The organism is Streptomyces sp. NBC_01217, from assembly GCF_035994185.1.
Lineage (GTDB): Bacteria > Actinomycetota > Actinomycetes > Streptomycetales > Streptomycetaceae > Streptomyces.
Genome location: NZ_CP108538.1, coordinates 3909314 through 3966735, shown reverse-complemented (window position 1 = coordinate 3966735; position 57422 = coordinate 3909314). Strand labels below are relative to the sequence as shown.

Here is a 57422-nt window from a genome sequence, read left to right as displayed (position 1 = left end):
CCTGCCCGTCTTGACCAGCTCGTCCGCCAGGCCGCGGGTGTCGAGCAGTTCGAGCGTGCGGGCGTGTACGGCGAAGGCGCGCGTCATGTTGCTGGTCTCGTGCGGCCGGCGCTCCACGAGTGCGACCGAGAGGCCCTGGGCGGCGAGGTCGCCCGCGAGCAGCAGGCCGGTGGGGCCCGCGCCCACGACGAGTACGTCGACGGTGTCGGTGCTGGTGCCGGGTGTGGTGCTCGGGGTGGTGGTCATGGCTGCCTCCTGGGCCCGTTCGTCAGCGGTCACTTTCGTGCCAACAAGCGTTGGTCAACACTTGTTGGCAACGGTAGCTCCGCCCGGACTGGCATGTCAACACTCGTTGGCCTACAATTGTTGGCATGACGACGAAGCCCGCCCCCCGCCGCTCGGACGCCACCAAGGCCGCGATCCTTGAGGCCGCGCGCGAGCGGTTCGCCGCCGACGGGTACGAGCGCGCGACGATCCGGGCCATCGCCCGTGACGCGAACATCGATCCGTCGATGGTCATGCGCTACTACGGCAACAAGGAGGGGCTGTTCGCCGCCGCGTCCGTGATCGACCTGCGGATGCCGGAGCTGGGGGCGATACCGGGCAAGCACATCGGTGCCGTGCTCGTCGCGCACTTCCTGGACCGCTGGGAGGGTGACGACGTGCTCACGGGCCTGCTCAGGGTCGGTGTCACCAACGACGCGGGCGCCGAGCGGGTGCGGGCGGTCTTCGCCGGGCAGCTCGGTCCCATAGCGGCCGGGCTCTGCCCCGACCCGGCCGACGCCCCGCGCCGCGCGGCGCTCGTCGCCTCGCAGATCCTGGGGATGGCGCTCGCGCGCTACGTCCTGCGGATCGAGCCCGCCGTCTCGATGTCGCGTGAAGACGTGATCGCCTGGCTCGCGCCCACCGTCCAGCGCTATCTGACCGCCGAGCGGCCGTAGACCCGCAGGGGGACCGTGGGTGCGTTGCGGGAGGAGGCCGTCAGTCCCCGGCCCCGGACGGGCTCGACGGCTCCGGGGGAGTGGGCGCGAAGCCGTGGAGCGCCTTTGCGACGATCGCGTCCAGGTGGCTGTGGTGGGCGCCGCGCCAGTAGACGCGGTCGCACTGCGTGCACTGCGCGAAGACGTCGTACGAGCGCCGGGTGCCGTGCTCCAGCTGGTCGCTGACGGAGTCCTTGTCGGCTGCCTTCAGCGGGCCGTTGCAGGCGGTGCACCTGGTCCAGGGGGCCAGATGCGGGGTGAACCGCTCCAGCACGTCACGCAGTTGGTCGTCCGGGCGGTCGCTGTAGACATACGCCCCGGCCCAGATCTCCCGCCGGTGCAGCAGCCCGCGGTCCCGGGAGAGCAGTACGCGGCGCTCGTGCGCCGACCGGGCGGCCAGCGCGGCGTCGCCGATGTCCTCGCTCTCGTACGCCGCATCGACACCCAGCAGCCGCAGCCGCCGGGCGAGCGTGCCGAGGTGGACGTCGAGCAGGAACCGCAGGGGTGCGCCGGGGACGCGCTGGGGGCGTTCCACGGCGCGTACCTCGACCAGTTCGCCCGCCCCCGGGATGTGTGAGACGGGCACGGGGCGGCCGTCGACCAGGAGCTGTCCGGCCTCGGTGAGCGGGATGCCGAGCGACTCCACGACATGGCCGAGGGTGGAGGAGCCGTCGGTGGTCACGGACGAGCGCCCCCGGCGGCGATCATGGGCGACGAAGAGCCGCAGCTCGGGGTCGACTTCGAGGTGGATCTCCGGTCCGTTCACCTGGCCAGGATGTCACCGCGCGGGGTGCGTCAGCCAGGCAATTCGGAGGTCGGGGCTTGGCGGCCGGGGGATTCGGGGCCCGGTCGTGGCTACGGCACGACGCGGTAGTGCGTGGTGATGCGCCCGCCCGCGCTCTGCCCGCCCGCGCCCCGGTCACCCTCGTCCAGGACGTGGAAGGCCACCCCGGGCGGGGCCGCCGGGTCGGTCAGCCGCTCGCCGCTCTCCCAGGGCAGGCGCAGGGTCGACACGACTGCGGGCGCCACGAGCAGGGGCCGCCCCGCGAAGGTCGCCGCCATCGCGGTGTGCGCGTGTCCGGTCAGGATCGCCGGGACGTCGTCGACGGAGCGGGCGGCGAGGAGCTCGGCGAACCGGGCCGCGTTCGTCAGGTTCGTCGCGTCCAGATACGGGTGGTGAACGGCGGCCGGGGGGTGGTGGAACGCGGGGATCGCCGGGGTGTCGCCCAGGTCGTCGAGCGTGCGGGCCAGCCAGTCCAGGGTCTCGTCGTCGAACCGGCCCGCGTCCTCGCCGGGAATGGTCGAGTCGCAGAGCAGCAGGGCGTAACCGGCCACGTGGTGAAGCCGGTTGACGGGGGCGGTCGGGTGCTCCCCGTCGTCCGGCTCGCCGGCCAGCAGGACCTTGCGGTACGCGCTCCGGTCGTCGTGATTGCCCGGGCAGGGGAGCGCGGGCGCGGTGAGCCCGGCCAGCAGCCGGGCCGCCTCCTCGTACTCCTCGGGGGCGCCGTGGTCCGCGATGTCGCCGGTGACCAGAACCGCATCCGGCTGCCGTGTCAGGGAGTTGAGGTACGCCACCACCCGGGTGGCGCGGTCCGTGGCCCGGTCGGTGCCGTCGAGATGCGGATCGCTGATGTGCGCCAGCAGCATCGGGTTGTCCTCCGTCGGTCGGCAGACTTAATGGTTGAGCTGTTGTCAACCATTAGATCGATGGATGGGGAGCCCGCGCAAGACCCGGGCGGTCGGGCGTGGGCCCGGACGGCCCCGGCGCCTACAGTTCCCGCATGAAGATCCTCGACCTCGAACCCGGTGATGCCCGACTGGCCGCCGATCTGCTTCCCGTCCTGCGCGAACTGCGCCCGCACCTCACCGAGGACCTCTTCCGGGAGGTGTACGAGAAGGGGTACGTACAGGGGCTGCGGTTCAGCGCCGCCTACGACGAGGAGGGCGCCTGCGTGGGCGCGGCCGGGTGGCGCATCGTCGACAACACCAGCCAGATCCGGATGCTGTACGTCGACGACCTGGTCACCGCCGAAGGGGCCCGGTCCACCGGCGTCGGCCGCCGGCTCCTCAGGCATCTCGAAGGGCGGGCCAGGGAGGCCGGCTGTCTGCACCTCAACCTGGACTCGGGCACGCAGCGCACCGACGCCCACCGCTTCTATCTGCGGGAGCGGCTGAGCATCGTCGCGTTCAACTTCGACAAGGTCCTTGACCTGGACTGAACGGCCGGGGTCAGTGTCCTGCGTCCGGGTCGAGGTCCAGCCGCCAGTCGTTGGTCAGCAGCGCATGCCCGGGCGGGTACTCGAAGTCGAACTTGCCGACCAGGGTGAAGCCCGCCTTGCGGCACACCGCGTTCGACGCGCCGTTGTCGATGGACGGATAGGCGTGCAGATAGCGGTGCTTGTGCTCGGCGCGGGCCTGTTCGGCGACGGCCGTCGTGGCGGCCGTCGCGATGCCCCGGCCCTGGTGTCCGGCGAGGACGGCCCACCCCGTCTCGTACACCTCCTGGCCCTGCCAGGTCCGCTCCCAGAAGCCGATCGTGCCCACGGCCTCGTCCCCGTCGGCCAGGACGATGCGGAACATCCTTCCTGCGCCCGTACGGTCCGCGCTCATCGCCACATAGCGCTCGTGACGCGTTATGAGCTGCTCCTCCGACTCGGGACCGCCCAGGTGGTCCATCAGCTCCGGTGCGTTGGCACGGCGAAGCAGCTCCAGGTCGGCGTCCGACCAGGGCTCGATCCGTACGGGTGACGAAGCGCGGCGTTCCATGCCAAAACTGTAGGACGCGGCACTGACAGCCGGATGCCGCTCGGGCAAATGCCGTCCGGGGTCTAGCCCCTTCGCGCAGGTGCCGGTGCCGATCGGCCTGAATCCGGACCGGTGGACGCCCGGCGCGTCACACCGGGAGCCGGAGGGTGCGTGTCCGGCGCACCGGGCCTGCCGTCGCCGTCGTCGCTGTCGTAGAGGCCGCCCAGCCTCTCGTACGCGCCGTCGACGACGTCCTCGGCGTCCACCAGCATCGCGCGCTCGGCCAGCCGGGCCGCCCGATGGGTGTAGGGGGAAGGCGGCGCGGGATGGCGACGCCGCCACCAGCTCTCGCACGCCGCGTAGATGCCAGTCGCGAAGACCAGCACGGGGATGGACAGGGCCAGCAGAACATCGCCCACGGCAGCCCTCCTCACGACACGGAACAACGTGGATGCCTTCTGCATCGGCAGGTCCCGCAGGTCGGCTGGAGATCATTCTTCGGCCAATGAGTGGCCGGATGAGGGTGATCGGGGACTCGACTACCGGCTCCACACATGCAGGGCGTCGCCCGCCTCCGACACCGTGTACCAGGTGCCGTCGCCGAGGGCCGTGGGCGCGCCGGATATCGGGAAGGGGTAGGTGATCTGCGCGGTCACCCGCATCCGCGCCGCGTCGGTGCTCACCAGCCAGTGGCGCTGCTCGCCGTACTCCTCGTCCCTCTCCGACGTGCCCGCGACGACGGTCTCCTCGTCGAGGAAGCCGCACTCGTAGTCCCAGAGCGTCTCGTCGGCCTCCTTGTCGTCGGGATCGGCCCCGGGGTGGCGGGGGACGGTGTCCTCGGTGTCAAGTTCGCACACCACGGAACCGTCCTCGATCCGGTGCACGCCGAGCGTCTCCTCGTAATGAGTCACCGTCAGGAAGCGGTCGCCCGAGGGGCTCACCGACATCAGGATCCGTTCGTCGTCGCAGAAGCGCTCGACGGAGAGCCGCTCGCCGTCCCAGCGGCCCCACAGCATCGGCACCCCGTCCTGGCCCTCACCGACGGACAGCCCCATCCGGGCCGGGTCCGGGTGCGGGACGTGATCGGATCCCGCTGCCACGGTCTCCGCGTCCACCCGGCCGAGTATTCGTCCGTCGGCGGCGTCGACGACCAGCCATTCGTCCAGTGCCTCCGGGTCGGGGCCGGACGCCGCGACGGGGCCGCGGATGTGCGCCCACACGAGCGTTCCGTCCGCCGAGAACACGGCCGAGCCGCTGTCCGCGTACAGGTGCGAACGGTCGGCCGCGTACTCCTCGTACGTGGTGTGGAGCGTGCGGCAACTGCCGTCCCAGCAGCCGTGCCGGACCTCCCAGCGCACCGCGCCTGTCGGGTCCACCGCGCGCAGCGCGTGCACCCCGGCGAAGACCGCGAGGTCACCGCTCGGCGCCACCGTGCTCGTACCGAAGCGGCGGGGCCAGGGGGCGGGGAAACGGGTGGCCGGGGCGTTGCCGGCGTCCGGGTCGAGGGCGGCCAACTCGGCGTCGCCGCGCTGGAGGAGCAGGCGGCGGGGGCGTACGTCGCCGGGCGCGGGCCAGTGCAGGAGGCGGGGGGCGTCCGCTGCTTCCTGCTTGCGGTCCAGCGGTGCGGCGAGCGTGGTGACAAGATGTGCGGCAGCAGCGTTGGCCATGGGTGGCCCTCCCCCTCGTACATGTGTGCATCAGTATGAGGAGAACCGTAAGGCCGGGGACCGACAGTCGCCGCGTGGACGGTGGTTACTCCGATGCCGCCGGGGCGATCTCCTCGATCAGGCCCTCCACCAGGGTCCTGATGTCGTCACGGATGGGGCGGACGGCCTCGACGCCCTGGCCGGCCGGGTCGTCGAGCTTCCAGTCGAGGTAGCGCTTGCCGGGGAAGACCGGGCAGGTGTCGCCGCAGCCCATGGTGATGCAGACGTCCGATTCGCGGACCGCGTCGATCGTGAGGACCTTCGGGGTCTCGGCGGAGATGTCGATGCCGACCTCGCGCATCGCCTCGACGGCGGCCGGGTTCACGGCGTCGCCGGGGTCCGATCCCGCCGAGCGGACCTCGACGCGGTCCCCGGCCAGGTGGGTCAGCCAGGCGGCTGCCATCTGGGAGCGGCCGGCGTTGTGGACACAGACGAACAGCACAGAAGGCTTCTCGGACATCGGGGTCTCTCTCGTCGCACGGTGGGCTGCTGCTGAACGTCCGGTACGTCGCAGGGCCGGTACGTCTCGGAGCCGGTACGTCTCGGAGTCGGTCCGCCTCAGGGCCGGTCCGGCTCCGGTCGGGACGAGAGGTACGCATCGGGGACGACGGCCACCGGGCAGGGCGCGTAGTGGAGCATCGCGTGGTTCACCGGGCCCAGGTGGAAGCCGTGCCATCCGCCGGTCTTCCGGGCGCCGACGACCAGCAGTTCCGCGCCCGCGGCGGCTTCGATCAGTTCCTGGTGCGCCGGTCCCTGCACCACCGACCTGTGGACGGTGACATCGGGGGAACCGGTCGGGTCCAGCGTCGCCAAAACCTCGTCGAGATGGTCCTCGGCCTCCTGGTGGCGGGCGGCGGCCGGGGAGCCGACGAGCAGCGGATGGCTCATGGCCTCGTGGGCGGGGGAGCGCCAGGCCCGTACGGCGATCAGCTCGCCGTGGCGCGATGCCGCCTGGTCGAGCGCGAAGGCGGCGGCTGCCGAGGGGCCCGCGGCGTCGCCGATCCCGACGACGACGCGGCCGGACTTCGGAGGGGTGCTCGGCGCAGTCGTCGGGACCACCACGACCGGGCAGTGGGACCGGTTGGCGAGCGCGAGGCTGACCGACCCCAGGAGCATCCCGGCGATCCGGCCCCGGCCGCGGGAGCCGAGGACGACGAGGGCCGCCTCGTGGCTCTCCCTGACGAGGGCGGCCACCGGGTCCTCGGGCTGCACGGTGGTCACCACGCGCAGGTCGGGGCCGAGCCGTTGCGCGCGTTCCTGGGCTTCGGCGACGAGCTGCTCGGCGAGGATCTGCTCGGTGGGACGCGCGGCGTCGGAGGCGGGGCGCGTGCCCTCGTAGCGCTCCCACAGCGACGCGTGGACGATCCGCAGGGGGTGCCCCGAGCGTGCGGCGTCCGCCGCTGCCCAGTCCAGGGCACGGAGGCTGCCCTCCGACCCGTCCACTCCGACGACTACCGGGAGCTGCATCGCTCCTACCGCCTTCCGTGCTCGGCGTTCGACCCGCCTCGGCTGTGTGAGGGTGTTCCTACGGTTCGATCGTCAGCACCTGGTCCAGGGGGCGACGTGGCGTGCGCGGTCCCGTGGGTCCGTACCCCAGGCGGACGATCATCTGCGGGTGTCCCGTGCCGAAGAGCGGATCGCGCAGGAGCCATCGCAGGTCCGGCCATTCGACGGGCTGGGTCGCGAATGAAGTGCACACGTTGTGGAGCGTGGCGGTGAGCAGTACGCGCTCCAGTGCCTGACCTGCGTGCAGCCAGTCCATGGGGTGGTCGCCGAGGGTGCTCAGCAGGCCCAGTTGCGGCTGCTTCTCGAACGCGACGCGCGGCCGGCCCGGGAGTACGCCGGTTCCCATGAAGTCTCGGTTGGTCGCCCGTCCGGAGGCGTCGGTGGGGCCGAAGGCGTAGTCCGGGATTCCGTCGACGGGCGCCTCGGTCTTCGTGTTCCGGGTCCAGTGCTTCTGCTCCGCCTGCCGTGCCGGGTCACCGCGGTTGTATCCCTCGGCGTCCCGGATCAGTTCGAGCACGGTCTGCAGGTGCGGCGGGGCCAGGAACGCGAAGTCCGCGCCCTCCGCACGGGCCGCCTCGGTGAGCCGCGCGCGGACGTCCTCGGGGATCTCCTCGTCGTCGAACGGGTAGCGGCTGGTGTGCCGGTCCCGGATCGCGGGGTGGAGAGCGGCGAGCGCCGTGTCATCGGCGGGGCCGTCCGGTGTGTCGGGGCGGACGGCGAGCCGGACGGCGGCCAGTACGGTCGGGGACGACGGTTCGGGCAGCAGCGTGGTGGCCGCGTCCAGGCCGTGGTGGGCGGCGGACACCCGCAGGTTCAGCAGAGCCGCGCCGCAGCCCATGCGCAGTGCGCGGTCGGCCGGGTCGGCCGCGGGCAACGCGCGGTCGAGGTCCGCCAGGAGTGTGAGGGTCCGCTCGCCGCGTGCGTAGCAAAAGCGCCAGGGCTGGGCGTTGTGCATCGACGGGGCAGCGGTGGCATCGGCGACGAGGTCGGCCAGCGTCGCGTCGTCGAGTGTCTGGCTGGGCATCGGAACTCCCGGAGATCGGGAACGGTCGATGGTCTTTTCAGCATGGAACAGATGCCGGCCGGGCGGTATGGGCCGTTGGTCCCCGCTCCGGGCCGTCGTTCAGTCCTCAAGGGGATCGGCTCGGGGACCGTACAGTTGCAGCAGCCTCTTCCGTGTCCCGTACAGCCGCGCGGCCACCGTCTCGGCGACGTACTTGTACACCGCCCGGCCCAGCACCGCATCCGTCTCGCACAGCGAGCGGACGGCGGCGGCGTCGAATTCCACGGCCTCCCCCGCCCGGACCACGTGCGCGCCCATGTGCCACACATGCGGGGAGAACAGCCAGGACCAGCCCAGCAGATCATCCGGGCCCAGCGTCTCGATGACCGCCGAACGACGGCCGGGCACATGGATGTCCACCTCGACCTGTCCGGAGCGGATGATCCAGAAACGGTCGGCCCGTCTGCCCTCCTCGAAGAGGCGCGCGTCCGGGACCAGGGGCACTTCGCGGGCCGCGTCGTCGAGCAGCCGTGCCCGGCTCTCGGGCGGGATCACGTCGAGCAGGCTCCTGGTCGTTGACATGGATCCTCCGTCCGTGGCGGGTCGCGGGTGCCTGATGTGAACGATATGCGTGGTTCCGGAGGGGCGCTCGGCCGTGAGGCCACGCTGCCGTGATGCCGTCGTACGCCGCGATGTCGTAGGTGGTACGTCGTGATGCCGTCGTACGGAGTCCACGGCGCGCCCGTCCGACGGAACCGTGGTGCCATGAAGAGGATCCCCTGACGAAGGGACCGCCCCGGTCATGGCAGCCGCACCGTCCCTGGCACCGTGCCTGCGCTCCGTGCGGGCCGTGGTCCTCGACACGGACGGAGTGATCACCGACTCCGCCCGCAGTCACGCCGCAGCCTGGAAGAAGGCGTTCGACGCCTGTCTTTCGGCCGTCGGAGAACAGCCGCCCTTCGACGCCGTGAACGACTATCTGCGGTACGTGGACGGCCGGTCGAGGCAGGACGGTGCGGCGGCCTTCCTGGCGTCGAGGGGGCTGGACCTCCCCGAAGGCAGTCCCGACGACCCGCCCGGCACCTCGACGGTGTGGGCGGTCGCCGCCCGCAAGGACGAGCTGTTCACGCAGAGCCTGCGCACCGACCCGGTCGTCGTCTGGCCCGGCACGGTCCGCCTCCTGGACGTGCTGCGCGGCGAAGGGGTGCCCTGCGCCGCGGTCTCGGCATCCCGGCACGCCACGGAACTGCTGGCGCAGGCCGGCCTCATCGACCGGTTCGACGCCGTGGTCGACGGGAACGAGGCGCGTCGGCTGCGGCTGCCGGGGAAGCCGGACCCCGCGCTCTTCGTCGAAGCGGCGGGGCGCCTGGGGTTTCCGGTCCGGGACACCGCCGTGGTGGAGGACGCGCAGGCCGGGGTCGAGGCCGGGCGCCGCGGCGGCTTCGGGCTCGTCGTCGGCGTGGACCGTACAGGCACCCCCACCAGCGCGGCCGAGCTGCGCCGCCACGGCGCCGACGTCGTGGTGTCCGATCCGGGGGACCTGCTGACGGGCGGGGACGACTGATGGCTCGGGCCTGGACCTGGTCGTACGAGGGCTACGACCCGCAGGAGGAACGGCTGCGCGAGGCGCTGTGCACGCTCGGCAACGGGTACTTCGCCACCCGCGGAGCCGCGCCCGAGGCCTCCGAGGGCCCGTCGCACTACCCCGGCACCTATGCGGCGGGCTGCTACAACCGGCTGACCTCCTCGGTCCGGGGCCACCGGGTGGAGAACGAAGACCTGGTCAACCTGCCGAACTGGCTGCCGCTGCGCTACCGCATCCATCCGGCGGACACCACCGGCGCCACCCCGGGCCCGTGGCTCACACCGGACCACGAGCACCTCGCCGAACACCGCCAGTCACTCGATCTGCGCGGCGGCACACTGACCCGCCGGTCCGTCTACGAGGACGAGCACGGCCGACGGCTGCACGTGGAGCAGCGCCGCCTCGTACACATGGGCGATCCCCATCTCGCCGCCCTGCACACGGCGTTCCGGGCGGAGGGATGGGCGGGCGCGATCGAGGTGGAGACGGGAATCGACGGCGACGTCCGCAACTCCGGCGTCGCGCGGTACCGGGATCTGGCGAACCGGCACCTCACCGGCTGGGTGAGCGGCACGGAGGAGGACGGTGTGGCGTCGCTGCGGTGTCGCACGGTGGAGTCGGACATCGGGGTCGCGCTGGCGGCCCGCACGCGGGCGGTGTGCGGCGGCGGTGAAGGGCGACAAGGCGCAGAATCACCCGGCCTGCGCCCCCGCTCCCCGCAGCCGGAGAAGGCGGTCTTCCAGCGGCTGGTGCTCGCGCTGGGCCCCGGCTCCGAGGCCGTCGTCGACAAGACGGTGGCGCTGTACACCTCGCGCGACCCCGCGATCGGCAGCCCCCTGCGGGCAGCCGTGGCCGGGGTGCGAAGAGCTCCGGACTTCGCGCGTCTGCTGGCCTCGCACGAGCGGGCCTGGGCCGACCTGTGGCGGCAGGTCCGGCTGGAGGTCCCCGGTGAAGCGGGCTGCATCCTGCGGCTGCACCTCTTCCACGTACTTCAGACGCTCTCCCCGCACACCGCCGAACTCGACGTCGGCGTACCGGCGAGAGGGCTGCACGGCGAGGCGTACCGGGGCCATGTCTTCTGGGACGAGCTGTTCGTACTGCCGTTCCTGAATCTGCATCTGCCGGAGGTCTCCCGAGGCCTTCTCGACTACCGCTACCGGCGGCTGCCCGCGGCCTGCCGGGCGGCGCGCGAGGCGGGCAGGGCCGGGGCGATGTACCCCTGGCAGAGCGCTGACAACGGACGTGAGGAGACCCAGGAACTCCACCTCAACCCCCGCTCGGGGCGCTGGCTGCCCGACCACTCCCGGCTGCAGCACCATGTCGGCTCGGCCGTCGCGTACAACGTCTGGCAGTACTGCCAGGCCACCGCGGACACGGAGTACCTGTACTCCAAGGGCGCCGAAATGCTGCTGCAGATCGCCAGGTTCTGGGCGGACAGCGCCGAGTGGGACGCGTCCCTGGCCCGGTACCGCATCCGCGGTGTCGTCGGACCCGACGAATACCACGACGCCTATCCGGGAAGCGGGGCGGCGGGCCTCGACGACAACACGTACACGAACGTGACGGCGGCCTGGGTCCTGTCGCGTGCGACGGAGCTGTTCCGGGCCCTGCCCGGGGCGCGACGCCGGCACCTCCTCGACCGGATGCGGCTCGACAGCGACGAACCGGAACTCTGGGAGGACATCTCCCACCAGCTGTACGTCCCGTATCACCGGGGTGTCATCAGCCAGTTCGCCGGTTACGGGGAACTGGACGAGCTGGACTGGGAGGGATACCGGAAGCGGTACGGGGACATCCGGCGGCTCGACCGGATCCTGGAGGCGGAGGGTGACACCGTCAACCGCTACCAGGCGTCCAAGCAGGCCGATGTGCTGATGCTCGGCTACCTCTTCTCGCCGGAGGAGCTCGCGGGCCTCTTCCGGCAGCTCGGACACGTGCTGGACGAGGACTCCTGGCGCGCCACCGTCGACTACTACCTCGCCCGTACGTGCCACGGATCCACGCTCAGCTCCCTGGTCCATGCCTGGGTGCTGGCCCGTGTACGCCGCGACGAGGCGTGGCGGTACTGCGAGGAGGCGCTGACCGGGGACGTGGCCGACATCCAGGGCGGCACCACCGAGGAGGGCATCCACCTGGGTGCGATGGCGGGCACCCTCGACTTCGTGCAGCGCGGGATGACGGGGCTGGAGACCCGCGACGACGCGCTGTGGCTCGCGCCCGCCACGCTGCCCCAGCTCTCGAAATTCGGGGTACGCATCAGATTCCGCCGGCACTGGGACGTGGACCTGCGCATCCGTGCCCGGCAGCTGCGGATCGCCGTACCGGATTCGCACCACGCGGCCGTCCGGATCGTGCTGGGAGGCCACGTCCATGTGATCACACCCGGTACGGCCCGCTGGCTCGATCTGCCCCCGGCCCGGCACGGTCCGTCATGCCCCGGACCGTGACCGCCGGTCCGGCCGGGGCGCCCGTCGGGTGTTGATCCCCGTGGTCAGCGGGGGAGTGTCATCTCGAAGGACGTGTGCCCGGGACGGCTGTCGACCTCGATGGTGCCGCCGTGCGCGGTGACCACGGCCTGGACGATCGACAGGCCCAGGCCCGTACTGCCGGTCTTCCGGGAGCGGCTGTGATCCGCGCGGACGAAGCGGCCGAAGACTTCGGGCCGGAGTTCCCCGGGGATGCCCGGCCCGTTGTCGGTGACGGTCAGACGGACGACGTCGTCCCCGGCGCGGAGCCGCACGGTCACCTCGGTGCCGTCGGGGGTGTGGGTGCGGGCATTGGTGAGGAGGTTGCCGATCGCCTGGTGGAGGCGGTGCGTGTCACCGGTGACGGTCACGGGCTCCTCGGGAAGGTCGAGCAGCCAGCGGTGGCCGGGGCCCGCGGCCCGGGCGTCCTCCGTCGCGTCGAGTACGAGCAGGGTCAGGTCGACGGGTTCGTGGTCCAGGGGCTGCTTGGCGTCGAGCCGGGCGAGGAGCAGCAGGTCGTCCACGAGACCGCTCATCCGCCGGGACTCCGCCCCGATCCGCTCCAGGGCGCGCACGACCTCGGCGGGCACGGGGCCGTGGTGGCGCAGGGCGAGTTCGGCGTGGCCGCGGATATTGGCGACAGGGGTGCGCAGTTCGTGACTGGCGTCCGCGGCGAAGTGCCGCAGTCGTTCCTCGCTCGCCTGGCGCCGGGTGAGCGCGTCCCCGACATGTCCGAGCATGCGGTTGAGAGCGGTGGCGACCTGCCCGACCTCGGTGCGCCGGTCGGTGACGGGCAGCGGTCCGGGCATGGCGACCTCGCCACTGGCGAGCGGCAGCCGGGACACGCTCGCGGCCTGCGCGGCGACCCGGTGCAGGGGACGCAGTGAGATCCGTACCCACAGGGCTCCCGCGACGCCGGTGGCCAGCAGAGCGGTGCCGAACACGACCGCCTCGACCGCTTCGAGCCGGTGCACGGTCTCTTCCACGGGGTGCAGCGGCAGTCCGGTGATCAGGACGTCGCGGTCGTCACCGGTCACCGCGGTGACCCGGTAGGCCCCGAGTACGGAGAGGCGGATGCTGTGGCCGCCCGCGTCGACCGGGACGGCGGCCAGGGCGCGCCTGTCCCCGGCCGTCAGCGGCACGGGGCGGTCGGCCGCCTCGTCGACCACGGCCGCCTGGGTGACCGTCCCGTTCAGCAGCCGGGCGCCGAACGTGCGCTCCGACTGCCCGCGGGTGTCGGGGCGGTTGTCGGCGTCCGGCCTGGCCTCGTGCTCCAGACTGGCCGCGAACCGGCCGCCGGACTCGGTGAGCTGCTGGTCCAGGCGGCGCACCAGGAAGCCTTCGAGGGCCAGGGCGGTCGTGATGCCGACGGCGAGACAGGCGACGGCGAGGAGCAGGACGAGCCCGGCGGTGAGCTGTCCCCGCAAGGTGTGCGGCACGGGCCACCTCACGAGGAGCCCGGCTTCAGGACGTATCCCACACCCCGCACCGTATGGATCATGGGGGTGCGGCCCGCGTCGATCTTCTTGCGCAGATAGCTGATGTAGAGCTCGACGACATGGGCACGGCCTCCGAAGTCATAGGCCCAGACCCGGTCGAGGATCTGCTCCTTGGACAGCACCCGGCGCGGATTGCGCATCAGGAACCGAAGAAGCTCGAATTCGGTACGGGACAGCTCGACGACGTCGCCCCCGCGTCTGACCTCCCTGGCCTCCTCGTCCATGGTCAGCTCGCCCACGGTCAGTCCGTTCCCGGCCGATCCGCTCGCCATTCCCGCCCGGCGCAGCAGTCCGCGCAGCCGGGCCAGCACCTCTTCCAGGCTGAACGGCTTGGTCACGTAGTCGTCGCCGCCGGCCGTGATGCCGGCGATACGGTCCTCCACCGCGTCACGGGCGGTCAGGAACAGCACGCAGACCTCCCGGGCCTCGCGGCGCAGCTTCCGCAGCACGAGCAGGCCGTCCATGTCGGGGAGCATCCGGTCCAGTACGACGGCGTCCGGCCGGAAGACACGGGCCTCGGCGACGGCGGAGGCCCCGTCCGCGGCCGTACGGACCTGCCAGCCCTCGCCGGTCAGGGCTCCGGCCAGCACTTCGGTCAGGTCCGCTTCGTCATCGACGACGAGGACCCGCACCGGTTCCCCGTCGGGCCGGCGCAGGGACGGCTGCGTGCGGTGGTCGTTCATGGTCTGTCCAGCATCCCCCGGCGCGGGGCGCGGCGGCCCGCCCGAATCCTCTGAGTTCCCTCTGAATCCCCGCCGTCAACCGGCCGGACCGAACCGGGCGGGCGCCCGGCTCAGAAGGTACGGCGCCCTGTTGGAGAAGGTACGGCGCCCGGTTCAGAAGGTACGCAGAGGATGCGCTGCAAGTCTGGCGAAGTCCACCGCACGAGCGGATCTTCCGGAGGAGCGCCATGGCCGGTACACCCCTGACCACCGGGTACGCGAGCCGCGGCCTGAGCCATCGGCGACCCCCGCGCAGCGTCGTTCCCCTTCTCGCCCCCGGACTGATCTGGGCGGGTGCCGCGGCCGTCCTCGCCCTGTGGTGGAGCGACACCACCGCCGTCGTCGGCCCGGCCGGATGGCTGACCGGCGCGGGGCGCATCACCGGCCTCCTGGCTGGGTACGCATGCGCCGTCCTGCTGGCCCTCATGGCGCGTGTCCCGCTGCTGGACCACAGCATCGGAACCGACCGGCTGGCCCGCTGGCACGCGCTGGGCGGGCGCTGCACCATCTCGTTGGTCCTCGCCCACACCCTGCTCATCATCTGGGGATACGCCGTCGCCTCCCGGACGGACGTGGTGGACCAGACCACGCTCCTGGTCCTGCACTATCCGGACCTCCTCAAGGCAACGGCGGGCTTCCTGCTCCTCGTCGTCACGGGGATCGTCTCGGCGCGTGCCGCCCGTCGCAGGATGGGCTACGAGACCTGGCACTACCTGCACTTCGCCACCTACCTGGCGGTCTTCCTCGCCTTCGGCCACCAGTTGTCCAACGGAGCGGACTTCGTCGCCAACCGCCCCGCGCAGCTCGCCTGGTACGCCCTCTACCTGGGGGTCGCCGCCCTCATCGCTTGGTACCGGTTCGCCGTCCCCGTACGCCGGGGGCTGCGTCACCGGCTGACGGTGTCCGCCGTCCGCACCGAGGCCCCCGGCGTCGTCTCGGTCCATCTCACCGGCCGGTACCTGGACGAACTGGGAGCCCGGCCGGGCCAGTTCTTCCGCTGGCGCTTCCTCACCCGTGGACTGTGGTGGACCGCCAACCCCTACTCGCTGTCCGCACCGCCGCACTCCCGCCATCTGCGGATCACCGTGAAGGCCGACGGGTCCCACAGCGCCGCCCTCGCCCGCCTCGCCCCCGGCACCCGGGTCTGGGCCGAGGGCCCGTACGGCGGTTTCACCGCGGACCGCCGCACCGCCCCCAAGGTTCTGCTGCTCGCCGGTGGCGTCGGCATCACTCCTCTGCGGACGCTGTTCGAGACGCTGCCCGGACAGGTGACGCTCATCTACCGGGCCCGGCGGGCCGAGGACCTCGCCCTGCGCGCGGAGCTCGACGCCATCGCCGCCGCCCGTCCCGCGACGCGCGTCCACTACGTCGTCGACGACCACCCCGCGCCGGCCGGCCCCGGTGCCGTCCCGCAGGCCGCCCTGCTGACCCCGCACGCGCTGAGCGGGCTCGTCCCGGACCTGGCCGGGCACGACGTCTATCTCTGCGGTCCGCCCGGCATGACCGACGCGGCGGTGCGCGCACTGCGCGGCGCCGGAGTACCGCGCCGCCGGATCCACCACGAGTCATTCGCGTTCTGACGAGCGCCCGGATTCTGACGAGCAGCCGGATTCTGACGAGTACCCAGAGGAGAACCACCGTGCGTCGAGCCGTCCTCATCACCATCGGTACCAGTGGGCTGATCGTGGTCCTGCTGTCGCTCAAGCCCCACCAGACACCCGGCACGGCCGAAGGACTGCCCCGGCCCGCCACCACGACGTCCCCGCACACCTCGGCGAGCGCCCCGCCGGGCACCCGCACCGCATCCGGCACCTTCACCGGCGATCCCGTCGACACGCAGTACGGGACGGTGCAGGTGGCCGTCACCCTCGTACGGGGAAAGCTCACCGACGTACGCGTACTCCAGGCACCGGACGAGAACGGCCGGGACCAGCAGCTCGCCGCCTATGCCCTGCCCCGACTGACCCAAGAGGCCCTGGGCGCCCAGAGCGCGCACATCGATTCCGTGTCCGGGGCCAGCTACACGAGCCAGGGATACATGCAGTCGCTCCAGAGCGCACTGGACAAGTCCGGTGCATGACACCGAACAAGGGCTGCGTCATGTCGAGCACGTGATGGGCACCGTCTTCTCCTTCGACATCCGCCAACGCCCCACCGAGGCGATCCGCCGCGCCCTAGACCGGGCCGTGCGCGGGCTGCACCACGTCGACGAGGTGTTCTCGACCTACCGTCCCGGCAGCGTCATCAGCAGACTCGGCCGGGGCGAGCTCGGGCTCGACGCCTGCCCGGCCGAGGTCCAGGACGTCCTCGCGCTCTGCGCCGAAGCGGCCCGGACCAGCGGCGGCTGGTTCAGCACCACCCCGGCCGGCACCCTCGATCCCTCGGGCCTGGTCAAGGGCTGGGCGGCCGAGGCCGCTTCGGACGGCCTGTACGAGGCGGGCGCGCGGAACACCTGCGTCAACGCCGGAGGCGATCTCCAACTGCGCGGCGACGCGTCCCCCGGCACCCCCTGGCGCATCGGTATCGCCCACCCGCTGCGACCCGGAGAACTGGCCGCCGTGGTGAGCGGACACGACCTGGCCGTCGCCACCTCGGGAACCGCCGAACGCGGAGCCCACATCCTCGACCCGCACACCGCGGAGCCGGCCCGGGCGCTGGTCTCTCTCACCCTGACGGGCCCCCGGCTGACCATGACGGACGCGTACGCCACAGCCGCGTTCGCCATGGGCGCGGCGGCACCCGCCTGGCTCGAATCGCTGGACGGATACGAGGCGCTGGCCATCGCACCCGACGGGCAGGAGTGGCACACCCCCGGCTTCGGCCGCGGGCGGCCTTGAGGCCCTAGGTACTCTCCCCGAGCCGCGAGACCAGGTGGTGCCAGCCCTCCTCCAGGCGCTCCGGCGGAAGGCCGCACTTCACGGTGAGGTGGTGGACGAGCGCGGCGTCGATGGAGGCGAGCAGGGTGTGGGCGAGCAGCTCCGGGTCGCCGGGCACCCCCGCCTCGCGCAGCAGCATCACGATGTGGCTGAGCCGCAGGTTGTTGGCCGGGACGGTGAAGACACGCAGCGGGTCGGTGCGGGCGGCCAGGATCAGGGCGTGGTGGTCGCGCTCATGGCGCAGGGCGGCGGGCCCGAAGGCGTGCAGCCGCTCCAGGGCGGGGGCGCCGGGGCCCAGCGGCGGCGGACCGGAGAGGAAGGCGGCCTGGAACCGCTGCTCCTGGTGGTCCAGGAGCGCGAGCAGGAGCCCGGCACGGTCGCCGAAGCGCCGGAAGACGGTCCCTTTGCCGACGCCCGCGGCGTCGGCCACCGATTCCATGGTCAGGTTCGCCGCTCCGCAGCCGGTCAGCAGCCGGGAGGCGGCATCCAGCAGGCGCGTGCGATTGCGTGCCGCGTCCGCCCGCAGCTGCGGCGGGCGCGACGGTTCACCGGTCGGGACGAGCGGGAGATTCGTCCGCTCCTCGCCGGGCGAGGGCAGCCTGAACGACGGGGGAACGGGACCGGTCATGGCCTCAGGGTAGCCCCGGAAGGAATAAATGGACCACGGTCCGGTTTAAGTGATGCAACTTTCAACGGACCGTGGTCCGCTTGAGCTCGATCCCACAGCTTCCGCAACTTCCGCTTCCCAGGAGTTCCCCATGCCTGTACGCATCCTCGCGCTCGTCGGCAGCCTCCGCGCCGGCTCGCACAACCGCCAGCTCGCCGAGGCCGCTGTCAAGTTCGCCCCCGAGGGTACCGAGATCGAGATCTTCGAGGGCCTGGCCGACGTCCCGTTCTACAACGAGGACATCGACGTCGAGGGCAACGTCCCGGCCGCCGCCGCCGCGCTCCGTGCCGCCGCCGGCAACGCCCAGGCGTTCCTGCTCTTCTCCCCCGAGTACAACGGCTCCACCTCCGCCGTCCTGAAGAACGCCATCGACTGGCTGTCCCGTCCGTACGGCACCGGTGCCATCACGGGCAAGCCGGTCGCTGCCCTCGGCACCGCCTTCGGCCAGCACGGTGGCGTGTGGGCGCAGGACGACGTCCGCAAGTCCGCCGGTATCGCGGGCGGTGTGGTCCTGGAGGACGCCAAGCTGTCCATCCCCGGCTCCGTGACGCGTTTCGCCGAGACCCACCCGGCCGACGACACCGAGGTCGTCGCGGCCCTCACCGAGGTCGTCAACCAGGTCACCTCGAAGGCCACCGCCGAGGCCGCCTGACCCCTCGCACGGGGCGGCGGTGCGCCGAGGATGCCGCGCCGCCGCCCCGGCGCCTTGTGGCGCCACCGACAGAACGGCGCCGTGCGCACCCCTCTGACTCTCAGGGGTGGCGACCGGCGCCGTTTTCCGCGTGCTGAGGACTGTGGCCGCAGGGCGCGCACATGACGCGCGGAGCCGTCCGTACCGGACAGGCCCCCGGCTCAGGGCCAGACCAGGCAGTACGCCTGATGCCCCGCGTCATGCAGGCGATGGCTGAAATCCTGCCACTCGTGCAGCAGCTGGTAGACGTTGAACGCGTCGCGCGGGCCGCCGCGGTCCGGGACCGTGGACCAGATGAAGGCCGCGGCGCCCACCGACTCCTCGCCGACGCCGCGCAGCGGGTCGACGACCGTCATCGGGAGCTTGACCACCGCGTAGTCGGGGTGCAGCACGACCAGCTCCAGCGGGGGGACCTTGTGCAGGGGTATGCCCTGGATGCCGGTGAGGACCATCGCCGCGACCGTCTCCGGCTTGATCTTGGTGAACATGCCGCCCGTGCCCAGCTCGTCGCCGCCGAGCTCCTCGGGGCGCATCGAAATGGGCACGCGTGCCGCGGTCGCCCCGTCGGGGGCGCCGAAATACTTGTAGGTCACCCCCACCCGGCCACCACTCCTGCTCCCGGATCCGATGCCCTGCGCACCATCGGACCGTACGCCCTGTCTGCGCTCCGCCTCACGCCGGTGCCGACCCCGCCGGGCATGCTCGGGCCCCAGGCCGTCGGTCCCTTCGCCCACTCCGCCACCGCGATGCATATCTCATCCACCCGACTACTACTTAGGAGACACAGCCCCCGCCGCGCAACCCGATCATCGTGTCAGTGACCTCCCCCACGGGCGTGCGGTGAAACACCTGTCCGCAAGACCGTCCGTGGCTCTGACACCATGGCTTGTGTGAGCTTTCCCTATGACGCCCCAGTTTCGCAGACGCTTTTCGACCGCGCGTCCCTTGTGACGCCCGGCGGCGTGAACTCTCCCGTCCGTGCCTTCCGGGCCGTGGGCGGTACGCCCCGCTTCATGGTGTCCGGTACAGGTCCGTACCTCACCGACGCCGATGGCCGTGAGTATGTCGACCTCGTGTGCTCGTGGGGGCCGATGATCCTCGGCCACTCCCACCCCGAGGTCATCGCCGCAGTCCAGGAGGCTGTCGCCCGCGGCACCTCGTTCGGTACGCCCGGTGAGGGCGAGGTCGCGCTCGCCGAGGAGATCGTGGCCCGGATCGAGCCCGTGGAGCAGGTACGGCTGGTGTCGTCCGGCACCGAGGCGACCATGTCCGCGATCCGTCTCGCCCGCGGGTTCACCGGCCGCGCCAAGGTGGTGAAGTTCGCCGGGTGCTACCACGGGCACGTCGACGCGCTGCTCGCCGCCGCCGGGTCCGGGGTCGCGACCTTCGGCCTTCCGGACACCCCGGGGGTCACCGGTGCGCAGGCCGGGGACACGATCGTGCTGCCGTACAACGACCTGGAGGCCGTGCGGGAGGCGTTCGCCGCGCACCCCGGCGAGATCGCCTGTGTGATCACCGAGGCGTCGCCGGGCAACATGGGCGTCGTACCGCCGCTGGACGGTTTCAACGCCGGGCTCAAGGAGATCTGCGCCGCAGGCGGTGCGCTCTACATCTCCGACGAGGTCATGACGGGATTCCGTACCTCGAAGGCCGGCTGGTTCGGCATCGACGGGGTGCGGCCCGACCTGATGACCTTCGGCAAGGTCATGGGCGGCGGCTTCCCGGCCGCGGCCTTCGGCGGGCGCGCGGACGTGATGGCGCACCTCGCCCCGGCCGGTCCCGTCTACCAGGCCGGCACGCTCTCCGGGAACCCGGTCGCCACCGCCGCCGGTCTCGCCCAGCTGCGGCTGCTGGACGACGCCGCGTACGCGAAGGTGGACGCGGTCTCCGCGGAGATCCAGGCCCTGGTGAGCGAGGCGTTCACCAAGGAGGGCGTCGCGCACACGGTGTCCGCGGCCGGCAACATGTTCTCCGTGTTCTTCACGGACCAGCCGGTGCGGAACTACGAGGACGCCAAGAAGCAGGAAGCTTTCCGCTTCACCGCCTTCTTCCACTCGCTGCTGTCGCAGGGCGTCTACCTGCCGCCGTCCGCGTTCGAGTCCTGGTTCGTCTCCACCGCCCATGACGCGCAGGCCGTCGAGCGCATCGCCGCCGCCCTGCCCACCGCCGCCCGCGCCGCCTCGGAGGCCACCGCATGAGCGAGAACGGAAGCCGCAAGGACATCACCGTCGTCCATCTGATGCGGCACGGCGAGGTGCACAACCCGGAGGGCGTGCTGTACGGGCGCCGCCCCGGCTACCACCTCTCCGAGCTCGGCCGCCGGATGGCCGACCGGGTCGCCGAGCACCTGGAGGGCCGCGACATCACCCATGTCGTCGCCTCCCCGCTGGAGCGCGCCCAGGAGACGGCCACGCCGATCGCCAAGACTCACGGCCTGGACCTGGCCACCGACGAGCGGCTCATCGAGGCTGCCAACGTCTTCGAGGGCAAGACCTTCGGGGTCGGCGACGGGGCGCTGCGCAAGCCGGACAACTGGAAGCACCTGACGAACCCGTTCCGGCCGTCGTGGGGCGAGCCGTACGTCGAGCAGGTCGTACGGATGATGGGCGCCCTGGACGCCGCCCGTGACGCGGCGCGGGGGCACGAGGCGGTGTGCGTCAGCCACCAGCTGCCGATCTGGATCGTGCGCAGCTTCGTGGAGCGGCGGCGGCTGTGGCACGACCCGCGCAAGCGGCAGTGCACGCTCGCGTCGCTGACCAGCTTCACGTACCAGGGCGACAAGATCGTGTCGGTCGGGTACACGGAGCCGGCGCGGGATCTGGTGCCGGTGCATCTGCGGGCCGGGGCGAAGCCGGTGAAGGGGCAGTCGAAGGCGTTCGGCGCGTAGCCGGACCGGCGGTCGGCGGGGGCGGCGTGCGGTGGCCCCGGGCCCCGCTGTGGCTGTGTCCCCGGTCGTCCGGTTGCCGTTTTGTCCTCGATCGCCGGACGGGCTTGATCTTCGCCCGTCCGGCGATTTTTTGCTGCCGCGGCGGATTTGGTGCCACATCGCGGAACCCCCGTGTTGCTTCTCTCATCTATACCCACGTCACTTTGTATGGACTTGAGATAAAACGACCGCAGATGGGGAACTCATGCGCGATATCAGCCGAAGGGGCTTGCTCGGAGCAGGGCTCGGGGCCGCGGCGGGCATCGGTCTGGTGGGGTGCGGTTCCTCCGGTGCGGACCGGTCGGGTGTGCGCACGGGGACCACGGGGGAGAAGGGCGCCGACGGGCACACCCGGGGGACCGGGCCTGCGAAGAAGGACGTTCGCGAGATAGGGGACGGTTCCACCGCGGACACCGGCAAGCAGCCGCACCAGCCCTCCGCGCCGGTTCCGCTCGAACCCGGGCAGACGCCGCCGCAGTTCGTGATCTTTTCCTGGGACGGGGCGGGCGAGGTCGGCAACGGGCTCTTCCCGCGCTTTCTCGAACTCGCCAAGGATCACGACGCGTCGATGACTTTTTTCCTCTCCGGGCTCTATCTGCTGCCCGAGTCGAAGAGGTCCATGTACCGGCCGCCCAACAACCCCGTCGGCGCTTCCGCGATCGGTTATCTCACCGATGACCACATCAAGCAGACGCTGAAGTACGTCCGTCAGGCCTGGCTCGACGGGCACGAGATCGGCACCCACTTCAACGGGCATTTCTGCGGCGGTTCGGGATCGGTCGCGAACTGGTCGCTCTCCCAGTGGCGGAGCGAAATCGATCAGGCGGTCTCCTTCGTCACCGAATGGCGCACCAACACCGGCTGGACCGACCTCGATCCGCTGCCTTTCGACTACCGCAAGGAACTCGTCGGCGGACGCGCCCCCTGTCTGCTCGGCCAGGACAATCTGCTGCCCACGGCGCGCAGGCTCGGCTGGCGCTACGACGCCAGTTCGCCCGGCGGCACCCAGGTGTGGCCCCGCAAGCGCGAGGGCGTCTGGGATCTGCCGTTGCAGGGCATGCCGTTCCCGGGGCACACCTTCGAAGTCCTTTCCATGGACTACAACATCCTCGCCAACCAGTCGGTGAATTCGACCAGGGGCATGCCCTCGCGTTATCCGGGCTGGCGCAAGCAGGCCATGGAGTCGTATCTCGCGGGTTTCGGCCGCGCGTACACGACGAATCGCGCACCCTTCTATGTCGGAAACCACTTCGAGGAGTGGAACGGCGGCATCTATATGGATGCCGTCGAGGAAACGCTCAAGAAAATCGCGGGGAAGCCGGACGTGCGGCTCGTCTCCTTCCGGCAGTTCGTGGACTGGCTCGACGTCCAGGACCCCGAGGTGCTCGACAAGCTCCGTACGCTGGAGGTCGATCAGTCCCCCGAAGGCGGCTGGAACACCTTCTTTAAACAGGCCTGACAACGGGCTTTACGGGCACCGAGGGGGGCGGCCGAGATCGCCGGAACCCTCATGCGAAACTTTTCACATGAGCTATGGCCGCGCACCCCGACGCCGCTTCACCCTGCTCGCCGCGCCCGCAGCGGCCGTCGCGCTCGCACTGACGCTGACCGCGTGCAGCGGTGACGACAACAAGACCGGCGGCGGTGGCAACACACACTTCGTCACGGGCAGCGGCGGAATCTCCACCGTGGCCAAGGCCGACCGCGAGGCTGCCCCGAAGCTCGACGGCGAGACCCTCGACGGCAAGCAGCTCGACGTCGCCGACTACAAGGGCAAGGTCGTCGTGCTGAACGTCTGGGGCTCGTGGTGCGGCCCCTGCCGGCTTGAGGCCCAGTACTTCGCGAAGGTGGCGAAGGAGACGCAGGGCAAGGGCGTCGAGTTCATCGGGATCAACACACGGGACGCCGCCAAGGGCCCCGCGATCAGCTTCGAGAAGGACTACGGGGTCACCTACCCGAGCTTCTTCGACCCGACCGGCAAGCTCATGCTCCGCTTCCCCAAGGGCACGCTGCGTCCACAGGCCATTCCGTCGACCGTGGTCCTGGACCGGGACGGGAAGATCGCCGCCCGCTACCTGACCGCGCTCGACGCCACCAAGCTGCACCAGATGATCGACCCGCTGATCGCGGAGAAGTGATTCCGTGCTCACCCTTGCCGCACTCCCGGGGCAGAACGAGACCGTGATGAACGGGGCGCTGCTCGTCGCCCTGCCCATCGCCGTACTCGGCGGGCTCGTCTCGTTCTTCTCGCCGTGCGTCCTGCCGCTCGTGCCCGGCTATCTCAGTTACGTCACCGGCGTCAGCGGCAGCGATCTCGCGCAGGCCAGACGGGGGCGCATGGTCGTGGGCGCCTCGCTCTTCGTGCTCGGCTTCACCGCGGTGTTCGTCTCCGGCGGCGCGCTCTTCGGCTTCTTCGGCCAGACCCTCCAGGAGCACAGCACCACGCTCTCCAGGATTCTCGGCGTGCTGATGATCCTCATGGGGATCTTCTTCATGGGCCTGATGCCCTGGATGACGCAGCGCGAATTCCGTATCCACAGGAAGCCGGTGACCGGACTGGTGGGCGCACCGCTGCTGGGCGCCCTCTTCGGGATCGGCTGGACCCCGTGCCTCGGTCCGACGCTCAGCTCGGTGAGCATCCTCGCGATGGACCAGGGAACCGCCGGGCGCGGGGCGATACTGACCGTCGCGTACTGCCTCGGGCTCGGCCTGCCCTTCGTGCTCGCCGCGGTCGCCTTCCGCAAGGCGCTCGGCGCCTTCGGCTGGGTCAAGCGTCACTACGCATGGGTCATGCGCATCGGCGGCGTCATGATGATCGCGACCGGGGTGCTTCTGCTGACCGGTGTCTGGGGCAGCATGATGCAGGAATTGCAGGGCTGGTCCGACGGCTTCACGGTGGGGATCTGAGTTCCATGAGCAACACCAAGTCCAACCCGGCCCCGGAGCGCGAGCAGCGCGACGAGCGGGAGATCCGCGACGAGCGGGACCGGGAGAACGCCCGCGAGCTCGGTGCGGCAGGCTCCCGGCTCTCCACCGCCCCGCGCGAGGAGAGCGCGGCCGGCCTGCCGGCCATGGGCGTCATCGGCTGGGCCCGCTGGTTCTGGCGGCAGCTCACCTCGATGCGCGTCGCGCTGATCCTGCTCTTCCTGCTGTCGCTCGGCGCCATCCCCGGCTCGCTGATCCCGCAGAACAGCGTGGACGAACTGAAGGTGCAGACCTTCAAGGACGCCCACACCACCGTCACGCCGATCTACGAGAAGCTCCAGTTCTTCGACGTCTACAGCTCGGTGTGGTTCTCCGCGATCTACATCCTGCTGTTCGTCTCGCTCATCGGCTGCATCGTCCCGCGCACCGGCCAGTTCGTCGGCCAGCTCCGCAGCCGCCCGCCGGGCGCCCCCAGGCGCCTGACCCGGCTGCCCGCGTACACCACCTGGCGCACCGAGGCCGGGCCCGAGCAGGTCCGCGAGGCCGCGCTCGCGATGATGCGCGGGCGCCGCTACCGCGCACACACCGCGGGGGACGCGGTCGCCGCCGAGAAGGGCTATCTGCGCGAGGCCGGGAACCTGATGTTCCACATCGCGCTGATCGTGATGCTGGTGTCGTTCGCCTTCGGACAGCTCTTCAAGTCCGAGGGCGGCAAGCTGGTCGTCGAGGGCGACGGCTTCTCCAACACGCTGACCCAGTACGACGACTTCAAGTCCGGTTCGCTCTTCGACACCGACTCGCTCGCCCCGTTCAGCTTCACGCTCGACAAGTTCATCGGTACGTACGAGCGCAGCGGCCCCCAGATCGGTACGCCCAGGACCTACGAGGCCCATGTGACGTACACGAAGGGCGCCTACGGCAAGCCGCACAAGAGCGTCATCAGGGTCAACGAGCCGCTGGTCGTCGACGGCACCAAGGTCTATCTCAACGCGCACGGCTACGCGCCCGTCGTCTCCGTCAAGGACGGCAGCGGCAAGGAGGTCTACCGCAACGCCGTGCCGCTGCTGCCCATCGACAACAACGTCACCTCGACCGGTGCGATCAAGGTGATGGACGGCTACCGCGACAAGAACGGCAAGAAGACCCAGCTGGGCTTCCAGGCCTTCTTCGTGCCGACCTTCGCGGGCGACGGCAAGGGCACGATGTTCTCGCAGTTCCCGGCCGCCGACATGCCCGTACTCGCCCTCAACGGCTACTGGGGCAGCCTCGGCGTCGACTCCGGGCTTCCGCAGAACGTGTACCAGCTGGACAAGTCCAAGATGAAGGAGTTCAAGGACAGCGAGGGCAAGCAGCTCAAGCAGCGCCTCGCGGTCGGCGACACGATGAAGCTGCCCGACGGCGCAGGCTCGATCACCTTCGAGGGCGTCCAGGAGTGGGCCAGCTTCCAGATCTCCGAGCAGCCCGCCAGCGGCTGGGCGCTCACCGGCTCGGTCGCCGCGATCGCCGGACTCGCGGGCTCGCTGTTCATCCAGCGGCGCCGGATCTGGGTGCGGGCCGTACGCGGTGCGGACGGCGTCACCGTCGTCGAAATGGCGGGTCTCGGCCGCAGCGAGTCCGCGAAGCTTCCTGAGGAGCTGGCCGATCTCGCGGTCACGCTCAACGCCGTGGCGCCCACCGCGCCGCCCGGATCCGACCCCGATCCCGACCTCGGATCCGACCCCGACTCCGACTCCGTCGAAGAATCTTCCGAAGAACCTGCCGAAGGGGCTGAGAAGTGAATCTCGCCGCCGCAACCAACGAGAACCTGGCGCACACCAGCAATGTGCTGATCTATTCGTCGATGGCCGTCTACACCCTGGCCTTCTTCGCACACATCGCGGAATGGGTGTTCGGCAGCCGCAGCAAGGTCGGCCGCACCGCCGCCGCGCTGACCGGGGCCGAAAACGCCGCCGGTGCCACGGTGCAGGTGCAGGTCACGGAGAAGGGCGGCGGCACCGCCGTACTGGAGCGCCCGAAGATCGTCACGCGCTCCGCGGCCGGTTCCCGTGACGTCCCGGACGGGCCCGGCGCGGCCGGCGGCACGTTCAAGGGCGATCTGTACGGACGCATGGCTGTCTCCATGACCGTGCTCGCCTTTCTTGTGGAGGCCGGCGGCGTCGTCGCCCGCGCGCTGTCCGTGCAGCGTGCCCCCTGGGGCAACATGTACGAGTTCTCCATCACCTTCTCCACGGTGGCGGTCGGCGCGTACCTGATCCTCCTCGCGCTGAAGAAGAACGTCCGCTGGATGGGGCTGCTGCTGGTCACCACCGTCCTGCTGGACCTCGGCATCGCGACCACGGTGCTCTACACCTCCAGCGACCAGCTGGTGCCCGCACTGCACTCGTACTGGCTGTGGATCCACGTCTCCACCGCCATCATCTGCGGCGCCGTCTTCTACATCGGCGCGGTCGCCACCCTGCTCTACCTCTTCCGCGACAGCTACGAGAGCAAGCTCGCGAACGGCGTCGAGCCCGGCTCGTTCGCCCAGTCCGTGCTCTCCCGGCTGCCCGCCGCGGCGACCCTCGACAAGTTCTCGTACCGCGTCAACGCCGCCGTCTTCCCGCTGTGGACGTTCACGATCATCGCGGGCGCCATCTGGGCGGGCGACGCATGGGGCCGCTACTGGGGCTGGGACCCCAAGGAGGTCTGGTCCTTCATCACCTGGGTCGCCTACGCCGCCTACCTGCACGCCCGCGCCACCGCGGGCTGGAAGGGCCGCAAGGCCGCCTACCTGGCACTGATCGCCTTCGGCTGCTGGCTCTTCAACTACTACGGCGTGAACATCTTCGTCACCGGCAAGCACTCCTACGCCGGGGTCTGACAGCACCCCGTACGCGTACGGGTGCGGAACCCGCACCACCGGGCCACGCTGGAACCATGACCGATGCGACCCCCGTCATCGAGCGTGGCACCAGCGAGACCCACGGTGACCGGCACACCCTGCGGTTCACGCTGCGGCTGCCCCACCCCGTGCCACGGGTGTGGGCAGCCGTTGCCGGTTCCGAGGGGCTGCACGGCTGGCTCGCCGCCGCCGACCCGTTCGAACCGCGCATCGGCGGAGCGATCACCCTGCGCTGGCGGGGCACCGACCAGGACGGGAACGCCACAGTCGCCTCCGGCACCGTCACCGCCTGGGACATCGAGCGGGTCGCCGAATACACCCTCGAAGGGGTGCACGGCCGGATCCGCTTCCACCTGGAGCCACCGCGCGGCGACCATGTGCTGCTGCGCTTCACCAACGAGCTGCGCGGCGACGACGAACTGCGCCTGGACTGCCTCGCCGGCTGGCACGACCACTTCCTCCTCCTCGTCGACGCGCTCGGCGGATACCCCGCCGACTGGTCGAAGTGGACCCCGGTCCGGTGGGCGGAGCTGCGCGAGGAGTACGAGGCGGCCGAACGCTGATACGGCGTCACGGCATCAGGGCCCCGAGGACGGCGGCAGGCACTTCGCGTCCGGCGGCGTGCGCTCCGGCCAGGCGATCGCCACGAACCGCTGACGGGCATCCTCCGGCGCCAGTTCCACCACCGGCACCGCCTTGTTGTACGGATTCCCGTGGTTGTCCAGGCAGATCCAGCCACTGGCCCCCGACACCCGCAGCGAACCCTTCACCCGCGGCCACTGCTCGCCCACGTCCCCGGTCTGCGGCAGCCGCTTGCCGTCCGGGGTCGCCTGCCGGATGCCGTGCACCGCCAGCGACATCGCGTCGTACGCGACGATGACCTGGCCGTCGGTCAGCTCCTGGTGACCGGTCGGGCCGATCGGCCCCACGGGCTCCTTCGCCACCGTGGCCAGCAGGTCCAGGAAGCTCCGGTAGTCCGCCGGGGAACCGCCCGTAGCCACCGCGCCCGCCGTGGACCAGGCGTCCGGGTGCGCCAGCGAGGCGTAGCGGACCGTCACCTTGCGGCGCAGCGCGCCCCGGTCGAGCTTCTTGTCGCTCCCGAGGTACGAACCCTCGTCGCCGGTCAGGATCGTGAACGGGCGGCTCTGGCAGCCACGGGCCCCGAGCGCGTTGATGAACTGCCGCAACTGGGTGTGGCGTCCGGCGAAGAACACCGTCTCCGCGTCCGTGTCACAGATGAGGTGGGTGATCTGCTGGAACGTATTGGCCGTGGTGCCCTCGTCGTTGGGATCCTTGCGCGAGGTGAACAGCTGCGGCTCGTACTGCGTGCCCTTCACCAGCGAGGTGAACGCCGCCCGCAGCGTGTCCGTGTAGTGGTCACCGGTACGGGTGTCCTGCACCAGCAGCGCCTTGTCCGCCCGCACCTTCCCGAAGTGCGCCAGCGCCCGCGCCTCGTCCCGGTTGGTCGGCGACACCCGCGCCAGACCGGGGAACGGGTCGCCGCCCGGGCCGTTGGCGATGTCGTCGGCGGTGATCGTCGTACCGACGACGGCGATGTGCGCGGCGGTCAGCTCCTTGACCGCCGACCTGATCTGCGTACTGCTGGTGGCGACCCCCGACACGGCCCGCAGATGGTCCGGGGCGCCGGTCATCTTCTTCAGCCGCTCCACCGTCGGCTGCCACAGCAGGTTGTTCTTCCCGCTGTTGGCGAGCACCAGCCGGATTTTCGGCACCTGGTCGTTCGACAGATGGTTGGCCCGGTACTGCTCGGCGAACGCGCCCTGCAGCTCGCGCTGCATCTTCGTCTGCATCGCCTCGTCCGTCGACGTCAGCGGCAGCAGCAGCGCGACCGTCGCGTACCGGCCGGGCTTCAGGGTGGCGTTCTCCCGGGCGATGGCCGCGGCCACCTCGGTCAGCTTCGGCCGCCCGAAGTCGTAGCCGTCGCCGGAGACACCTATGCACTCCTCGCTGCCCTGCGGTCGCTCGACGCCCTTCGCGCACGAGCGGTCCTCGGGGGCGGTGAGCCTGTTGATGCCGTACCAGCCGGAGGTGACGACCAGGGCGCCGACCACCACCGAGGTGATGACCTTCTGCCTGGCCGTGTACCAGACGCGATAGCGCAGCGGATTACGCATTCGAGCCACCGCCCTGCCCGCTTCCGTGCGTGCCCGGTCCGTTTGAGCCCGGTGAGCCCGGTGGCATGGACAGCGGCCGCCAGGCCCTGATGTCCCGCGGCCAGTGCGTCGCCGCGTCCCACAGCACGCTGTTGCCCGTCGGATGCCTGCCGGACAGTTGTCGCAGTTCGTGCGCCATCTTGTCGATCACCTCGTCGTCCGGCAGAGCCAGTGGATCGGACAGCAGCCATACGGCGTGCAGCAGCCGGCGCAGCTGCATCTGGAGCTCCACGGCCCGCTCGCCGAGCCCCGCGAGCCCCGTCTCCCCCTCCGCCGGCGAACCGCCCGTCTCCCGGCCGAGCGCCACCGCCCGCCGCGGATCGGGGCCGGTGGAACCGGGCATACGCGGAAACGGCGCCGAGGCGATGAACCGCAGCGAGCCGAGCCACGCCGTCACGTCCCCGTCGGTGAACCGCTCCCGCAGATGCGTCACACAGTCCCTCGTCCTGCCCAGCACCAGCTCCTGATGCAGCCGGTGCGGGACGCTCGGGCAGCGGCCCCCGGGCGCGTACGCCGTGCGCAGCGTCTCGTGGACCGCACGCCACACCGCGTAGTGCGGATGGTCGCCGTCCTGGAACCTCAGCCGGTGCAGCAGCAGCGCACGCAGCAGCGGATCGGCGACGAAGTACTCGGGACCGACCGGCCAGCCCTGCGCCCGCAGCACATCGCGCACCTGCAACGCCACATCGCCGTCCAGCGACCGGCCGCGCAGCCGGGCCGTGGCGAGCAGCCGCGCCGAGTCCTCGCCGTGCGCGGCGGCCAGCACACTCAGTACGTCGAGCTCCCGGTCCGGCAGCAGCTGTGCCAGCAGCTCGTCCGCGACCCGCACCGGCGCCCGGTCCTCACGCAGCTCCACCGTGCGGTCCAGCAGCGCCCCGGGCACGAGCGAACCCGCCGCCGACGCACCCGTCCGTGACGCCCCCGGCACCAGCGCCTCGCCCACCGCCTGGGCCAGCAGCGCCACCCCCAGCGGGCGCCCGCCCGTCAGCCGGTGCACCCCGCGCGCCAGCCCGGCCGGGGCGCGGCCCACCGGATCGTGCCGGTCGAACGCCGCCTGCACATGCGCCGGGCCCAGCGCGGTCAGCTCCACGGCCAGAATCCCGGACGTCACCTCGCAACCGCGCACCCAGTGCGAACCGTGCGCCACCTCAGGCAGCCGCCGGCGCACCGCATGGCTCAGCCCCTCGTGGTCACGGGCGCGCGAGGAGGCGAACACGGCGATCTGGTCCCGCACCCCGGAGGCCCGCTGCCGCAGCACCGGCTCGACCAGCTGCCGGCCCAGCACCGTGTGCGCGTTGTCCAGCAGCAGCACCGGACGGCCACGGCGGGCACCGCGCGCCAGACCCCCGTACGCCCGCACCAGATCCGCGACCAGCGCGAGCACCAGATGATCCTCGGCCCGGCGGCGCAGATCACCACCGCGCTCGAAATCGACGGCCAGCTGCCGCAGCCCGATCCTGCCGTTGCCGCCCGCGTGCGGATAACTCCCGTACCAGTCCGCCGAACGCCGCTGGAACCGGCTGAACGTCTCCTCCAGCACCGTCTCGACCGTGGCCTCCGCCACCATCCCGGCCAGCGGCACCACCGAGTCGAACGCGCTCGACGCCAGCTTCGACAGCACCTTGGTGACCCAGCCCGTCGCCGCGTCCCCCCGGGTGTCCACGGTCGCCAGCACCGGCCCGAGCGAATGCAGATCGCGTTGCGCCCGGGTCTCGTCCTCCCGCGTCCAGGAGATCGAGGCGACCGCCACCAGGCCGAGGCTCAGCCGGGGGAACTGCACCGGCCGCGCGGCATGCACCTTCGCCGTCAGCTGCGTGGCGAGCTCCGGCAGCGCTCCTGTGACCGGAGTCCAGCCGGGCCCCGGGTCCGCGGGCGGCACGACGGCCTCGCAGTCGACCAGGGCGACCGGGGTGATCTCCCGGTACAGATGGCGCAGTTGCTTGAGCACGGCCGTCTTGCCCATGCCGCGGCCGCCGGTCAGCACGGCGACCGGCGGATCGTCGCGGTGCTCGTAGGCGACCCGGGCGGAGCCGTACGGAGTGAGACCTGTCAGACGCGCCGCCAGTCCGTCGTTGCCGAAGATCGCCTCGCGCCCGTACAGCTCTCTCTCCACAGCACCCCCAGCGCCGATGCCCCACCCGAACTGTCACACCGTCAACACCAGGATATCGGCAGGGTGTTGGAGCAAGGTGTAGATTTTCGAACGATCGGGGCGGTGTGGCGGCGATTCTGAGGGGCGGCGGATCACTCGGCGCCGATGTCCTCGTTCCAGACGTCGGGGTGCTCCCGTACGAAGTCCCGCATCAGGGCGACGCATTCGGCATCGTCGAGCAGCACGATCTCCACCCCGTGCCGGGCCAGCCAGCCGTGCCCGCCGCAGAACGTCCGCGCCTCGCCGATCACCACCCGCGAGATCCCGAACTGCCGCACGAGGCCGGAGCAGTACCAGCACGGCGAGAGCGTGGTCACCATCGTCGTACCCCGGTACGAACGCTGCCGCCCGGCCGCCCGGAACGCCGCGGTCTCGGCATGCAGGGACGGGTCGCCGTCCTGGACACGGCGGTTGTGGCCGCGGCCGAGGAGGGTGCCGTCCGGCCCGTACAGCGCGGCGCCGATGGGAATGCCGCCCTCGGCGAGCCCGGCACGGGCCTCGTCGAGGGCGGTGGCCAGCATGGCCTGGTCGTTCATGCGCGTGCACTCCTGGTCGCCGTCGCCGGGGACGCTGCCCCGGACCCCCGCTCCTCAGTCGGTGGAGGGGCTCGCGTTCCCGCCGCTCTCGCGGCGCTTGAGCTCCTCCTCGCGGCGGCGCAGATCCGCCTCCCAGTCCTTGAGGAGCGACTCGTCCTTCTTGTTCTCGTCCTTCAACGCCTTCAGGAACTCCGGATTGTCGTCCGGGGCCACCCACTGCGAACGGTGATTGCGGTGCCATTCGGACGGCGTACGGCCCCCGGCGGGCACCGTGCGCATCTTGCCCGCGGCGAGCCAGACGATCGGGCCGACGATCCAGAACAGCAGGATGATGAAGACCCAGGCGATCTTCGGCAGGTGCTTGGCCTCGTCCTCGGGAGTGTTCAGGCAGTCGATGAACGCGTAGATCGTCAGCGCCAGAGGCAGGAGATAGATCAGGGCCCGGAACATGTTGGAAAGGTCCCCCTGCGGAGAGATGGCGGGGCTTGTCCCGCCCCGGTGACGGGCCCAGAGTAGCCGGTGGCCGATACTGGTCGGCATGGCTTACGACGATCTTCGTTCCCTTCTCCGGGCTCTGGAGCGCGAGGGCGAGCTCAAGCGCATCAAGGTCGAGGTCGACCCCTACCTGGAGGTCGGCGAGATCGTCGACCGGGTGAACAAGGCGGGCGGGCCCGCGTTGCTGTTCGAGAACGTCAAGGGGGCGTCCATGCCCCTGGCCATGAATGTGTTCGGGACCGACCGGCGGCTGCTGAAGGCGCTCGGGCTGAAGTCGTACACCGACATCAGTGACAAGATCGGCGGCCTCCTCAAGCCGGAGCTGCCGCACGGCTTCGTCGGCGTGCGCGAGGCGTTCGGCAAGCTCGGCTCGATGGTGCACGTGCCGCCGAAGAAGGTGAAGTCGGACAACGCCCCCGTGCAGGAGGTCGTCCTCACCGGCGACGACGTGGACCTGGATCAGCTGCCCGCGCTCTTCACCTGGCCCGAGGACGGCGGTTCCTTCTTCAACCTGGGGCTCACCCACACCAAGCACCCGGAGACCGGCGTACGGAACCTGGGGCTCTACCGGCTCCAGCGCCACGACCGGCGGACCATCGGGATGCACTGGCAGATCCACAAGGACAGCCGCAACCACTACCAGGTGGCCGCCAAGCGCGGGGAGCGGCTGCCGGTCGCCATCGCATTCGGGGCGCCGCCCGCGGTGACGTACGCGTCCACCGCGCCGCTGCCGGGGGACATCGACGAGTACCTGTTCGCCGGGTTCATCCAGGGCAGGCGGATCGAGATGGTCGACTGCAAGACCGTGCCGCTGCAGGTCCCGGCGCAGGCCGAGGTCGTCATCGAGGGGTGGCTGGAGCCCGGGAAGATGCTTCCCGAGGGGCCGTTCGGGGATCACACCGGCTTCTACACGCCGCAGGAGCCCTTCCCCGCGCTCACCATCGACTGCGTGACCATGCGGAAGCGTCCGCTGCTCCAGTCGATCGTGGTGGGCCGGCCGCCGACCGAGGACGGGCCGCTGGGGCGGGCCACGGAACGGTTCTTCCTGCCGCTCCTCAAGATCATCGTGCCGGACATCGTGGACTACCACCTGCCGGAGGCGGGCGGCTTCCACAACTGCGCGATCGTCTCGATCGACAAGAAGTACCCGAAGCACGCCCAGAAGGTGATGAGCGCCGTCTGGGGGGCGCACATGATGTCGCTGACCAAGCTGATCGTGGTCGTGGACTCCGACTGTGACGTCCATGATCTGCACGAGGTGGCCTGGCGGGCGCTCGGCAATACGGACTACGCGCGGGATCTGACGGTCACCGAGGGGCCTGTCGATCATCTTGATCATGCCTCCTACCAGCAGTTCTGGGGTGGCAAGGCGGGGATCGACGCGACGAGGAAGTGGCCCGAGGAGGGGTACACCAGGGACGGGGGCTGGCCGGAGATGGTCGAGTCCGACCCTCAGACGGCGGCGAAGGTCGACCGACGGTGGAAGGAATACGGACTGTGAGCGCCGCCGAGGCAGCAGCACTGGGGTCGGGGCCCGTACACCCCAGCAGCAGGGTCAGGGCGTTTCTGCGGCTCGTGATGATCGAGCACTCGGTCTTCGCGCTGCCCTTCGCCTATATCGCCGCCCTGACCGCGATGTTCCGGGCGGACGGGTCGATCCACTGGGTCACGCTGCTGCTGGTCACCGTCGCGATGGTCGGGCTGCGGACGTTCGCGATGGCCGCGAACCGGATCATCGACCGGGAGATCGACGCCCGTAATCCGCGTACCGCCACGCGCGAGCTGGTGACGGGGGCGGTGTCCGTGAAGTCGGCGTGGACGGGGGCGCTCGTCGCCGTCGTCGTCTTCCTCGGTGCCGCCGCCCTGCTGAACCCGCTCTGTCTGGCGCTCGCGCCGGTGGCCGTCGTGCCGATGGTGGTCTATCCGTACGGGAAGCGGTTCACCCACTACCCGCACGCCATCCTGGGGATCGCGCAGGCCATGGGGCCGGTCGGGGCCTGGCTCGCGGTGACCGGGAGCTGGTCGTGGGACGCGGTGATCCTCGGTCTCGCGGTCGGGATCTGGATCGGCGGCTTCGACCTGATCTTCGCCTGCCAGGACGTCCAGGCGGACCGGGCGCACGGGGTGCTGTCGGTGCCGGCCCGGTTCGGGATTCCGGCCGCGCTGTGGGGCGCGCGGGTCTGCCACGCGGTGACGACCGGGCTGCTGGTCTGGTTCGGTCTTGCCACGGAGGCGGGGCTCTTCTACTGGATCGGCATGGTGATCGTCGCCGTGGCGTTCGTGTACGAGCACCGGGTGGTGCGGCCGCACGATCTGTCCCGGCTGAACCGGGCGTTCTTCTCGGTCAACGGGTTCATCGGGATAGCGCTGTTCGCGTGCGCGCTGCTGGATCTGCTGGTGCGTGGCCTGACGGTGTAGCGGCCCGACGGTGCGGGGGTGAGCCTGACGGCGGACCCGAACTCCTGACGCGTCGCCGCCCTTGGGTGCCGGATAGGCTCGGGTGTGTGGATTCCGGGACTTCAGTGAGTCAGCGCCAGCGGCAGCCTTGGATTGTCGGGGTTTCCGGTGCTTCGGGCACACCATTCGCCGCTGCCGTGCTGCGCGGTCTGCTGGCCGCGGGGGAGAGCGTCGATCTGGTGGTGAGCCGGGCGTCGCGGCTGACGCTGCTGGACGAGACCGGGATCGCGTTCCGCGACGCGCACTGGCAGGAGGATCTGCGCAGCTGGCTGGCGCGCGGGGCGGACGGGAAGCCGGACACCTTCGAGGTGGGTGCCGCGGATGTGGAGGGCGTACGGCACTGGGCGGCGGGGGATCTCGCCGCGGGGCCGTCCTCGGGGTCGTACCCGGCGAAGGGGATGCTGATCGTCCCGGCCTCGACGGCGTGCGTGGCGGGGGTGGCGCTCGGGCTCTCGAAGGATCTGCTCCAGCGGGCCGCGAGCGTGACGCTCAAGGAGCGGCGGAAGCTGGTCGTCGTGGTGCGGGAGACTCCGCTGAGCGGGCAGACGCTGAGGCATCTGGTGAGCCTGGACGAGGCGGGCGCCGTCGTGCTGCCCGCCTCTCCGGCGTTCTACGCGGGGGCGACGCACATCCAGGATCTGGTGGACTTCGTCGCGGGGCGGGTGCTGGATGCGGCGGGGGTGCCGCACGGCCTGTACCGCCGTTGGGAGGGAGAGCTCGGTGGCGGCTCTCGCGGCTCCGGAGACTGAGCCTGTGGTCAGCGCTTCTTCTTGGCGCGCGGGTTGCGGGTGCGGTCGACCCGGAGCGCGGCGGCGGGCTGGTGGGCACGCGAGCGGTTGGCCAGGTCCTGCAGCTCGCGCATCCGGGCGTAGGCCATCTCGATCGTGTACACGGTGTTCTCACTCCTGAGGATTCTGAAGATTCGAAAGCATTTTTTGGATGCTCGGGAAGATTTGCAGGCGGTAAAGCCTGCGTGCCTTAGATTCTACACATAAGCTCGCGATACTGCTGAACAATGGAAGGTTTCAGTCACATGGACGCGGTGGACAGGCAGCTCATCCAGGCCCTCAGGGAGAACGGCAGGGCCTCGTACGCCGAGCTGGGGCGGCTCGTCGGGCTCTCCGGGCCCAGCGTCACCGACCGCATCAACCGGCTGGAAACCGCCGGTGTCATCACCGGCTACCGCGCCACCGTCAACGCCGCGTCCCTGGGGCTCGGAGTCACGGCCCTGATCGGCATCTCGCTCTCGGACGCGGCCGACCACGAGGACGTGGCGCGCCGGCTGAAGGACCTCGCGGAGATCGAGGACGCCTGGTTCATCGCGGGCGACGACTCGTACATGCTCAAGGTCCGGGTCGGTGACGTGGACGGTCTGGAGAAGACCATCCGCCGGCTCAGCGGTACGAAGGGCGTCTCGCGCACCCGTACCACGATCGTGCTCTCCACCAAGTGGGAGAACCGGGTCGGGGAACTCCCCGAGGAGGCGTAGGCGTAACGTGGTGGGGCCCCCGGGGGACCGGGGGTTTCGCCCGGTATCACCTGTCACCGGGGAACGCACAGCACGTCGACAACTGGGAGGCAGCCGCATGGACGTTGGGCTCAAGCGCGAGCTGGAGGAGAAGGTCCGCGCAGGGGAGCGGCTGACCCGCGAGGACGGCATCGCCCTCTACGAGTCGGACGACCTGGCCTGGCTCGGCGGCCTTGCGCACGAGGTGCGTATGCGCAAGAACGGCGACGTCGTGCACTTCAACGTCAACCGGCACCTCAACATGACGAACGTGTGCACCGCGTCGTGCGCGTACTGCTCGTTCCAGCGCAAGCCGGGCGAGAAGGACGCGTACACCATGCGCATCGAGGAGGCTGTCCGTCTCGCCAAGGCGATGGAGGGCGAGAACCTCACCGAGCTGCACATCGTCAACGGGCTCCACCCCACCCTCCCGTGGCGCTACTACCCGCGCTCCCTCAGCGCGCTCAAGGAAGCCCTTCCGCAGGTCTCCCTCAAGGCGTTCACCGCCACCGAGATCCACCACTTCGAGACCATCTCCGGGCTCTCCGCCTCCGAGATCCTCGACGAGCTGATCGAGGCCGGTCTGGAGTCGCTGACCGGCGGCGGCGCGGAGATCTTCGACTGGGAGGTCCGCCGGCACATCGTGGACCACAACACCCACTGGGAGGACTGGTCGCGCATCCACCGCCTCGCGCACGAGAAGGGGCTCAAGACCCCGGCGACGATGCTGTACGGGCACATCGAGGAGCCGCGTCACCGCGTCGACCACGTGCTGAGGCTGCGTGAGCTGCAGGACGAGACCGGCGGCTTCCAGGTCTTCATCCCGCTGCGCTACCAGCACGACTTCGTGGACATGAAGGACGGCAAGGTCCGCAACAAGCTCCAGGCGCGGACGACGATGGCGACCGGCGCCGAGGCGCTGAAGACCTTCGCGGTCTCGCGGCTCCTCTTCGACAACGTCCCGCACGTCAAGGTCTTCTGGGTGATGCACGGGGTGCAGACCGCCCAGCTCGCGCTGCAGCACGGCGCGGACGACATGGACGGCTCGGTCGTCGAGTACAAGATCACGCACGACGCGGACAACTACGGCACGCCGAACAAGCTCGGCCGCGAGGATCTGCTCGACCTGATCCGGGACGCGGGCTTCCGGCCCGTCGAGCGCAACACCCGGTACGAGATCATCCGCGAGTACCCGGGCCCGGACGCCGGGCGGCGCGAGTCGCCGCAGCCGATGCGCGTCTGACGCCGTTTCGCGTCGCCAGCACTTTCCGTACGAGAGCCCCGGCCGCCCGCCGGGGCTTTCTCGCTTGCTGGACAGGGCTTGAGGCGAAGGATCGGTAATAGTTAATCTGCGGCTATGGCACTTACTTTTGAGCTGGATCCCAAGTTCGACCGGACCCTGCGGGACGGCATCGCCGAGCTGTGGACCGAGGTCTCCAACGCGGGCGGCGCGGTCGGCTTCGTACCGCCCGTTACGCCCGACGACGTCCGGCCCGAGCTGGTCAAGCACCTCGTCGCCATGGCCGAGGGGCGCACCCGGCTGCTGGTCGGCCACGACGAGGAGGGCGCCGTCGCGGCCACGGCCTTCCTGGCCCTCAACTCGCACCGGCTGATGAGCCACTGGCTCTGGCTCTACACGGTGATGGTCCACCCCCGCCACCAGGGCAAGGGGTACGGGCGCGATCTGATGGACGCCGCGGCGCAGGCCGCCCGCGGCATCGAGGGGATAGAGGCGATCCGGCTCACCTGCCGCGGCGGCACCGGCGTCGACCGCTTCTACACCTCGTGCGGGTACAAGGAGGTCGGGCGGGTGCCCGACGCGATCCGGGTGGCGGACGGGGACGACCGCGACGACATCATCATGCTGCTGCCGCTCGGCTGAGGGCCCTTGCCGGGCATCGTCTCCGGTGCGGTCCGCGAAGTTGACGCAGCCCTGCGAAGTGATCGATTCCGGGGCATGCTTCACTGGTCGGGCACGATCGCAGGACTGTCATACGCAGAGAGAGAGGCCGCCCGTGTCCGCTGCCAAGCCGAGCGCGACGATCCGGTACACCGCGATGCGCCTCAGCATCTTCGTCGGCTGCTTCGTCGTCGCGGCCGTGGCCGTCCACTTCGGTCTGCTGCCCTCGGGTGTGGGCGGCTCCAACATCGTCTGGGTGATCCTGCTCGCGCTGGTCCTGTCCGCGCCGCTCAGCTATGTGCTGCTGCGCAAGCAGCGCGACGAGATGTCCGAGCAGATCGTGTCCACGGTCGACCGCACCAAGGCGCGGCTCGAAGCGAACCGGACCCGCGAGGACCACGCCACCCAGTGACGGCCCGGTGAGGGCTACGTAAGGGCTACGTAAGGTTCCTCACACCCCACACGGTTGCTGTATGAAACCCCGGCACCGGAGCGAGCGCTCCTGTGCTGGGGTTTTGTCGTTCCCGCACGCGATGCCACCCAAAGAAGAGCTTTGAGGTTCTCAAAGTTCAGGTGTTAACGTGTTCGACATGAAGACAGCTGTGCGCCATCGATTCCCCGCGAGCGTCCCGCTCGTGGAGCGCCTGCATGTCGATCTATGCCGCTGTATGTCCGCGGTCTGTTGCCGCAACGTCTGAACCGGCACCATGCAGCGGCGCCGCCCCCTGACGCGGGCGCCGCACCCCCGTCTCCCCGCACGGTGTTCCCGTGCGCCCCGATGCGTCACATCTGGAGTGTGCCCGTGTCCGCGAATCCCGCGTCCGCCGCCGCGACCGACAGCCCGTCCGGCTCCGGCTCCGGTTTCCGAATACCCAGGATCCCGTTCTGGGCCCAGATCGTCGCCGGTCTCGTCCTCGGTGTCGTCCTCGGGTGGCTTGCCCGTACGTACGACATCGACTGGCTCTACACCACGCTCGACAAGGTCGGCCACATCTTCGTCCAGCTGCTGAAGCTGGCCGTCGCGCCGCTCGTCTTCTTCGCGATCCTGGTGTCCATCACCAACCTGCGCAAGGTCAACAACGCCGCCCGGCTGGCCACCCGCACCCTGCTCTGGTTCATGATCACCTCGCTGATCGCGGTCGCCATCGGCCTAGCGATCGGGCTGGTCACCAACCCGGGCTCCGGAACGGGACTGACCCCGAAGGACGGCAAGCTGCCGGAGCACGCGGGCTCCTGGCTCGACTTCCTCACCGGCATCATCCCGGACAACGTGATCACTCCGTTCACCGAGCTGAACGTCCTCCAGATCGTCTTCATGGCCGCCGTCGCCGGTATCGCCGCCCTCCAACTCGGCGAGAAGGCACAGCCGATCCTCACCCTCAGCGAGTCCGTCCTGGAGCTCCTCCAGAAGGCCCTGTGGTGGGTCATCCGCCTCGCCCCCCTCGGCACCGTGGGCCTCATCGGCTACGCGATCGCCGACTACGGCTGGGACCTGATCGGCAAGTACGCGACGTTCACCGCCGACGTCTACATCGGCTGCGCCCTGGTGCTGTTCGGTGTGTACCCGCTGCTGCTCGCCACCGTCGCCAAGCTCAGCCCGCTGCAGTTCTTCAAGGGCGCCTGGCCGGCGATCCAGCTGGCCTTCGTCTCGCGCTCCTCGGTCGGCACGATGCCGGTCACCCAGAAGGTCACCGAGCGCCTCGGCGTCCCGAAGGAGTACGCCTCCTTCTCGGTCCCGTTCGGCGCCACCACCAAGATGGACGGCTGCGCCGCGATCTACCCGGCGCTGGCGGCGATCTTCATCGCGCAGATCTTCGACGTCCAGCTGGGTGTCGGTGACTACATCCTCATCGCGTTCGTCTCGGTGATCGGTTCCGCGGCCACCGCCGGTCTCACCGGTGCGACGGTCATGCTGACCCTCACGCTGTCGACGCTGGGCCTCCCGCTGGAGGGCGTGGGTCTGCTCATGGCCATCGACCCGATCCTGGACATGATGCGCACGGCCACCAACGTGGCCGGCCAGGCGCTGGTCCCGGTGATCGTCTCGGCCCGCGAGAAGATCCTCGACCTCGACGCGTACAACTCGGCCTCGTCCTCCCCGGTCGACGACGCCGAGGTGGGCGACGCGGAGCCGCAGCGCGTGCCGGTCCCCGCGTAACCGCGAAGAACAAGCAGGCAGCCGGTGGGCTCCACCTCCACTCCGGAGGGGGAGCCCACCGGCTGTTTGTGCCAGGGCAGTGCTTTCGGCCAGGTGCGTGGGACGGGATGCCGGGTGTGCGGTGATGTGACCCCGCCCGGCTTACTGGTATAGGCCACATCTGCATGGTCCAGACCATTGACTTGCGCTCCTGTCGCCTTCTAGCGTTGCCGTTGCCCGCGACCGGCGCCACGGGGGGAACCGGAAGGCGCAACTCCCGCCCCTGCCCGCGTACTTGACGGTCCGTCGGCACAGTCCTCGGTGCTGCCCGCTGTCCTCGGCGGTGTCCGCATCCGAGTCGGCACACAGGGAGTACGGCACATGATCGGTACGACCGGGTCGGGCGCTGACGGCGTGGGGCGGCTGCTCACTCATGGGCAGGAACGGCTCTGGTTCCTGGACCAGTTGGACCCCGGGGACGCCTCGTACAACATCCCGCTCGTGTTCCGGCTGACCGGGGCGCTGTCGGTCGGGGCCCTGCGTGCCGCGTTCGATGGGACCGTGGCCCGGCACGAGGCGCTGCGCACCCGGTTCCCCGCCACGGACGGGCGGCCGGTCGCCGTCGTCGGGCCGCCCGCGCCGGTGGGGATCGAGAGCATCGACGTACGCGAACGGCCGGAGACCTCGGCGCGGTTGCTGGCCGCGCGGACCAACGCCGGGTTCGACCTCGCCCAGGGGCCGCTGCTCCGGGTGACGCTGCTGCGTACGGCGGACGACGAGCACCTCCTGTGCCTGGTGCTCCACCACATCGTCGCCGACGGCTGGTCGCTCAACCTGCTGCGTGACGAGCTCGCCACCCGTTACGCCGCCCATCTGGAGGGCCGCCCCGCCGACCTCCCGCCCGTTCTCCCGTACACCGCGTACGCCGCCCGGGAACGGGAGTCGGCGCAGGGGCCCGAGGCGGACGAGGCGCTGGGCTACTGGCGCGACCGGCTCGCGGGTGCTCCGGTGCTCGAACTGCGGCCCAGCGTGGAGACACCGCCCGGTGAGGCAGGCGGGCGGGGCGCTTTCCACACCCGGCGGATGGCGGGTGCGGCGGCCGGGGTGGAGGAGCTGGCGAGGGAGCGGCGGTGCACGCCCTTCATGGTGGTCCTTGCCGCGTACCAGTCGCTGCTGCACCGCTGGACGGGTCAGGACGACTTCTGCGTGGGGGTGCCCGCGGCGGGCCGGGGCGAGCCCGAACTCGAGGAGCTGGTCGGGTACTTCTCCACCACCCTGGTGCTCCGTGCCGAACTGGAGGGCGGTCCCTCCTTCGGTGAGCTGCTGCGGCGGGTCCGCAGAACGGCGATGGCCGCGATCAGCCACGACCGGGTGCCCTTCGAGCGGCTCATCGACGAGCTGGGGATCGAGCGCCGGCTGGGCAGCAGCCCGCTGTTCCAGACCCTGCTCACCGTGCACACCCAGGACGAGGGCGGCGAGGGCGGGCGTTTTTCCTTCGCCGGTCTGCGGTGCGAGGACGTCGACGGCGGCCACGCGGCCAGCAAGTTCGAGCTGATGCTGGACATCCGGCGCGAGGGCGCCGACCTGATCGCGGTCTTCGGCTACCGCACCGATCTGTTCGACGCCGACTGGGCGGACCGGCTGGCCCGGCACTTCGAGACCCTGCTGCGCGGGGCGCTGGCCGCCCCGGACACGCCCGTACCGGAGCTGCCGATGCTGTCGGCCGCCGAGCGGGACGAACTGCTCGCGCTGGGCACGGGTGCGCCGGGTGATGCCGTCGAGACCGTGCCGGCCGAACTGGCGCGCACCGTCGAGGAACACGGCACGGCGGTCGCGGTGCGCGGGCCCGGCGGCGAGGTGTCGCACCGGGATCTGTGGGACGCGGCCGGGGCGCTCGCGGTGCGGCTGCGGGCGGCGGGGGTGCGCCGCGGTGACGTGGTCGGCGTCTGTCTGCCGCGTGGCGCGGCCGCCATCACGGCCATGCTGGGGGCCTGGCGGGCGGGGGCGGCCTATCTGCCGCTCGACCTCGGCTATCCGCGCCCCCGGCTGGAGTTCATGGTCGCCGACACCGGTGTACGGGTCGTGGTGGCGGAGGCGGGCGAGGCCACGGGGCTGTCCTGGCCCGACCTGGGCATCACCGTGATCCCGTCCGGTGGCGACGCTCCCGCCGAGGCGCCCGACCTCGACTGGCAGGCCGGGCCCGACGACGCGGCCTACATCATCCACACCTCCGGCTCCACCGGTACGCCCAAGGGCGTCGTCGTACCGCACCGGGCCCTGGCCGCGCGGGTCGTCTGGATGCGCCGGGAGTACGGGATCACCGCCGATGACCGGGTGCTCCAGTTCGCCTCGCTCAGCTTCGACACCCACGCGGAAGAGGTCTTTCCGGCGCTCACCGCCGGGGCCCGCCTGGAGATCGGGGAGGCCGGTGCGATGCCGGGCCGCCCCGAGGAGTGGCACGGTGAGGGGCCGACGGTCCTCGATCTGCCCACCCCGTACTGGCACCGGCTGGTCGACGACATCGACGCCGTCGCCTGGCCGACCGGACTCCGTCTGCTGATCCTCGGCGCGGACCAGGTGCAGCCGGGCGCGGTCGCCGCGTGGCGCGCACGCTTCGGCGACGCGGTGCGGGTCGTCAACTCCTACGGCCCGACCGAGACCACCGTGATCGCCACCGCCACGGAGCTGGGCGAGGCCGACACGGCGCGGCGTCCGGCCATCGGGCAGCCGCTGAGCGGCACCACGGTGACCGTGTGCGATGTGCACGGCCGGCTGCTGCCGTACGGAGCCGTCGGCGAACTGCTGGTCGGCGGCGCCGGGGTGACGTACGGATACGGCGGAAGGCCCGGGGCCACGGCGCGTGCGTACGTACCCGATCCGTACGGTCCGCCCGGCGCGCGCCGCTACCGCACCGGCGATCTGGCGCGTTGGCGGTCCGACGGGCAACTGGAGTTCCTGGGCAGGCTCGACGCACAGATCAAGGTGCGCGGATACCGGGTGGAGCCCGGTGAGGTGGAGGCCGCCCTGCTGGGCCTGCCGGGGGTCGGGCAGTCTGCGGTGGTCGTACGCGACGAGGCGCTGGTCGGGTACGTGGTCGCCGCTCCGGGTGCGGACGGACCGCCCTCACCGGCCGGGCTGAGGGCCGCGCTCGCCGCCGCCCTTCCCGCCCACCTGGTACCGAACTCGCTCGTCGTCCTGGACGCGCTGCCCCTCACCCCGAACGGCAAGCTGGACCGTTGCGCCCTGCCCGCCCCCGAACAGCGGCCGGACCTCGGTCCCGGCTATGTGGCGCCACGCACCGACGCGGAGGAGCTGGTCGCCGCCGCCTGGGCCGAGGTGCTCGGCCTGGACCGGGTCGGGGCACTGGACGACTTCTTCGACCTGGGCGGGCACTCGCTGCTCGCCACCCGGGTCGTCGCCCGCATCAGAGCGGCGGCGGGCCTCACCGTGCCGTTGCGCGTCCTGTTCGTCCACCGCACCGCGGAAACGTTCGCCGTCGCGGTGGAGGACCTGCTGCTGGCGGAGATCGAGGCCATGTCCGAAGAGGACGCCGAGGAGCTTCTCGCGGCCGGCGACAGCCCGGAGAGAAACGGAATGACGACGTCATGAGCAGCACCGAGACGAGACCACAAGCGCGGGCCAGCGGGGCCCGTGAGCTGTCCGAGGCCAAGCGGGCCCTGCTCGCCCAGCGGCTGCGTGGTCGCGGGCGGCCCGGGCGGGCCGTGCCACGGCGGGCCGTGGGCGCCGTGGCGCCCCTCTCGTTCGCGCAGGAACGGCTCTGGTTCATGGAGCAGTTCGCCCCCGGCACCGCCGCGTACAACATCCCCGTCGCCCGCCGGCTGCGCGGCGCCCTGGACCGGCCCGCCCTGCAGCGGGCGCTGGATGCCGTGATCGCCCGCCACGAGACCCTGCGCTCGCGCTACCCGGTCACCGGCGACGGCCGCCCCGTTCTGGAGATCGCCGAGCCCGCGCCGTTCGCCCTGCGCACCGCCGACGCGGAGAGTGAGGAGCACGTGGCACGGCTGGTGGACGAGTTGGCCGCCCGGCCCTTCGACCTGGTCACGGGGCCACTGATCAACGGCCTGCTGGTCCGCCTGGCCGACGACGACCACGTACTGCTCCTCGTCGTGCACCACAGCGTCAGCGACGGCTGGTCCAGCGAGGTACTGGTCTCCGAGATCCTGCGCGGATACGCCGCGCATGCCGCCCGCGCCACGGGCGACGGCGCCGACCCGCTCCCCGAACTGCCGGTCCAGTACGGAGACTTCGCGCTCTGGCAGCGTGACCGGCTCAGCGGTGACCGGCTGGCCGCCGAGGTGGCGTACTGGGAACGCGAACTGGCCGGCGTACAGCCCCTGGAACTCCCTCTGGCCCGCCCCCGCCCCGAACAGCAGACCTTCGACGGCGCCGGGTACGGCTTCGACATCGACAGGGCGCTGCTGGACCGGCTGACCGAGCTGGGCCGGGAGCACGGTGCGACCGTGCACATGGTGCTGCTCGCCGCTTTCCAGCTGCTGCTCTCGCGGTTCAGCGGGCAGCGGGACTTCGCCGTCGGGTCGCCCGTCGCGGGGCGCGGCGAACCCGAACTCGAAGGCCTGATCGGGATGTTCGTCAACGTCCTGGCCCTGCGCGCGCGGCTGGACGGCGATCCTTCGTTCACCGAGCTGCTGGCCCGCACCCGGGAGACCTGCCTGGAGGCGTACGCGCACCAGGAGCTGCCGTTCGCGCAGCTGGTCTCCGAGCTGAGGGTGGAGCGCGACGTATCGCGTTCTCCGGTGTTCCAGGCGGTGCTCGCGATCCAGAACTACGTGGCGCAGAGCGCCGTGCAGGACGCCCGACTGGCCCTGGAGGCCGAGCCGTTCGGGCTGCGGGCCGCCGGGACCAGATTCGATGTCGAACTCTTCCTGATGGAGGAGCCCGGCGGGCTCCGGGGCGCCTTCAACTACAACACCGACCTGTTCGACGAGGCGGACATCGCCGCCTTCGCCGACCACCTCGGCCGGCTGCTGCACGCCGTCGCGGACCGACCGGACGCGCCCGTCTCCCGGCTGGACGGCCTCGACCCCGTCGAGCGGCACCGGGTGCTCGACGAGTGGAACGACACCGTCGTGGACGTTCCCGACGGCGCGACGCTGACCGGCCTCATCGACCAGCAGATGACCCGCACCCCCGACGCGGTCGCCGTCGACTTCGAGGGCACCACACTCACGTACCGCGAACTGGACGAGGCCGCCGACCGCATCGCCCGCCGCCTGCACGCCGAGGGCGTGGGCCCCGGCGGACTGGTCGCGGTCAGCGCGGACCGCTCGCCGGAGCTGATCGCCGGACTGCTCGGGGTGCTGCGGACCGGTGCCGGATACACACCGCTGGACCCGGAGTACCCGGCGGAGCGGCTGGCCTTCATGCTCGCGGACAGCGCCGCCGGCATCCTGCTCACTCAGCGCCGTCTGCCCGTCCCGGAGGAGTGCACGGCACGCGTCCTGCTGCTGGACGATCCACAGGAGTGGGACGGGGAGGGGGACAGCGGGGGCGCTTCGCTGCCCGGTCCGGGCGCCGACGACATCGCGTACATGATCTACACCTCGGGTTCGACCGGGCGCCCCAAGGGCGTGCCCAACACCCACCGCGCCATCGTCAACCGGCTGCTGTGGATGCGGCGCACCTACGGCGTCGGCCCCGACGACTCCGTACTCCACAAGACCCCGACCGGCTTCGACGTATCGGTGTGGGAGCTGTTCCTGCCCCTGCTGGCCGGGGCCAGGCTGGTCGTCGCGAAGCCCGGCGGGCACAAGGACGCCGCGCATCTGCGGGACACCATCGCCGGGCGGGGCGTCACCGTCGCGCACTTCGTGCCGTCGATGCTCGACATGTTCCTCGCCGAGGACGACATCGAACGCTGCACCGGACTGCGCCGCGTCGTGTGCAGCGGCGAGGAACTGCCGCCGCACACCGCCCGCGCGTTCAACGCCCGGCTGCCGCACTGCGCGCTCGCCAACCTGTACGGGCCGACCGAGGCAGCCGTCGACGTCAGCAGCTGGGAGTGCGCCGGGCAGCCGGAGACCGTACCGATCGGCGCACCCGTCGACAACACCCGGCTGTACGTCCTGGACGCGGACCTGCGCCCCGCCCCCGTCGGCACTCCCGGCGAACTCCACATCGGCGGCGTCCAGGTCTCGCCCGGCTACCACCGCAGGCCCGGACTGACCGCCGCACGCTACGTCCCCGACCCGTACGGCCCCCCGGGCTCCCGGCTCTACCGCACCGGTGACCTGGCGCGTTGGCGGTCCGACGGGCAGCTGGAACACCTGGGCCGGATCGACCAGCAGGTGAAGATCCGGGGGCTGCGCATCGAGCCCGGCGAGATCGAGGCGGCACTGCGCGCCGAACCGTCCGTCGCCGCGGCGGCCGTCGTCGTACGCGAGGACAGCCCGGGCGACAAGCGCCTGGTGGCGTATCTGGTGATGGCGGACCCCGAAGGCGGTGCGTCCCCGGGGTCCGGACCGGCCGCGCCCGACGCCGACGAGCCCGATGTGGCCGCGCTGCGTACCGCTCTGCGGCGCACGCTCCCCGACTACATGGTCCCGAGCGCGTTCGTCGCCCTGCCCGCCCTCCCGCTCTCCCCGAACGGCAAGCTCGACCGGCGCGCCCTGCCCGCACCACAGGCGCGCCGGGCGACCGGCGGCGCCCTCGCCGTCCCGGAGACGAAGACCGAGCGAGTTCTCGCGGCCATCTGGTCCGAGGTGCTCAAGCTGCCCGAAGTCGGTGTCGACGACGACTTCTTCGACCTCGGCGGACACTCGCTCCTCGCCACCCAGGTCGTCGCCCGCGCCCGAAGACGGCTGCCGGAGGCCGGGGCCCGGCCGGTCAGCGTGATGGACCTGTTCACCTGCCGTACCGTCCGCGAACTCGCCGCGCTGGCCGACCTCGACGAGTCCGAGCGCGGTCCCAGCCGGCTGCTGCACCGGCTCACCGGGCCCGCCGACGCCGCCGCGCGGGTGCTGTCGCTGGTCTGCGTACCGTTCGGTGGCGGCAGCGCGGTGGTCTACCAGCCGGTCGCCGACGAACTGCCCGCCGGATACGACCTGTGGTCGGTGGCCATCCCCGGCCATGACGTGGGCGTCACCGAGGAGCATCTGCCGTTCGAGGAACTGGTCGCGGGAATAGCCGAGGAGATACGGGAACGGGTCGAAGGGCCCCTCGTCCTGTACGGGCACTGCGGCGTCGGCAGCGCGCTGACCGTCGCCGTCGCCCGGCTCCTCGAAGGCTCGGGGCGGGAGCTGGAGGCCGTCTACATCGGGGCGCAGTTCCCGTTCGCCAGGCCGCGCAGCAGGCTGCTGGGCCTGCTGAGCCGTATCTCCGCGCTCGAACCCCTGCTGGGCGACCGGGTGTACGTCAACTGGCTGCGGTCCATGGGCGCCGAGGTGGGTGAACTGGACGACACCCAGATGCGGTTCATCATCGGCAACATGCGCCGCGACTCGAAGGCGGCGGAGGAGTACTTCACCAAGGTGCTCGCCGAGGTGGACGCGGGCGGCGAACGGCTGCGGGCCCCGGTCGTCTCGGTCATCGGCAACCGCGACCCGGCGACCGACTTCCACGAGGAGCGGTACCGCGAGTGGCAGATGCTCGCTGAGCGGTCCGCGCTGGTGGTGCTGGACGAGGGCGGTCACTTCTTCCTCAAGTACCGGGCGAAGGAGCTCGCCGAGATCGTCACCCGCACCCACCCGGCCGTGCTCGCGGGCACGACGGCCGAGGAACTGCCGCCGCAGTCGGACGACGGACCGTGGTGGTTCCACGGAGTCAGCGGCGGCGAACACCGGCCCGTGGCCCAGGACGGCAAGGACGGCAGGGACGGCAGGGACGGCAGGGACGGTGACGAGGTGCCGGACAGCGCCGGTCCGGCTCCCGACATGCGCCGCTTCCTGCTGGTCGCCTTCGGCCAGCTGCTCTCCATCACGGGCTCCGCGCTCACCGAGTTCGCCCTGCCGGTGTGGATCTATCTGCAGACCGGTTCCATGGGCAGATACGCCCTGTACGCCGTCATCGGCATGCTGCCCGGCATTCTCGTCGGGCCGCTGGCCGGAGCGGTCGTCGACCGTCTCGACCGGCGCCGCGTGATGCTCATCAGCGACATCGCGGCCGGTGGTACGCAGGCCGCGCTGCTCTCGCTCCTGCTGTCCGGGCACCTCGCGTCCTGGCACATCTACGTCCTGCTCGCGTTGCTCTCGGTGGCGCTCACCTTCCAACGGCTCGCGTACGCCTCGTCCGTACCGCAGCTGGTTCCCAAGCAGTATCTGGGCCACGCCAACGGCATCGTCCAAATGGCCTTCGGCGTCTCGCAGTTCGTCGTCCCGCTGGTCGCGGTGGCCCTGATGGCGGCCGTCGGGCTGCGCGGCATCCTCATCCTCGACGTCGCCAGCTATGTCATCGCCGTCGGGATCGTGGCCTGTGTGAAGTTCCCGAAGACGCTGCCGTGGAAGCGGCGCGAGTCGCTGGTGGCGGAGATCCGGCACGGCTTCGCGCACTCCTGGCGCAACCGGGGCTTCCGCGCGATGCTGCTCTGGTTCGCCGCGCTGAACATCTTCCTGTCGCCGCTGTTCCTGCTGCTCACCCCGCTGGTGCTGTCCTTCGACTCGCTGGCCGCCGCGGCCCGGGTCGCTGTCGCCGGGGGCGCCGGTGCGATCGTGGGCGGGATCGCGATGGGCTTCTGGGGCGGGCCCAAGCAGCACCGGATGCGCGGCATGCTGGGCCTGGCGGCCGGGCTGGCGCTGGCGGGTGCGGTGGTCGGGGTGCGTGCGGACCTGTGGGTCATCGCGGCCGGGGCGTTCGGGATGTCCTGCGCCCTGTCCATGGTCAACGGGGTCTACACGACGATCGTGCAGATCAAGGTCCCGCAGCGGTTCCACGGGCGGGTGTTCGCGCTGAACACGATGGTCGCGTGGTCGACGCTGCCGATCGGCCACGGCATCATCGCGCCCGCGGGCTCCGCGCTCTTCGGCCCGATGTTCGAGGACGGCGGTGCGCTGGCCTCCACGGTGGGGGCCGTCATCGGGACCGGGCCGGGGCGCGGCATCGCGTTCATGTACCTGCTGTTCGGCGCCGCGATGCTGATCCTGGTGGCGGTGGGGCTGCGGCTGCCGGTGCTGGCCAGGTTCGACGTGGACGTGCCGGACGCGCTGCCGGACGACCTGGTCGGCATCCAGGAGCGGGAGCGGCGGGTGGCGGCCACTGCGGCTGTCGCGGCCACCGCGGCCGGGGGCGCTGCTCCGGCGAAGGGGGACGGGGCATGACACCGTCCCGGCTCTCCGGTCCGTCCACCCTGCCGGCCCTGCTCGCGCACCGGGCCGCCGTCGACCCCGGGCGCACCGCGCTGATCTGCGGTCCGCGCACGCTCACCTTCGGTGCCTGGCATGCCCGCGCCGAGGCGCTCGCCGCCGGGCTGCACTCGCGCGGTCTGCGCCCCGGCGCGCGGGTCGTGCTGCGGTACGGGAGCGGCGACTGGATCGAGTACGCCGTCGCGTACTGCGGTGTGCTGCGCGCCGGTTGCGTCGCCGTACCGCTCTCCGACCGGCAGGCCCCCGCCGCGGTGGCGCATCTGCTGGCGGACAGCGGCGCCACGGCGCTGCTGCACACCGCGGACTCCCCGCCGCCGCCCGGCGCGATGGCCGGAGCGGCCGGGGTGGCATGGACGGGTACGGCGGAGGAGACCGAGGAGCGGGGCGCGCCCGTGCCTGCCGCCCCGGACCCCGGGAGCCTCGCGCAGATCCTCTACACCTCGGGCACCACCGGCACCCCCAAGGGCGTCACGGCCACGCACACCAATCTCGTGCACGGCTGCACCCTCGACGAGCGTCGGCGGCCGCTGCGGCACTCCACGCACTTCCTGCACGCGTTCCCCGTCGGGACCAACGCCGGGCAGACCATGCTCGTCAACGCCCTCGACACCGCCGCGACCGGCGTCGCCGCCCCGCAGTTCACCCCCGGCCGGTTCGCCCGGCTCATCGAGGAGTACGCCGTCGGCAGCGTCTTCCTCGTCCCCGCCATGGCCATCGAGCTGCTCGGCTCCGCCGCCGCACGGCGGTACGCCGCCGACAGCGTGCGCCTGGTCGGGTCGACGGCCGCCGCCCTGCCGCAGCCGGTCGCCGTGGGGCTGGCGGAGGCCTTCCCACGGGCCCAGATCGTCAACTACTACACCTCCACCGAGGCCGCCCCCGCCCAGATCACCCTCCTCTTCGACCCCGAACGCCCGCACTCCCCGGGCCGCCCCGCCTCCCTGCGCGACCTGCGGATCACCGCCGCCGACGGCACCCCGCTGCCGCCCGGCGAACCGGGCGAGGTGTGGCTGCGCACCCCGACGTCCCCGCGCACCTACCTCGGCGACCCCGGGGCCGGGGCCGGGGTCTTCCAGGGCCGCTGGGTGCGGATGGGCGACCTGGGGCGGCTCGACGACGACGGCTTCCTGCACCTGCTCGACCGGGAACGGGACGTGATCAAGTCCGGTGCGTACAAGGTCTCCACGCTCCAGGTCGAGAACGCGCTGCACGCCCATCCGGAGGTCCGCGACGTGGCCGCGTTCGGCATTCCGCACCCCGTCCTGGGGTCGGTCGTCGCCGCCGTCGTCGTGCCGCGCGGCGAACTGACCGTGCCCGCTCTGCGGACGTTCCTCCTCGACCGGCTGGCCGCGCACGAGCTTCCCCACCAGCTGTTGTTCCGCCCCTGCCTGCCCCGCAACGAGGGCGGCAAGATCCTCAAGCGCGAGCTGCGCCTGCTCCTGGACGACGAGGCACTGCGATGACGACGACACCCGAAACCCCCGGGCCCGGCACTTCCACGTCCGGCACTTCCCCGCTCAGCCCGGCCCAGCACGGCATGTGGGTCACCGAGCAGGTGCTGCGGCCCGGTTCCGCCCACCATCTCGCCGTCACCGTCCGGTTCGACGGCCCGCCGGACGCGGAGGCGCTCGCGGCCGCGTGCGCGCGGGTCTCCGCACGGCATCCGGTGCTCACGGCCCGGCTGGACCCGGAAGGGCCGTGGCTCGCGGCCGGGACCGGTGTCGCGGCTGCGTTGCGGCGGCTCGACTGCGCCCCCGACGGTCTCGACGCGCTGCTGCGGGACGAGACGGTCCGCCCCTTCGACCTCGGCAGCGGCCCGCTGGTGCGGTTCGCGCTCGTCGCCGCCGGCCCCGACCGGCACGTACTGCACGTCGTCGCCCACCACCTGGTGTTCGACGGCATGTCCAAGGACATCCTGCTGTCCGAACTGTCCGGTGTTGCCAAGGCTGTAGACGACAGCGGACATTCGGAGGAGGCCACCGGCGACACTGCCGCCGCGGCCGGCTTCTGGGCCTCCCGCTGGCACGACCCCGCCGCCCCCACGCTGCCCGGCCTCCCCGTCTCCGTACGCGGGACGACCGCACCCGCACCCGGCGCCTCGGTCCCGTTCACCCTGGACGCACGGCAGCACGAGCGTCTCGGCAGCGCAGCCCGGGCCCTCGGCGTCACCCGCTTCGAGCTCCTCCTCGCCGCCTGGCACACCCTGCTGCTGCGGTACGGCAACCGGTCCCCGGCGACCGCGCTGGAACTCTCCACCCGCCGCCCCGAGGACGCCGGGCGCATCGGCCTGTACGTCAATGAGCTGCCCGTCTTCACCCAACCCGACCCTGCCCGGCCGTTCGCCGAGTTCGCCCAGGAGGTACGTACCGAGCTGCGCGCCCTGTACGCGCACCGCGCCGTTCCGCTCGGCCGTGCGGTGCGCGGACTCACCCCGCGCACCGCGCTCACCCCCCTGTCGGTCAGCTACCGCCGCCGTACGGAACCGGGAGCGGGCCCCCTGGCGGCGGAGGCCACAACGGCGGACCTCATCGGCTTCACCCACGCCGTCCGCAACCTCGCCCACCTCCAACTCGTGGACTCACCCGACCGGTTGGACGGATCCTTGCAGTACCGCGCCGACGCCTTCGCCCCCGGCGCCCCCGAACGGATTCTCGGCCACTTCCGTACGCTGCTGGACGCCGTGCTCACCGATCCCGGCACCGTCCTCGCCGATCTGCCCCTGCTCGCGGGTGACGAGCTGGACCGGGCGCTGCGCGCGGGCGCCACCACCCCGGCGGCCTGCCCGCCGGACGCCACCGCGGTCTCGATGTTCGCCGCACGCGCCGCCGCGACCCCCGACGCCGTGGCCGTCGTCGGCGAGGACGGCCAGGAACTCCCGTATGGGCAACTGCACGCGGCGGCGGCCGCCTTCGCGGACCGGATTCGCGCCCTGGGCCTCGGGGCCGGAGACCTCATCGGCATACAACTTCCCCGTTCCGTCAATCAGTTGGTCGCCGTGCTCGGGGTGCTCATGGCGGGTGCGGCCCATGTGCCGCTCGACCCGGACTACCCGGCGGAGCGGCTGGCCTTCGTACGGGCCGACGCCGGTCTCGCCGCGCTCGTCATCGACGGCGCGGCACCGGAGGGCCTTCCCGCGGGGCTTCCCGTGCTCGCCCCCGGCCGGGCGGGCGGGCCGGAGCCCGTACGGCCGCTGCCGGGCCCGTCGCCCGAGGACCCCGCGTACGTGATCTACACCTCGGGCTCGACCGGTACGCCCAAGGGCGTCGAGGTGCCGCACAGCGCCCTCGCCAATCTGCTCGCCACCATGACCGAGAGACTGGGCGCGGGCGCCGGGGACCGTTGGCTGGGGCTGACCTCGCTCTCCTTCGACATCTCCGCCGTGGAACTGCTGCTGCCGCTCACCGTCGGGGCCGGGGTCGTCCTGGTCCCCGAATCGCAGCAGCGCGACGGGGCGGCCCTGCTGAAGCTGATCGACGCGCGGGGCATCACCCATGTGCAGGCCACGCCGAGCAGTTGGCGGCTGATGCTCGCGGCCGGGCTCCACCGGCCGGGGCTGGTCGCCGTCGCGGGCGGTGAGGCGCTGCCCGGTCCGCTGGCCGAGGAACTGGCCGCTGCTTCGGGCCGGTTGATCAATGTGTACGGACCCACCGAGACCACCGTCTGGTCCACCCTGGCCGACCTCGCCCCCGGTGACCCGGTCACGATCGGAGGCCCCCTGGCCGCCACCCGGGCCCTGGTCCGCGACGAGCACGGGCAGCCGGCCGTCGACGGCATCGCGGGCGAACTGCACCTGGGCGGCGCGGGCGTCGCACACGGCTACCGGGGCAGGCCCGGCCTGACCGCCCAGCGTTTCGTACCCGATCCCTACGGACCGCCCGGCTCACGGCTGTACCGCACGGGCGACCTGGTGCGCCGACTGCCCGACGGGCAGCTGGAGTTCGCCGGGCGCACCGACACGCAGGTGAAACTGCGCGGCCACCGCATCGAACTCGGTGAGATCGAGGCGCGCCTCTGCGAGCATCCCCGCGTGGCCGAGGCGGCGGTCGTTCTCAAGGACGACGAAAACGGTGACGCGGGGCAGGCCCGGCTGGCCGCCTACGTCGTACCGGATCATGCCGACCACGCCGATTCCGGTCCGTCCCCCGACGTACTCCGTGCCCATCTGGCCCGTACGCTCCCCGCCCCCATGGTGCCCGGTGCCTGGGTGACGCTGGATGCCTTCCCGCTCACCCCCAACGGCAAGCTCGACCGGGCCGCGCTGCCCGAGCCGCCCCGCACCCGGGCGGACGCCGCTCCCGTGCCGGGCACGGGCACGGGCACGGACACCCCGCCGGGCACGCACACCACCGCGGCCGTGGTGCGCGACATCTGGCAGCAGGTGCTGCGGCTCGACGACATCGGCCCGGACGAGGACCTGTTCGACCTCGGCGGGCACTCGCTGACGATCACCGCCATCGCCGCCCGTATCCGTAAACAGCTCGGCGTCGAGGTCCCGCTCGATGTCTTCTTCGACACCCCCACCATCACCGGTGTCTGCGCAGCGGTGATCGAACTTCAGCAGCAGGAGGAGGACCGATGAGCGACCCGACGCCGTACCAGGTGGTCGTCAACGACGAGGAGCAGCACGCGCTGTGGCCGGCCAGGACCGAGCCGCCCGCGGGCTGGCGTGCGGAGGGCTTCACCGGCTCGGAGGAGGAGTGCATGGCGCATGTCGACGCGGTGTGGCCCGACATCCGTCCGCTGAGCCTGCGCCGCCGGCTGGCCGGGGCGGCGGAGGAGGCCCGGTGACCGAGGCGAGTTCGGGTTCGGGGGCCCTGCGTGGCCGGGTGGCCGGACTGATCTCCCGGGTGAGCGACGGGGAGCTGACCGAGGCGGAGATCCTGGCGGCGGACGGTTCGCTGACCGCGCTCGGGGTCACCTCGCTCACCTTCCTGCGGCTGATCGACGCCGTGGAGGAGGAGTTCGGGATCCTGCTCGACCTCGACGGGCCGATGGCCGACGACCTCGACGAACTCGTCGGCCGGCTGGCCCGGCAGGGCGCCGCGGCGGGGGTCGGCGATGGCTGAGCCCGCCGCCGGGACGGACATCCGCCTATGGGTGGACTTCCACGGGGAGCGTTCCGGGCGGGCCCCGCTGACCTGGGGGCAGCGCGCGATCTGGCACGCCGTCCGGCGTACCGCCCCCAACGACCACTACTTCAACATCGGCCGGGTGCTGCCGCTCGCCGACCGCGGCCGTCCCGTCACCACGGCGGAGGCGACCGGCGCGCTCGCTCGGCTGATGGAACGGCATGAAGCCTTGCGCACAAGGCTGCTGACCGTCGAGGGCGAGCCCGGCCAGGAACTCGCGGACGCCGGGGTCCTGCCGGTGACCGTGGTGGACGTCCCCGGCCCGGAGCGGGCCGCCGTCGCGGCGGACGAACTGCTGGCCCGGCTCTCCGCGACCCGCTTCGACTACGCGGAGGAGTGGCCGCTGCGGGCGGCCCTGGTGACCAGCGGCGACCGGGTGACGCACGCCGTGCTGGTCCTGTGCCATCTGGCCGCCGACGGGCACGGCGCCGAGGTGCTCGTACGGGATCTGCGACTGCTGGCCAGACGTGGAACGGCCGGGCGCCCGCCCGTCACCGCACCGCTGGACCTGGCGCGCGAGCAGCACGGCGAGCGGGGCCTGCGGCGCGGGGCTGCGGCGCTGGAGCACTGGGAGGCGGGATACCGGGCCGCGCCGCCGACGATGTTCGCCGAGCCGGTCGACGAGCCCCGCAGCCCGCGCTTCTGGACGGGGCGCATCGTCTCCACCGCCCTGGCCCGCGCGGTGGACGCGGTCGCCACCGCCCACCGGGTCAGCGGCTCCACCGTCCTGCTGACCGCGTCCGCCGCCCTGGTGGCCGCGGGGGAGGGACACCGAACGGCGGCCGTCATGCCCATCGTCGGCAACCGGACCGCCGCGGCCCACCGGGATCTCGTCTCCACGCTCTCGCAGGACGGCCTGTTCGTCCTCGGCCTGGGTGAACCCGGACACCTCTTCACCGATCTGCTCCCCGACGCGTACCGGGCCGCCCTGCGCGCCTATGTGGCCGCCGCCTACGACCCGCAGGAGTGGGACCGGCTCGGGGCGAGGATGCGGGAGGAGCGCGGCACCGAGGTGCATCCGTACTGCTGCTTCAACGACATGCGCCTGGTCGAGCGGCCCGCGCCCGCGGGCCCGCCAACCACCCCGCAGGAGCTGCGGGAGGCGCGGCGGCGGACCCGGTTCGACTTCCCCGCCACCCAGGACCGGGTGGCCTGCCGCTACTGCCTGCACATCACGGAGGAGGACGACGCGCTCGCGGTGGCGCTCACCGCGGACACCGCGTATCTGCCGCCGGACTCGATCCGCGCACATCTGTACGCGATGGAGGAGCTGATCGTGGCGAGCGCGTGCGGTGAGGCCCCGCGCGTGGACGGGCTCGCGCGCCTGCTGGGCGCACAGCGCCTGCCCGGAGAGGACCGGTCATGACGCCGGAACAGCCGTCACTGCCGAAACAGCCGGGGATACGGGCCTGGGCCGAGCGGACCTCCTGCGCCCAGGGCGGCCGGCTCACCTTCCACCTCGACCACTCCGACTCCGACCCCGACCCCGCGTCAGGCCGGGTCCTCATCACCGATGCCGTCACCGACGAGGTACGTCTCTCGGCGCCGGTCACCGGCCCCACCTGGACCCTGGACGTCCCGCACACCTGGCCCAGCTCCCTCTACCGCGCCACGTTCGACCCCGCCACGTTCGACCCCGCCGGCGCGACGACGGACGAGGCCGAGCACGAGGTCTGGTTCGTCGTGCGGACCGCCCGCCCCGGCTCCACCTCCCCGGTCCTCGTCTCCATACCCTTCGCCACCTGGCGCGCCTACACCCACTCCGGGCAGCCCGGCCGGAGCATCTACTTCGCCGAACAGCCGGACAGGGCGTCGAGGGTCTCCTTCGCCTCGCCCGGCGGAGGCCCGCCCCCCGAGCGCTGGGAGGAGGGGCTGCTGCGCTGGCTGCCCCGCGCCGGATACCGCGTCGAGTTCTGCTCCGGGCTCGATCTGCACGACGGCGACGAACTGCTCGCCCACTACCGGCTGTTGGTCATCAACGGCCATGACGAGTACTGGTCGATGGAGATGCGCGACAGCGTCGAGGCGTTCGCCCGGCGCGGCGGCAATCTCGCCGTCTTCGCCGCCAACACCGCGTGGTGGCAGATGCGTCTTGAAGACGACCGGCGCACGATGGTGTGCCACCGGGACTCCGTCACCGACCCGATGACCGCGATCGACCCGCGCCGGGTGACCGTCGAATGGTCCAGCTCACCCGTCGACCGCCCCGAGAACACGATGACCGGTGTGAGCTTCCGCCGCGGCGCGGGCGCCTGGGGCGAGGGCATGGCGCTGATCCGCAAGGAGGCGTACACGGCACGCTTCGGCGCCCACTGGGTCTTCGACGGCACGGGGCTGGCCGACGGCGATCCGTTCGCCCGCGGTGCGCTGGGCTACGAGACCGACGCCTGCGCGCTGGAGTGGATCGGGGACGTGCCCCGCGCCAC

Annotated in this window: 51 protein-coding genes (2 of these 51 running past the window's edge); 32 read left to right on the top strand and 19 right to left on the bottom strand. The window is 71.4% G+C overall.

Translation table 11 applies throughout. From position 1 onward, the window contains the following. On the bottom strand, positions 1-246 hold the 5' end (the start) of the coding sequence (locus OG507_RS17405; RefSeq protein WP_327368110.1) for an FAD-dependent monooxygenase. 1224 nt of this gene lie to the left of the window's left edge; the window shows 246 of its 1470 coding nt (coding positions 1-246); its start codon is at positions 244-246; its stop codon lies off the left edge, out of view. A 125-nt stretch (positions 247-371) separates the two neighbouring features. On the opposite strand from OG507_RS17405, the gene OG507_RS17400 reads away from it, so the two are divergent. Next, positions 372-941 (top strand): TetR/AcrR family transcriptional regulator, encoded by a 570-nt coding sequence (locus OG507_RS17400; protein ID WP_327368109.1) that lies wholly within the window; start codon positions 372-374, stop codon positions 939-941. A 40-nt stretch (positions 942-981) separates the two neighbouring features. Here the strand turns inward: OG507_RS17400 and OG507_RS17395 are convergent, their stop codons facing one another. Then, on the bottom strand, positions 982-1746 hold the full coding sequence (locus OG507_RS17395; RefSeq protein WP_327368108.1) for a Mut7-C RNAse domain-containing protein: 765 nt from the start codon (positions 1744-1746) through the stop codon (positions 982-984). Positions 1747-1835: 89 nt separating this feature from the next. Next, on the bottom strand, positions 1836-2627 hold the full coding sequence (locus tag OG507_RS17390; protein ID WP_327368107.1) for a phosphodiesterase: 792 nt from the start codon (positions 2625-2627) through the stop codon (positions 1836-1838). Positions 2628-2761: 134 nt separating this feature from the next. On the opposite strand from OG507_RS17390, the gene OG507_RS17385 reads away from it, so the two are divergent. Next, a complete protein-coding gene (locus OG507_RS17385) occupies positions 2762-3199 on the top strand; it encodes a GNAT family N-acetyltransferase (protein ID WP_327368106.1) in 438 nt (145 codons plus the stop codon). A 10-nt stretch (positions 3200-3209) separates the two neighbouring features. Here OG507_RS17385 and OG507_RS17380 read toward each other — a convergent pair whose 3' ends face one another. The 7 genes from OG507_RS17380 to OG507_RS17350 all read right to left on the bottom strand — a co-directional run bounded on the left by OG507_RS17380 (position 3210) and on the right by OG507_RS17350 (position 8522). After that, positions 3210-3746, bottom strand: coding sequence for a GNAT family N-acetyltransferase (locus OG507_RS17380; RefSeq protein ID WP_327368105.1), 537 nt, complete (start codon positions 3744-3746; stop codon positions 3210-3212). 62 nt (positions 3747-3808) lie between these two features. Further along, positions 3809-4144, bottom strand: a complete 336-nt coding sequence (locus OG507_RS17375) for a hypothetical protein (protein WP_327368104.1) — start codon at positions 4142-4144, stop codon at positions 3809-3811. 120 nt (positions 4145-4264) lie between these two features. Next, the gene (locus OG507_RS17370; protein ID WP_327368103.1) at positions 4265-5392 is read right to left on the bottom strand and encodes a hypothetical protein; all 1128 of its coding nucleotides are present in this window, start codon (positions 5390-5392) and stop codon (positions 4265-4267) included. 85 nt (positions 5393-5477) lie between these two features. Continuing rightward, a complete protein-coding gene (locus tag OG507_RS17365; RefSeq protein WP_327368102.1) occupies positions 5478-5891 on the bottom strand; it encodes an arsenate reductase ArsC in 414 nt (137 codons plus the stop codon). Positions 5892-5989: 98 nt separating this feature from the next. Continuing rightward, the gene (locus OG507_RS17360; protein WP_327368101.1) at positions 5990-6898 is read right to left on the bottom strand and encodes a universal stress protein; all 909 of its coding nucleotides are present in this window, start codon (positions 6896-6898) and stop codon (positions 5990-5992) included. A gap of 58 nt (positions 6899-6956) precedes the next feature. Then, positions 6957-7961 (bottom strand): Acg family FMN-binding oxidoreductase, encoded by a 1005-nt coding sequence (locus tag OG507_RS17355; RefSeq protein ID WP_327368100.1) that lies wholly within the window; start codon positions 7959-7961, stop codon positions 6957-6959. A gap of 99 nt (positions 7962-8060) precedes the next feature. Further along, the gene (locus OG507_RS17350; RefSeq protein WP_327368099.1) at positions 8061-8522 is read right to left on the bottom strand and encodes a Crp/Fnr family transcriptional regulator; all 462 of its coding nucleotides are present in this window, start codon (positions 8520-8522) and stop codon (positions 8061-8063) included. Between the two features lie 220 nt (positions 8523-8742). Between OG507_RS17350 and OG507_RS17345 the strand changes: the two genes are divergently transcribed. Beyond that, positions 8743-9504: an HAD family hydrolase gene (locus OG507_RS17345; protein ID WP_327368098.1), complete on the top strand. Its 762-nt coding sequence runs from the start codon at positions 8743-8745 to the stop codon at positions 9502-9504. Further along, positions 9504-11972 carry a glycoside hydrolase family 65 protein gene (locus OG507_RS17340; RefSeq protein ID WP_327368097.1) on the top strand — a complete coding sequence of 823 codons (2469 nt, stop codon included), beginning with the start codon at positions 9504-9506 and terminating at the stop codon, positions 11970-11972. Before OG507_RS17345 ends, OG507_RS17340 begins: the two co-directional genes overlap by 1 nt. Before the next feature lie 44 nt (positions 11973-12016). Here the strand turns inward: OG507_RS17340 and OG507_RS17335 are convergent, their stop codons facing one another. Together OG507_RS17335 and OG507_RS17330 are read right to left on the bottom strand one after the other, a co-directional pair. After that, a complete protein-coding gene (locus OG507_RS17335; RefSeq protein ID WP_327368096.1) occupies positions 12017-13441 on the bottom strand; it encodes a sensor histidine kinase in 1425 nt (474 codons plus the stop codon). Beyond that, entirely contained in the window at positions 13438-14172 is a 735-nt protein-coding gene (locus tag OG507_RS17330) for a response regulator transcription factor (protein WP_327368095.1), read from the bottom strand. The genes OG507_RS17335 and OG507_RS17330 overlap by 4 nt, the downstream gene beginning before the upstream one ends. Before the next feature lie 227 nt (positions 14173-14399). Between OG507_RS17330 and OG507_RS17325 the strand changes: the two genes are divergently transcribed. The 3 genes from OG507_RS17325 to OG507_RS17315 are packed head-to-tail and all read left to right on the top strand — an operon-like array spanning position 14400 to position 17048. Next, positions 14400-15791 (top strand): ferredoxin reductase family protein, encoded by a 1392-nt coding sequence (locus OG507_RS17325; RefSeq protein ID WP_327368094.1) that lies wholly within the window; start codon positions 14400-14402, stop codon positions 15789-15791. A gap of 59 nt (positions 15792-15850) precedes the next feature. Next, positions 15851-16291, top strand: a complete 441-nt coding sequence (locus OG507_RS17320) for an FMN-binding protein (RefSeq protein ID WP_327368093.1) — start codon at positions 15851-15853, stop codon at positions 16289-16291. 34 nt (positions 16292-16325) lie between these two features. Then, positions 16326-17048 (top strand): FAD:protein FMN transferase, encoded by a 723-nt coding sequence (locus tag OG507_RS17315; RefSeq protein WP_327372008.1) that lies wholly within the window; start codon positions 16326-16328, stop codon positions 17046-17048. Between the two features lie 4 nt (positions 17049-17052). Here the strand turns inward: OG507_RS17315 and OG507_RS17310 are convergent, their stop codons facing one another. Continuing rightward, entirely contained in the window at positions 17053-17715 is a 663-nt protein-coding gene (locus OG507_RS17310; protein ID WP_327368092.1) for a TetR/AcrR family transcriptional regulator, read from the bottom strand. Positions 17716-17845: 130 nt separating this feature from the next. Here OG507_RS17310 and OG507_RS17305 point away from each other — a divergent pair, with 130 nt between their 5' ends. Next, entirely contained in the window at positions 17846-18406 is a 561-nt protein-coding gene (locus OG507_RS17305) for an NAD(P)H-dependent oxidoreductase (protein ID WP_327368091.1), read from the top strand. 200 nt (positions 18407-18606) lie between these two features. Here OG507_RS17305 and OG507_RS17300 read toward each other — a convergent pair whose 3' ends face one another. Beyond that, complete coding sequence (locus OG507_RS17300; RefSeq protein ID WP_327368090.1) at positions 18607-19197, bottom strand: hypothetical protein; 591 nt, start codon at positions 19195-19197, stop codon at positions 18607-18609. 129 nt (positions 19198-19326) lie between these two features. On the opposite strand from OG507_RS17300, the gene hemL reads away from it, so the two are divergent. The 8 genes from hemL (at position 19327) to OG507_RS17260 (ending at position 27740) form a co-directional block, all read left to right on the top strand. After that, the gene (hemL, locus tag OG507_RS17295) at positions 19327-20643 is read left to right on the top strand and encodes a glutamate-1-semialdehyde 2,1-aminomutase (protein WP_442810991.1); all 1317 of its coding nucleotides are present in this window, start codon (positions 19327-19329) and stop codon (positions 20641-20643) included. Then, the gene (locus tag OG507_RS17290; RefSeq protein WP_327368088.1) at positions 20640-21332 is read left to right on the top strand and encodes a histidine phosphatase family protein; all 693 of its coding nucleotides are present in this window, start codon (positions 20640-20642) and stop codon (positions 21330-21332) included. Before hemL ends, OG507_RS17290 begins: the two co-directional genes overlap by 4 nt. A gap of 244 nt (positions 21333-21576) precedes the next feature. Next, positions 21577-22830, top strand: coding sequence for a hypothetical protein (locus tag OG507_RS17285; protein ID WP_327368087.1), 1254 nt, complete (start codon positions 21577-21579; stop codon positions 22828-22830). Between the two features lie 67 nt (positions 22831-22897). Further along, positions 22898-23509: a TlpA family protein disulfide reductase gene (locus OG507_RS17280; protein ID WP_327368086.1), complete on the top strand. Its 612-nt coding sequence runs from the start codon at positions 22898-22900 to the stop codon at positions 23507-23509. A 46-nt stretch (positions 23510-23555) separates the two neighbouring features. Beyond that, on the top strand, positions 23556-24278 hold the full coding sequence (locus tag OG507_RS17275; protein ID WP_327372007.1) for a cytochrome c biogenesis CcdA family protein: 723 nt from the start codon (positions 23556-23558) through the stop codon (positions 24276-24278). A gap of 5 nt (positions 24279-24283) precedes the next feature. Further along, positions 24284-26074, top strand: coding sequence for a cytochrome c biogenesis protein ResB (gene resB / locus OG507_RS17270; protein WP_327368085.1), 1791 nt, complete (start codon positions 24284-24286; stop codon positions 26072-26074). Beyond that, on the top strand, positions 26071-27156 hold the full coding sequence (gene ccsB / locus OG507_RS17265; RefSeq protein ID WP_327368084.1) for a c-type cytochrome biogenesis protein CcsB: 1086 nt from the start codon (positions 26071-26073) through the stop codon (positions 27154-27156). Before resB ends, ccsB begins: the two co-directional genes overlap by 4 nt. A 56-nt stretch (positions 27157-27212) precedes the next feature. Continuing rightward, positions 27213-27740 (top strand): hypothetical protein, encoded by a 528-nt coding sequence (locus OG507_RS17260; protein WP_327368083.1) that lies wholly within the window; start codon positions 27213-27215, stop codon positions 27738-27740. 15 nt (positions 27741-27755) lie between these two features. Here OG507_RS17260 and OG507_RS17255 read toward each other — a convergent pair whose 3' ends face one another. From OG507_RS17255 to OG507_RS17240, 4 genes are all read right to left on the bottom strand, one after another. Then, positions 27756-29312, bottom strand: a complete 1557-nt coding sequence (locus tag OG507_RS17255; protein ID WP_327368082.1) for a hypothetical protein — start codon at positions 29310-29312, stop codon at positions 27756-27758. Continuing rightward, a complete protein-coding gene (locus OG507_RS17250) occupies positions 29305-31464 on the bottom strand; it encodes a hypothetical protein (protein ID WP_327368081.1) in 2160 nt (719 codons plus the stop codon). Before OG507_RS17250 ends, OG507_RS17255 begins: the two co-directional genes overlap by 8 nt. Before the next feature lie 131 nt (positions 31465-31595). Next, on the bottom strand, positions 31596-32039 hold the full coding sequence (locus OG507_RS17245) for a nucleoside deaminase (protein WP_327368080.1): 444 nt from the start codon (positions 32037-32039) through the stop codon (positions 31596-31598). Between the two features lie 54 nt (positions 32040-32093). Further along, the gene (locus OG507_RS17240) at positions 32094-32489 is read right to left on the bottom strand and encodes a PLD nuclease N-terminal domain-containing protein (protein WP_327368079.1); all 396 of its coding nucleotides are present in this window, start codon (positions 32487-32489) and stop codon (positions 32094-32096) included. A gap of 88 nt (positions 32490-32577) precedes the next feature. On the opposite strand from OG507_RS17240, the gene OG507_RS17235 reads away from it, so the two are divergent. The 3 genes from OG507_RS17235 to OG507_RS17225 all read left to right on the top strand — a co-directional run bounded on the left by OG507_RS17235 (position 32578) and on the right by OG507_RS17225 (position 35740). Next, a complete protein-coding gene (locus tag OG507_RS17235; protein ID WP_327368078.1) occupies positions 32578-34035 on the top strand; it encodes a menaquinone biosynthesis decarboxylase in 1458 nt (485 codons plus the stop codon). Continuing rightward, positions 34032-34952 (top strand): menaquinone biosynthesis prenyltransferase MqnP, encoded by a 921-nt coding sequence (gene mqnP, locus OG507_RS17230; protein ID WP_327368077.1) that lies wholly within the window; start codon positions 34032-34034, stop codon positions 34950-34952. The genes OG507_RS17235 and mqnP overlap by 4 nt, the downstream gene beginning before the upstream one ends. Before the next feature lie 104 nt (positions 34953-35056). Further along, the gene (locus OG507_RS17225; protein ID WP_327368076.1) at positions 35057-35740 is read left to right on the top strand and encodes a UbiX family flavin prenyltransferase; all 684 of its coding nucleotides are present in this window, start codon (positions 35057-35059) and stop codon (positions 35738-35740) included. A gap of 8 nt (positions 35741-35748) precedes the next feature. Here OG507_RS17225 and OG507_RS17220 read toward each other — a convergent pair whose 3' ends face one another. Next, positions 35749-35883 carry a hypothetical protein gene (locus OG507_RS17220; protein ID WP_327368075.1) on the bottom strand — a complete coding sequence of 45 codons (135 nt, stop codon included), beginning with the start codon at positions 35881-35883 and terminating at the stop codon, positions 35749-35751. A 141-nt stretch (positions 35884-36024) separates the two neighbouring features. Between OG507_RS17220 and OG507_RS17215 the strand changes: the two genes are divergently transcribed. The 13 genes from OG507_RS17215 to OG507_RS17155 all read left to right on the top strand — a co-directional run. Beyond that, positions 36025-36480, top strand: coding sequence for an Lrp/AsnC family transcriptional regulator (locus tag OG507_RS17215; RefSeq protein WP_327368074.1), 456 nt, complete (start codon positions 36025-36027; stop codon positions 36478-36480). A 97-nt stretch (positions 36481-36577) separates the two neighbouring features. Next, the gene (gene mqnE, locus OG507_RS17210) at positions 36578-37741 is read left to right on the top strand and encodes an aminofutalosine synthase MqnE (protein ID WP_327368073.1); all 1164 of its coding nucleotides are present in this window, start codon (positions 36578-36580) and stop codon (positions 37739-37741) included. Between the two features lie 114 nt (positions 37742-37855). After that, positions 37856-38380 carry a GNAT family N-acetyltransferase gene (locus tag OG507_RS17205; RefSeq protein ID WP_327368072.1) on the top strand — a complete coding sequence of 175 codons (525 nt, stop codon included), beginning with the start codon at positions 37856-37858 and terminating at the stop codon, positions 38378-38380. 175 nt (positions 38381-38555) lie between these two features. After that, positions 38556-38810 (top strand): DUF4229 domain-containing protein, encoded by a 255-nt coding sequence (locus tag OG507_RS17200; RefSeq protein ID WP_327372006.1) that lies wholly within the window; start codon positions 38556-38558, stop codon positions 38808-38810. A gap of 390 nt (positions 38811-39200) precedes the next feature. Then, the gene (locus OG507_RS17195) at positions 39201-40556 is read left to right on the top strand and encodes a dicarboxylate/amino acid:cation symporter (protein ID WP_327368071.1); all 1356 of its coding nucleotides are present in this window, start codon (positions 39201-39203) and stop codon (positions 40554-40556) included. Positions 40557-40916: 360 nt separating this feature from the next. Continuing rightward, on the top strand, positions 40917-44144 hold the full coding sequence (locus OG507_RS17190) for an amino acid adenylation domain-containing protein (RefSeq protein ID WP_327368070.1): 3228 nt from the start codon (positions 40917-40919) through the stop codon (positions 44142-44144). Further along, positions 44141-49825 (top strand): non-ribosomal peptide synthetase/MFS transporter, encoded by a 5685-nt coding sequence (locus OG507_RS17185; RefSeq protein WP_327368069.1) that lies wholly within the window; start codon positions 44141-44143, stop codon positions 49823-49825. Before OG507_RS17190 ends, OG507_RS17185 begins: the two co-directional genes overlap by 4 nt. Then, positions 49822-51330: a class I adenylate-forming enzyme family protein gene (locus tag OG507_RS17180; protein ID WP_327368068.1), complete on the top strand. Its 1509-nt coding sequence runs from the start codon at positions 49822-49824 to the stop codon at positions 51328-51330. The genes OG507_RS17185 and OG507_RS17180 overlap by 4 nt, the downstream gene beginning before the upstream one ends. Then, the gene (locus tag OG507_RS17175) at positions 51327-54446 is read left to right on the top strand and encodes a non-ribosomal peptide synthetase (protein WP_327368067.1); all 3120 of its coding nucleotides are present in this window, start codon (positions 51327-51329) and stop codon (positions 54444-54446) included. Before OG507_RS17180 ends, OG507_RS17175 begins: the two co-directional genes overlap by 4 nt. Then, positions 54443-54655 (top strand): MbtH family protein, encoded by a 213-nt coding sequence (locus OG507_RS17170; RefSeq protein WP_327368066.1) that lies wholly within the window; start codon positions 54443-54445, stop codon positions 54653-54655. The genes OG507_RS17175 and OG507_RS17170 overlap by 4 nt, the downstream gene beginning before the upstream one ends. After that, positions 54652-54933 (top strand): acyl carrier protein, encoded by a 282-nt coding sequence (locus tag OG507_RS17165; RefSeq protein WP_327368065.1) that lies wholly within the window; start codon positions 54652-54654, stop codon positions 54931-54933. The genes OG507_RS17170 and OG507_RS17165 overlap by 4 nt, the downstream gene beginning before the upstream one ends. Further along, complete coding sequence (locus OG507_RS17160) at positions 54926-56362, top strand: condensation domain-containing protein (RefSeq protein WP_327368064.1); 1437 nt, start codon at positions 54926-54928, stop codon at positions 56360-56362. The genes OG507_RS17165 and OG507_RS17160 overlap by 8 nt, the downstream gene beginning before the upstream one ends. Beyond that, positions 56359-57422 carry the 5' portion of a N,N-dimethylformamidase beta subunit family domain-containing protein gene (locus OG507_RS17155; RefSeq protein WP_327368063.1) on the top strand. 874 nt of this gene lie beyond the right edge of the window, so the window shows 1064 of its 1938 coding nt (coding positions 1-1064); its start codon is at positions 56359-56361; its stop codon lies beyond the right edge, outside the window. The genes OG507_RS17160 and OG507_RS17155 overlap by 4 nt, the downstream gene beginning before the upstream one ends.

Excerpts from the sequence above, each read along its gene's own strand:
- OG507_RS17400 (WP_327368109.1), top strand. The coding sequence starts at position 372 with ATGACGACGAAGCCCGCCCCCCGCCGCTCGGACGCCACCAAGGCCGCG.
- OG507_RS17390 (WP_327368107.1), bottom strand. The coding sequence starts at position 2,627 with ATGCTGCTGGCGCACATCAGCGATCCGCATCTCGACGGCACCGACCGG.
- OG507_RS17385 (WP_327368106.1), top strand. The coding sequence starts at position 2,762 with ATGAAGATCCTCGACCTCGAACCCGGTGATGCCCGACTGGCCGCCGAT.
- OG507_RS17380 (WP_327368105.1), bottom strand. The coding sequence starts at position 3,746 with ATGGAACGCCGCGCTTCGTCACCCGTACGGATCGAGCCCTGGTCGGAC.
- OG507_RS17370 (WP_327368103.1), bottom strand. The coding sequence starts at position 5,392 with ATGGCCAACGCTGCTGCCGCACATCTTGTCACCACGCTCGCCGCACCG.
- OG507_RS17365 (WP_327368102.1), bottom strand. The coding sequence starts at position 5,891 with ATGTCCGAGAAGCCTTCTGTGCTGTTCGTCTGTGTCCACAACGCCGGC.
- OG507_RS17360 (WP_327368101.1), bottom strand. The coding sequence starts at position 6,898 with ATGCAGCTCCCGGTAGTCGTCGGAGTGGACGGGTCGGAGGGCAGCCTC.
- OG507_RS17355 (WP_327368100.1), bottom strand. The coding sequence starts at position 7,961 with ATGCCCAGCCAGACACTCGACGACGCGACGCTGGCCGACCTCGTCGCC.
- OG507_RS17350 (WP_327368099.1), bottom strand. The coding sequence starts at position 8,522 with ATGTCAACGACCAGGAGCCTGCTCGACGTGATCCCGCCCGAGAGCCGG.
- OG507_RS17345 (WP_327368098.1), top strand. The coding sequence starts at position 8,743 with ATGGCAGCCGCACCGTCCCTGGCACCGTGCCTGCGCTCCGTGCGGGCC.
- OG507_RS17340 (WP_327368097.1), top strand. The coding sequence starts at position 9,504 with ATGGCTCGGGCCTGGACCTGGTCGTACGAGGGCTACGACCCGCAGGAG.
- OG507_RS17330 (WP_327368095.1), bottom strand. The coding sequence starts at position 14,172 with ATGAACGACCACCGCACGCAGCCGTCCCTGCGCCGGCCCGACGGGGAA.
- OG507_RS17325 (WP_327368094.1), top strand. The coding sequence starts at position 14,400 with ATGGCCGGTACACCCCTGACCACCGGGTACGCGAGCCGCGGCCTGAGC.
- OG507_RS17315 (WP_327372008.1), top strand. The coding sequence starts at position 16,326 with ATGGGCACCGTCTTCTCCTTCGACATCCGCCAACGCCCCACCGAGGCG.
- OG507_RS17310 (WP_327368092.1), bottom strand. The coding sequence starts at position 17,715 with ATGACCGGTCCCGTTCCCCCGTCGTTCAGGCTGCCCTCGCCCGGCGAG.
- OG507_RS17305 (WP_327368091.1), top strand. The coding sequence starts at position 17,846 with ATGCCTGTACGCATCCTCGCGCTCGTCGGCAGCCTCCGCGCCGGCTCG.
- OG507_RS17300 (WP_327368090.1), bottom strand. The coding sequence starts at position 19,197 with ATGCATCGCGGTGGCGGAGTGGGCGAAGGGACCGACGGCCTGGGGCCC.
- hemL (WP_442810991.1), top strand. The coding sequence starts at position 19,327 with ATGGCTTGTGTGAGCTTTCCCTATGACGCCCCAGTTTCGCAGACGCTT.
- OG507_RS17290 (WP_327368088.1), top strand. The coding sequence starts at position 20,640 with ATGAGCGAGAACGGAAGCCGCAAGGACATCACCGTCGTCCATCTGATG.
- OG507_RS17285 (WP_327368087.1), top strand. The coding sequence starts at position 21,577 with ATGCGCGATATCAGCCGAAGGGGCTTGCTCGGAGCAGGGCTCGGGGCC.
- OG507_RS17280 (WP_327368086.1), top strand. The coding sequence starts at position 22,898 with ATGAGCTATGGCCGCGCACCCCGACGCCGCTTCACCCTGCTCGCCGCG.
- OG507_RS17275 (WP_327372007.1), top strand. The coding sequence starts at position 23,556 with ATGAACGGGGCGCTGCTCGTCGCCCTGCCCATCGCCGTACTCGGCGGG.
- resB (WP_327368085.1), top strand. The coding sequence starts at position 24,284 with ATGAGCAACACCAAGTCCAACCCGGCCCCGGAGCGCGAGCAGCGCGAC.
- OG507_RS17260 (WP_327368083.1), top strand. The coding sequence starts at position 27,213 with ATGACCGATGCGACCCCCGTCATCGAGCGTGGCACCAGCGAGACCCAC.
- OG507_RS17255 (WP_327368082.1), bottom strand. The coding sequence starts at position 29,312 with ATGCGTAATCCGCTGCGCTATCGCGTCTGGTACACGGCCAGGCAGAAG.
- OG507_RS17245 (WP_327368080.1), bottom strand. The coding sequence starts at position 32,039 with ATGAACGACCAGGCCATGCTGGCCACCGCCCTCGACGAGGCCCGTGCC.
- OG507_RS17240 (WP_327368079.1), bottom strand. The coding sequence starts at position 32,489 with ATGTTCCGGGCCCTGATCTATCTCCTGCCTCTGGCGCTGACGATCTAC.
- OG507_RS17235 (WP_327368078.1), top strand. The coding sequence starts at position 32,578 with ATGGCTTACGACGATCTTCGTTCCCTTCTCCGGGCTCTGGAGCGCGAG.
- OG507_RS17215 (WP_327368074.1), top strand. The coding sequence starts at position 36,025 with ATGGACGCGGTGGACAGGCAGCTCATCCAGGCCCTCAGGGAGAACGGC.
- mqnE (WP_327368073.1), top strand. The coding sequence starts at position 36,578 with ATGGACGTTGGGCTCAAGCGCGAGCTGGAGGAGAAGGTCCGCGCAGGG.
- OG507_RS17205 (WP_327368072.1), top strand. The coding sequence starts at position 37,856 with ATGGCACTTACTTTTGAGCTGGATCCCAAGTTCGACCGGACCCTGCGG.
- OG507_RS17200 (WP_327372006.1), top strand. The coding sequence starts at position 38,556 with ATGCGCCTCAGCATCTTCGTCGGCTGCTTCGTCGTCGCGGCCGTGGCC.
- OG507_RS17190 (WP_327368070.1), top strand. The coding sequence starts at position 40,917 with ATGATCGGTACGACCGGGTCGGGCGCTGACGGCGTGGGGCGGCTGCTC.
- OG507_RS17185 (WP_327368069.1), top strand. The coding sequence starts at position 44,141 with ATGAGCAGCACCGAGACGAGACCACAAGCGCGGGCCAGCGGGGCCCGT.
- OG507_RS17180 (WP_327368068.1), top strand. The coding sequence starts at position 49,822 with ATGACACCGTCCCGGCTCTCCGGTCCGTCCACCCTGCCGGCCCTGCTC.
- OG507_RS17175 (WP_327368067.1), top strand. The coding sequence starts at position 51,327 with ATGACGACGACACCCGAAACCCCCGGGCCCGGCACTTCCACGTCCGGC.
- OG507_RS17170 (WP_327368066.1), top strand. The coding sequence starts at position 54,443 with ATGAGCGACCCGACGCCGTACCAGGTGGTCGTCAACGACGAGGAGCAG.
- OG507_RS17160 (WP_327368064.1), top strand. The coding sequence starts at position 54,926 with ATGGCTGAGCCCGCCGCCGGGACGGACATCCGCCTATGGGTGGACTTC.